The sequence below is a fragment of the Altericista sp. CCNU0014 genome (genome assembly GCF_044923475.1).
Classification (GTDB): Bacteria; Cyanobacteriota; Cyanobacteriia; order Thermosynechococcales; family Thermosynechococcaceae; genus JAAURS01.
Map to the genome: position 1 here is coordinate 453,847 of NZ_CP137338.1, position 46,154 is coordinate 500,000.

Annotated in this window: 41 protein-coding genes, 1 tRNA gene and 1 other RNA gene (2 of these 43 only partly in view); 25 read left to right on the forward strand and 18 right to left on the reverse strand. The window is 49.5% G+C overall.

Features of this window, described 5'->3' with window-relative positions:
* Window positions 1–719: the end of a DNA/RNA helicase domain-containing protein gene (locus R6H26_RS02260; RefSeq protein WP_404787962.1), read on the forward strand. 820 nt of this gene lie to the left of the window's left edge; only the last 719 of its 1,539 coding nucleotides appear in the window; its start codon lies beyond the left edge, outside the window; the stop codon is at window positions 717–719.
* Here the strand turns inward: R6H26_RS02260 and R6H26_RS02265 are convergent.
* From R6H26_RS02265 to R6H26_RS02275, 3 genes are all read right to left on the reverse strand, one after another.
* Window positions 600–1,751, reverse strand: coding sequence for a transposase (locus tag R6H26_RS02265; RefSeq protein ID WP_404783408.1), 1,152 nt, complete (start codon window positions 1,749–1,751; stop codon window positions 600–602). The two genes, R6H26_RS02260 and R6H26_RS02265, sit on opposite strands and share 120 nt — an antisense overlap.
* Before the next feature lie 391 nt (window positions 1,752–2,142).
* Window positions 2,143–2,541, reverse strand: a complete 399-nt coding sequence (locus tag R6H26_RS02270; RefSeq protein WP_404787964.1) for a type II toxin-antitoxin system VapC family toxin — start codon at window positions 2,539–2,541, stop codon at window positions 2,143–2,145.
* A gap of 5 nt (window positions 2,542–2,546) precedes the next feature.
* Entirely contained in the window at window positions 2,547–2,780 is a 234-nt protein-coding gene (locus tag R6H26_RS02275; protein ID WP_404787967.1) for an antitoxin, read from the reverse strand.
* A gap of 201 nt (window positions 2,781–2,981) precedes the next feature.
* Between R6H26_RS02275 and R6H26_RS02280 the strand changes: the two genes are divergently transcribed.
* Complete coding sequence (locus tag R6H26_RS02280) at window positions 2,982–3,752, forward strand: hypothetical protein (RefSeq protein ID WP_404787969.1); 771 nt, start codon at window positions 2,982–2,984, stop codon at window positions 3,750–3,752.
* The gene (gene recG / locus R6H26_RS02285) at window positions 3,749–6,223 is read left to right on the forward strand and encodes an ATP-dependent DNA helicase RecG (protein WP_404787971.1); all 2,475 of its coding nucleotides are present in this window, start codon (window positions 3,749–3,751) and stop codon (window positions 6,221–6,223) included. Before R6H26_RS02280 ends, recG begins: the two co-directional genes overlap by 4 nt.
* Window positions 6,224–6,464: 241 nt before the next feature.
* Here the strand turns inward: recG and R6H26_RS02290 are convergent, their stop codons facing one another.
* The 4 genes from R6H26_RS02290 to xisR all read right to left on the reverse strand — a co-directional run bounded on the left by R6H26_RS02290 (window position 6,465) and on the right by xisR (window position 10,351).
* Window positions 6,465–6,974: a hypothetical protein gene (locus R6H26_RS02290; RefSeq protein WP_404787973.1), complete on the reverse strand. Its 510-nt coding sequence runs from the start codon at window positions 6,972–6,974 to the stop codon at window positions 6,465–6,467.
* A 35-nt stretch (window positions 6,975–7,009) separates the two neighbouring features.
* A complete protein-coding gene (locus R6H26_RS02295) occupies window positions 7,010–7,249 on the reverse strand; it encodes a hypothetical protein (protein WP_404787975.1) in 240 nt (79 codons plus the stop codon).
* A 1,002-nt stretch (window positions 7,250–8,251) separates the two neighbouring features.
* Window positions 8,252–10,030: a DUF927 domain-containing protein gene (locus R6H26_RS02300; protein ID WP_404787976.1), complete on the reverse strand. Its 1,779-nt coding sequence runs from the start codon at window positions 10,028–10,030 to the stop codon at window positions 8,252–8,254.
* A 15-nt stretch (window positions 10,031–10,045) separates the two neighbouring features.
* Window positions 10,046–10,351, reverse strand: a complete 306-nt coding sequence (gene xisR, locus R6H26_RS02305; RefSeq protein WP_404787978.1) for an excisionase family protein — start codon at window positions 10,349–10,351, stop codon at window positions 10,046–10,048.
* A gap of 90 nt (window positions 10,352–10,441) precedes the next feature.
* Here xisR and R6H26_RS02310 point away from each other — a divergent pair, with 90 nt between their 5' ends.
* Genes R6H26_RS02310 through R6H26_RS02320 form a run of 3 tightly spaced genes read left to right on the forward strand, consistent with a single transcriptional unit; the run spans window position 10,442 to window position 11,870 of the window.
* On the forward strand, window positions 10,442–10,705 hold the full coding sequence (locus tag R6H26_RS02310) for a hypothetical protein (RefSeq protein ID WP_404787980.1): 264 nt from the start codon (window positions 10,442–10,444) through the stop codon (window positions 10,703–10,705).
* Complete coding sequence (locus tag R6H26_RS02315) at window positions 10,702–10,959, forward strand: type II toxin-antitoxin system RelE/ParE family toxin (RefSeq protein WP_404787981.1); 258 nt, start codon at window positions 10,702–10,704, stop codon at window positions 10,957–10,959. Before R6H26_RS02310 ends, R6H26_RS02315 begins: the two co-directional genes overlap by 4 nt.
* Window positions 10,956–11,870 carry a hypothetical protein gene (locus tag R6H26_RS02320; RefSeq protein WP_404787982.1) on the forward strand — a complete coding sequence of 305 codons (915 nt, stop codon included), beginning with the start codon at window positions 10,956–10,958 and terminating at the stop codon, window positions 11,868–11,870. Before R6H26_RS02315 ends, R6H26_RS02320 begins: the two co-directional genes overlap by 4 nt.
* A 255-nt stretch (window positions 11,871–12,125) precedes the next feature.
* Here R6H26_RS02320 and R6H26_RS02325 read toward each other — a convergent pair whose 3' ends face one another.
* The 3 genes from R6H26_RS02325 to R6H26_RS02335 all read right to left on the reverse strand — a co-directional run bounded on the left by R6H26_RS02325 (window position 12,126) and on the right by R6H26_RS02335 (window position 14,170).
* Window positions 12,126–12,746 carry a hypothetical protein gene (locus R6H26_RS02325; protein ID WP_404787984.1) on the reverse strand — a complete coding sequence of 207 codons (621 nt, stop codon included), beginning with the start codon at window positions 12,744–12,746 and terminating at the stop codon, window positions 12,126–12,128.
* Window positions 12,747–13,922, reverse strand: coding sequence for an Arm DNA-binding domain-containing protein (locus R6H26_RS02330; RefSeq protein ID WP_404787986.1), 1,176 nt, complete (start codon window positions 13,920–13,922; stop codon window positions 12,747–12,749). It lies immediately after the preceding gene.
* A gap of 177 nt (window positions 13,923–14,099) precedes the next feature.
* Window positions 14,100–14,170, reverse strand: a tRNA-Gly gene (locus tag R6H26_RS02335).
* Window positions 14,171–14,499: 329 nt separating this feature from the next.
* Here R6H26_RS02335 and R6H26_RS02340 point away from each other — a divergent pair.
* The gene (locus tag R6H26_RS02340; RefSeq protein WP_404787987.1) at window positions 14,500–15,333 is read left to right on the forward strand and encodes a hypothetical protein; all 834 of its coding nucleotides are present in this window, start codon (window positions 14,500–14,502) and stop codon (window positions 15,331–15,333) included.
* Window positions 15,334–15,429: 96 nt separating this feature from the next.
* A complete protein-coding gene (locus R6H26_RS02345) occupies window positions 15,430–16,443 on the forward strand; it encodes an NAD-dependent epimerase (protein WP_404787989.1) in 1,014 nt (337 codons plus the stop codon).
* A 35-nt stretch (window positions 16,444–16,478) separates the two neighbouring features.
* On the opposite strand, the gene R6H26_RS02350 is transcribed toward R6H26_RS02345, so the two are convergent.
* The 6 genes from R6H26_RS02350 to R6H26_RS02375 form a co-directional block, all read right to left on the reverse strand.
* Window positions 16,479–17,288, reverse strand: a complete 810-nt coding sequence (locus tag R6H26_RS02350; RefSeq protein ID WP_404787991.1) for an FHA domain-containing protein — start codon at window positions 17,286–17,288, stop codon at window positions 16,479–16,481.
* Between the two features lie 97 nt (window positions 17,289–17,385).
* Window positions 17,386–18,477, reverse strand: coding sequence for a calcium/proton exchanger (gene cax, locus R6H26_RS02355; RefSeq protein WP_404787993.1), 1,092 nt, complete (start codon window positions 18,475–18,477; stop codon window positions 17,386–17,388).
* Between the two features lie 86 nt (window positions 18,478–18,563).
* The gene (locus tag R6H26_RS02360; protein WP_404787995.1) at window positions 18,564–19,415 is read right to left on the reverse strand and encodes a 3'(2'),5'-bisphosphate nucleotidase CysQ; all 852 of its coding nucleotides are present in this window, start codon (window positions 19,413–19,415) and stop codon (window positions 18,564–18,566) included.
* Window positions 19,416–19,508: 93 nt separating this feature from the next.
* The gene (locus R6H26_RS02365) at window positions 19,509–20,786 is read right to left on the reverse strand and encodes a dihydrolipoamide acetyltransferase family protein (RefSeq protein ID WP_404787997.1); all 1,278 of its coding nucleotides are present in this window, start codon (window positions 20,784–20,786) and stop codon (window positions 19,509–19,511) included.
* A gap of 125 nt (window positions 20,787–20,911) precedes the next feature.
* The gene (locus tag R6H26_RS02370; protein WP_404787999.1) at window positions 20,912–21,361 is read right to left on the reverse strand and encodes a YlqD family protein; all 450 of its coding nucleotides are present in this window, start codon (window positions 21,359–21,361) and stop codon (window positions 20,912–20,914) included.
* Window positions 21,362–21,430: 69 nt separating this feature from the next.
* Complete coding sequence (locus tag R6H26_RS02375; RefSeq protein WP_404788001.1) at window positions 21,431–23,356, reverse strand: AMP-binding protein; 1,926 nt, start codon at window positions 23,354–23,356, stop codon at window positions 21,431–21,433.
* Between the two features lie 350 nt (window positions 23,357–23,706).
* Between R6H26_RS02375 and R6H26_RS02380 the strand changes: the two genes are divergently transcribed.
* The 5 genes from R6H26_RS02380 to R6H26_RS02400 all read left to right on the forward strand — a co-directional run bounded on the left by R6H26_RS02380 (window position 23,707) and on the right by R6H26_RS02400 (window position 30,082).
* Complete coding sequence (locus tag R6H26_RS02380; protein WP_404788003.1) at window positions 23,707–23,973, forward strand: type II toxin-antitoxin system ParD family antitoxin; 267 nt, start codon at window positions 23,707–23,709, stop codon at window positions 23,971–23,973.
* 2 nt (window positions 23,974–23,975) lie between these two features.
* On the forward strand, window positions 23,976–24,581 hold the full coding sequence (locus R6H26_RS02385) for a Uma2 family endonuclease (RefSeq protein WP_404788005.1): 606 nt from the start codon (window positions 23,976–23,978) through the stop codon (window positions 24,579–24,581).
* Between the two features lie 265 nt (window positions 24,582–24,846).
* Window positions 24,847–28,857: a magnesium chelatase subunit H gene (locus R6H26_RS02390; protein WP_404788007.1), complete on the forward strand. Its 4,011-nt coding sequence runs from the start codon at window positions 24,847–24,849 to the stop codon at window positions 28,855–28,857.
* A gap of 545 nt (window positions 28,858–29,402) precedes the next feature.
* Window positions 29,403–29,714 carry a hypothetical protein gene (locus tag R6H26_RS02395; RefSeq protein WP_404788009.1) on the forward strand — a complete coding sequence of 104 codons (312 nt, stop codon included), beginning with the start codon at window positions 29,403–29,405 and terminating at the stop codon, window positions 29,712–29,714.
* A 2-nt stretch (window positions 29,715–29,716) separates the two neighbouring features.
* The gene (locus tag R6H26_RS02400) at window positions 29,717–30,082 is read left to right on the forward strand and encodes a hypothetical protein (RefSeq protein ID WP_404788011.1); all 366 of its coding nucleotides are present in this window, start codon (window positions 29,717–29,719) and stop codon (window positions 30,080–30,082) included.
* 198 nt (window positions 30,083–30,280) lie between these two features.
* On the opposite strand, the gene R6H26_RS02405 is transcribed toward R6H26_RS02400, so the two are convergent.
* Complete coding sequence (locus R6H26_RS02405; RefSeq protein WP_404788013.1) at window positions 30,281–31,117, reverse strand: pentapeptide repeat-containing protein; 837 nt, start codon at window positions 31,115–31,117, stop codon at window positions 30,281–30,283.
* A 409-nt stretch (window positions 31,118–31,526) separates the two neighbouring features.
* Here R6H26_RS02405 and R6H26_RS02410 point away from each other — a divergent pair, with 409 nt between their 5' ends.
* The 10 genes from R6H26_RS02410 to R6H26_RS02455 all read left to right on the forward strand — a co-directional run bounded on the left by R6H26_RS02410 (window position 31,527) and on the right by R6H26_RS02455 (window position 44,154).
* Window positions 31,527–31,865, forward strand: coding sequence for a DUF4258 domain-containing protein (locus R6H26_RS02410; RefSeq protein ID WP_404788015.1), 339 nt, complete (start codon window positions 31,527–31,529; stop codon window positions 31,863–31,865).
* 74 nt (window positions 31,866–31,939) lie between these two features.
* Window positions 31,940–32,764: a zinc-dependent peptidase gene (locus R6H26_RS02415; RefSeq protein ID WP_404788017.1), complete on the forward strand. Its 825-nt coding sequence runs from the start codon at window positions 31,940–31,942 to the stop codon at window positions 32,762–32,764.
* Between the two features lie 70 nt (window positions 32,765–32,834).
* An RNA gene (gene rnpB, locus R6H26_RS02420) (RNase P RNA component class A) lies at window positions 32,835–33,226 on the forward strand.
* 20 nt (window positions 33,227–33,246) lie between these two features.
* On the forward strand, window positions 33,247–34,002 hold the full coding sequence (gene rnc, locus R6H26_RS02425) for a ribonuclease III (protein WP_404788019.1): 756 nt from the start codon (window positions 33,247–33,249) through the stop codon (window positions 34,000–34,002).
* A 39-nt stretch (window positions 34,003–34,041) separates the two neighbouring features.
* On the forward strand, window positions 34,042–34,200 hold the full coding sequence (locus tag R6H26_RS02430) for a hypothetical protein (protein ID WP_404788021.1): 159 nt from the start codon (window positions 34,042–34,044) through the stop codon (window positions 34,198–34,200).
* A 189-nt stretch (window positions 34,201–34,389) separates the two neighbouring features.
* Window positions 34,390–36,090, forward strand: a complete 1,701-nt coding sequence (locus R6H26_RS02435) for a hypothetical protein (RefSeq protein ID WP_404788022.1) — start codon at window positions 34,390–34,392, stop codon at window positions 36,088–36,090.
* A gap of 44 nt (window positions 36,091–36,134) precedes the next feature.
* Complete coding sequence (locus R6H26_RS02440) at window positions 36,135–36,596, forward strand: ester cyclase (protein WP_404788024.1); 462 nt, start codon at window positions 36,135–36,137, stop codon at window positions 36,594–36,596.
* Between the two features lie 672 nt (window positions 36,597–37,268).
* The gene (locus R6H26_RS02445) at window positions 37,269–38,855 is read left to right on the forward strand and encodes an IS5 family transposase (protein ID WP_404783413.1); all 1,587 of its coding nucleotides are present in this window, start codon (window positions 37,269–37,271) and stop codon (window positions 38,853–38,855) included.
* A gap of 523 nt (window positions 38,856–39,378) precedes the next feature.
* Window positions 39,379–40,842 (forward strand): efflux RND transporter periplasmic adaptor subunit, encoded by a 1,464-nt coding sequence (locus R6H26_RS02450; protein ID WP_404788026.1) that lies wholly within the window; start codon window positions 39,379–39,381, stop codon window positions 40,840–40,842.
* A 21-nt stretch (window positions 40,843–40,863) separates the two neighbouring features.
* Window positions 40,864–44,154: an efflux RND transporter permease subunit gene (locus R6H26_RS02455; RefSeq protein ID WP_404788028.1), complete on the forward strand. Its 3,291-nt coding sequence runs from the start codon at window positions 40,864–40,866 to the stop codon at window positions 44,152–44,154.
* Between the two features lie 29 nt (window positions 44,155–44,183).
* On the opposite strand, the gene cbiD is transcribed toward R6H26_RS02455, so the two are convergent.
* A complete protein-coding gene (gene cbiD / locus R6H26_RS02460) occupies window positions 44,184–45,320 on the reverse strand; it encodes a cobalt-precorrin-5B (C(1))-methyltransferase CbiD (protein ID WP_404788030.1) in 1,137 nt (378 codons plus the stop codon).
* A gap of 162 nt (window positions 45,321–45,482) precedes the next feature.
* On the opposite strand from cbiD, the gene psb27 reads away from it, so the two are divergent.
* On the forward strand, window positions 45,483–45,890 hold the full coding sequence (gene psb27 / locus R6H26_RS02465; protein WP_404788032.1) for a photosystem II protein Psb27: 408 nt from the start codon (window positions 45,483–45,485) through the stop codon (window positions 45,888–45,890).
* A 128-nt stretch (window positions 45,891–46,018) separates the two neighbouring features.
* Window positions 46,019–46,154, forward strand: partial view of a twin-arginine translocase TatA/TatE family subunit gene (locus R6H26_RS02470; protein ID WP_404788034.1) — the 5' portion only. Its footprint extends 26 nt past the window's final position; 136 of the gene's 162 nt are visible here — the first part of the coding sequence; its start codon is at window positions 46,019–46,021; its stop codon lies beyond the right edge, outside the window.

The following is a 46,154-nucleotide window of genomic DNA, read 5'->3' on the forward strand; positions in this document are numbered from 1 at the left end:
TGGTTTACAATGTAATTGTAATTGATGAGGCTCAGCGGATCCATTCTGGCCAACTGGAAAAAATAGTTGAAGTGACAAAAAGTGTTAATGGTAATTGCATATTCTCGTACGACAAGCTCCAAACACTCGCTAAACGGGAAGAAGAAAGAGATATAGATGGAAAAATAAATAATATTACCCCGCTTACTACATATAGATTATCTGAAAAGATAAGGACAAACAAAGAAATAGCCACATTTATAATGATGCTATTCAATAGCCAGAGAAATTTAGACCTTTCAAACAAGGGTAATATTGAAGTAAATTATTTTAAAAATATGGATGATGCGAAGAACTATCTTGGGTTATTGGATTGCGAAGAATGGGAGGTTCTTAGATTTACTCCATCTCAATACAATAATGAGCATCATGAAAAATACTCAGAGATTTCTAAGAAAACGTCGCATAAAGTAATAGGCCAAGAGTTTGACGGCGTTGCTGTGACGATTGACAAGTACTTTAGTTATGGTGAGGGTGGCGAGTTGGTTTATCGTGGGAACGCATATTATTCCCCAGTCAAAATGCTTAGTGGTGCAGAAAACTCAAAGGAGCTGAAAGCTTTAGAAGACAGTCACCTTGGCAAACTCAATGCGAGTGTTCATCGCATCTCGCTTCTTGAGAGAGGCATAAGCAGGTGGTGGATTACATCGTGGCAAATATCTCAAGGGTGGCAGCGGTAATCTTTGATAGCACAACTGATTAATCCGTCTTAGCCCGATTTGCAGAAAACTCAATCCCCTGTGAGCATGCCAATCAATGGACTTTAGTGCGCCTTGAGCGATCGTTTCAATGGCAACGCAAATGGCAATAATGGTCGCAGCCGCCAGTAACATCAGCAGTCGGCTTAAAGCATGGGCATCTCTGAGTTTAGAACGAGGCAGTTCAAAGGCGGCAGACTTGTAATCCTTGAAATGGGGTTCAATGCCACCAAAACGTTGACCATATAGCGCGAAGGTTTGCACAGAAGGCGATTTATCTGTAATCACAGCCCAAGCCTCCTGGGCGATGGATAATCGAGCGGTCGCCAAATGACAGTGGATATCTTCAAGAATCGTGACATCAGAAAATAGAAAAGCTTGTTCAGGCTCTGGCAGCAGGTCAGCAACCGACTCGGTTTGAGCATTAGACAACGTGACCCTCAAATCGGATTTAGCGCGAATTGCCCAAGACCATTGATGGCTCCGTAGCCAACGAATTAACTCACCATGCTCAAAGCCTCGGTCAGCCAATAGTGTGATTTGACAATCAGCGGGTAAGACCGTCTCAGCCACATCCAGCACTGAGCAATAGTCCGCAAAAGCGACCGTAGCACTGCCATGCTTGAGCACCTTTTGAGCCAAAGGAAAAGAGCGCCCTCCCCAGGTCAGACAGACCTCTATCAGGCAATACTCATCCCACAGCATGCTTGTATCCAGGGTCAATGTCGTCGCCATGCCCGCCCACGCTTGAAGAAATTGAAGCAGTAATGGAACATAGAATGTTTCTGAGGTGATCTTGGGATTATGAACGAAGTAGCTCAGTCGTTCCATGTGAGAGCGGGCTTTACAACGACGATGACTCAAATAAGTCAGCCAATGGCTTAAGCTGCCACTTTGGGCTTGGAGGATTGCAGCGATGTTTTCAGCAAACACAGTAAGGTGACGTTTATCTTTGGGTGTGACCCATTGACTCAGTTGAGTTTGCAGTTGACGATAGAGTTGAGGGGTTGACATAGGATTGCTCTGAGTTTGGGAACTTAAGCATCACATTGAATGCCCCTCTCTGTCACCTTTGACAGATTTGAATATTGCCTGCTGGTAAGGTCTTCATGACTTTTCTGCACCATCAAGGTCAAAATGCTCTTTCAAAACATTACTCGCGCTAGAAAAAGGGTGAACTTAGTAATAATAGATAATGAAGAGTTGCTGAATAGATGTATGCATATTTTGCAATAGGTAGATCTTTAGGCCTTGCTAAACGAGCACCTGACAAACGTGTTGCAGCGGAAAGTAATAGCCTTTTTCGTTGAGTTGTAAGGTTTTTCTGCGTCCGCTGAACACGAACGTTCGGCCATAAACAATAGGACACATGTTCTACTGTGTGAACCAAACGATCGATTTGTCTTCACGGCTCTTCCGTCCAGTTTTCGAGAGATAGGTCAGGGTAAACACTGAAATCTGAGATATTGTTGGTCACGAGGGTTAGATTTAGGCTAGACGCATGACTAGCGATGAGTTTATCTAGAGCATCGCGTTTGCGATCTGGCGCTGGTGCACAAATTTTTGCATAGGCGATCGCGCTTCCCCGATCGAATGACACGGCTGGAATCAGGGGCAGTAACTCATCTAACGCCTGTCGATTTCGATCGCGAGTTTCTGCTTTGCAGCAGTAAACCCCATATTCTAGCTCTGCCATTGTGATTGCCGAAATCACAACATCTCCTTGCCGACAGGCTGCGAAACGCTTTGCCACTGACAAAGGATGATTTTTCATTAGGTAGATGCAGATGTTTGTGTCAAGCATGTACCTCAAAACGTGTCGCGCTCCTGCTCTCCTTGCTCGGGTCTGCCCTCAGCCAAGAAATCTGGGGTAAAGGCCGCAAACTTTTCTAGTACTCCTTCGAGGGTGGGCGGCAGGGGACGAATGAGCAGCCCTTCCTCACGGCGCTCAATTTCATAGTCAATATCGACACGCTCAAACTGTAATTCTTTAGGAATTCGAACGGCTTGAGAGTTACCACTTTGGAAGACACGAGTACGCATAGGAGTTTTACAGGTATATACTTTAGTGTACGCTAATGCCTTAGACAAATGCATTAATCGATTCTAAAGTAACTGAAGGTTCACCACGGCTGGGGCCATGCCTAAAATAGAGTATCGTGTCCCTTGGCAGTATGGGCCAAAAAGACTTGAGACACCCGCTGTTATCCAAACATTTAGATAGAAAAAGGCGCACCTAAACCTATGGGGGCAACGCTAGAGCAGCTACACCGCGAAATGAGCCAACTCAGAAAAACAACGGCTGAAGTTGGGCAAGAGCTGCGTCAGGTTTTGGCGGAGTACTTTGCAGTGCTGTCGCGTTCGGTGCAGAAGCAGATCGTAATGTCGAGCTTTCACCTTTGTACCGAAGTCTACCCAGAGGCTTTTCTAGAGCGTTCCGTATTCGAACGGGAAACGCTTCAAAAAAATATCCGGCAAGCGGGCCGCGAGATCTCAGATTCCCTGGCAACCTTGCTGAATTCCTTTCAAGAGCTAGAGCTAGAGGGCGAAGCTGACCCGATCTTGGTATTAGAAATTTGGGAAGAGCTAGAGGATGGCGTCACCGAGCTATTCCGAGAAAAATCGCGTCAGATCGACCATTTGCTCCAAGATGCTCAGGTCATGCAAATTAAAGCATTGGATAAACTTCTGGATTCAGCAGATAAGGCCACCGCAACAGGGCGCACCATCACCAACCCGCCTCACTTGCTCAAGGCATTGGTAGATCCAGACGAGGAAGAAGATGGGCTGGATCCGGTGGTGGCCATCTACCTCCAACTCGGAGATTTGGAGTTTACAGACCCGGAATTGATGGGCTGGCGGCAGAAACTTCGGCCTTTGCTGCAAAAGCTGTCTCAGGTGCAGCAAAGCTATTCTCAAAAGCAAGAAGAACTGCTGACTGCAGAGGCGATCGCCGCCTGGAAATCCACCTGGGTTGCGGAAGATACCCCCTTTGGAGGGACGGGCAACCCATGACCTATTCCGCCAAGACTTCCCCCGACTGGGCAAGGCTCCAGCGGGCGCTCTCGGTGGAAGCAGAGCGCGGATTTTGCGATGTCCAGGGAAATCAGTTTCGCTTTAGCGAGTTTTTACACCTGAATTTAGTCCAGGCCCAAACCGCTGTCGCGTCCGCCCCGGAACAGTCCAAATGTCAGGCGATCGCCGCCAAATTTGAAACCTACCCCGAACTCCCACTTTCCCAGAGACAGCACCTCGTCGCCGAAGCTCGTCGGCTGCTGTATCAAGTCCAGCGAGAGCAGTTGAAACAGCAAGAGCCGACCTCCGCTCCCAAAGTCCGGCTCCCTGCGGTGAAGCCTGCGGTAGAGAAAGGCACCTCCACTGCCCCGGCGAGTCTCGACCAGTCCTTGATGTACCTCAAAGGCATTGGGCCTCAAAGCGCGGATCGGTTGGCAAAGCTCGGCCTCTACAGCGTCCGCGATATTTTGTTCTACTATCCCCGCGACTACATTGACTACGCCCGTCAAATCAAAATCGAAGACCTCGTGGCAGGGGAAACCGTCACAATTGTGGCAACCGTGCGCCGTTGTAACTGCTTTAACAGTCCTAAAAATCCCAAACTCACCATCTTTGAAATGACCGTCGCAGACGTGACGGGGCAACTGCGGCTGAGTCGGTTTTATGCAGGCGATCGTTTTCGGAACCGGGGCTGGCAGGAAAAGCAAAAGCAGCAGTATGCACCCGGGACGGTGGTGGCCGCTTCGGGTCTCGTAAAGGCCAATAAATACGGCTACACCCTCGAAGAACCTGAAATTGAGGTGTTGCAAAATACTCGCGATTCCATTGATTCTCTTAAAATTGGACGCGTGGTGCCGATCTATCCCCTGACGGAGGGCGTCCCGCCAGAGTTGGTGCGGCGGGCGGTCGTGGCGGCGCTGCCGGCGGCACCGCAAATCTCAGAACCATTGCCTGAGGCGCTCCGGCAGGAGTATAACTTGGTGACATTACCAGAGGCGATCGCCCAAATCCACTTCCCCGAATCTTCAGAATGGCTGGATAAAGCGCGGCGGCGACTGGTCTTCGACGAATTTTTCTACCTCCAGTTGGGGATGCTAAAACGGCGCTTAGAACAACGCAAAACCCAGCGCAGCGTTGCCCTCAACCCGCGGGGCGAACTCATCGATAAGTTTTATAAGGTCATTCCGTTCCAATTCACGGGCGCGCAGCAGCGGGTGGTCCAGGATGTTCTGAGCGACTTGCAGGGTACCGCACCCATGAATCGGATGGTTCAGGGCGATGTGGGTTCTGGTAAAACCGTGGTGGCCGTGGTGGCGCTGCTGGCTGCTATCCAATCTGGCTATCAAACTGCAATGATGGCTCCTACAGAAGTTTTGGCCGAGCAGCACTATCGCAAAATGGTGGAGTGGTTCAATCAACTTCAGCTTCCGGTGGAGTTGCTCACGGGTTCGACCAAAGCGGCCAAACGCCGCCAGATTGCTGCCCAGCTCCAAACGGGAGAGCTGTCGCTATTGGTAGGCACCCACGCCCTGATTCAAGATTCGGTGGAGTTCCAACGCTTGGGCTTGGTGGTTATCGACGAACAGCATCGATTTGGGGTCAAGCAGCGGGCGATGCTCCAGCAAAAGGGCCAGCATCCCCACGTGCTGACGATGACGGCTACGCCCATTCCGCGGACTTTGGCGCTGACGCTCCACGGCGATTTAGACGTGAGTCAGATCGACGAGCTGCCTCCCGGACGACAAGCAATCCAGACCACGATGCTGACCCCGCGCGATCGCAGTCATGCCTACGACCTCATCCGCCGGGAAGTGGCTTTAGGGCGACAGGTTTATGTCGTGTTGCCCCTCGTAGAAGAATCGGAAAAGCTAGATCTGCGTTCGGCAGTGGAAGAGCATCAACATTTGCAGGGGGTTTTCCCAAATTTTCAGGTGGGATTGCTCCATGGCCGCATGAGTTCTGCGGAAAAAGACGCGACGATCGGTCAGTTCCGCAGCGCCGAACTGCAATTGCTGGTTTCCACCACCGTGATTGAAGTGGGGGTGGATATTCCTAATGCTACAGTCATGCTGATCGAACATGCCGAACGCTTTGGCCTCGCCCAACTGCACCAGCTTCGCGGTCGAGTGGGGCGGGGCGCCCATCAATCTTTTTGTTTGTTGATGAATAGCTCTAAAACCGAAACGGCTCGGCAGCGACTGACGGTGCTGGAGCAATCTCAGGATGGTTTCTTTATTTCAGAAATGGATATGCGATTCCGAGGGCCAGGTGAAGTTTTGGGTACCCGTCAGTCGGGTCTGCCAGATTTTGCCCTTGCTAGCCTGGTTGAAGATCAAGATTGTCTGGAGTTGGCGAGGGAAGCGGCGGAGCGGGCGATCGCCAAGGATCCGACCCTAGACCAATGGCCGCTGATGAAGCAAGAACTAGACTATCGCTATCAGCGCTTAATGGGCGGTACTATTTTAACCTGAGAAAAAGAGCTAAGCGGGTGAGGGGAATCGAACCCCTATCATTAGCTTGGAAGGCTAAAGCTTTACAGTTGATGTATAAGGCTTCTAGAAAACAATATAAAATTTTATCCCCACTTTATCCCCAAACTAAAGTTTTCCACAGGTTCAGGGTCAAGTCTGAGGGAAAAATGCCAGCTTTGCTAGGAAGCCTTACATGTGGCAAAATCAACGCGGTTACAAAACGATTGTCTTGTGATCATGGTTAACCAATAAGGGTTACAAGATCGCCGTTGTAATCATAGTATTCGGTTATTTTCTGCATGTTCTCGTTTATGTAAGATTTCTCGCAAAATCGTACTTCTGATTTCTTGTGCTTAGGTTTGGCTTTTTTTAGCGTATCTACAACACGTCTACAGGTATCAGATGCTTTGATTGCTGTCTCTGTATCGTCGGATGACAGTGAATAGTGAAATAAGCGATTCAATACCACTGCTTGAGTCAGTAACATTGAATCTAGATTTTCATGAACTTTCCCATGAGAGTGAAGATGTCTTAGTTCATCTAGAATTGATTGATTGCTATGAGAACCTAACGACATATTGCTAATAGTGTCAGCAGCTAGTTCGGATGGTTCGTTTATTCCCAATGGCTGAGTAACACGATTTAGCGCTGAATCAAATGATTGTTTTACGAGGTTTTGTTTTTGAGATGATTTAAGATCAAGCTCAATTGATTCAAGCTCTGAATTTATTCTAGCTAGTTCTGATTCCATTTAGAAATACCTCAAATAAGTCAAGTTATATTTTATCAAAAAAGCTTCATAATGCTGAATGTATAACCAGTTTCATTATTGACGACTGTAATTTTATTACCCACAGGAATATTTTTTAAGAATGGAAAATCTTTTAAGATTTTATTGCGATCTGGACAATTATAAAGCGTGACAGTAAAATCATCAATTTCAGGTAAAACTTTAGATAGAGTTTCTTTTGGATTATAGTTTTTAGATTTAATATATTTGCCGAAGCCTTTCGATTTATTTTCCATGAATAAAATTTATATAAATTTCATATGTTGATGCCGTAGAAAGCTTATAAGATAGGAGTCCTAATCTTTTATCAGTATAACCTGATGTCTTAGACTCATGCAATATATTTAGTTATCAATCGGGGTCTTTCTCTATTTCCTTTACTGGTATTCTCAGAATGAGTTAGAAATTGTATATTTGTAGACATATAGCCTAAATCTGGGTTAATTCTGTCTACACTAGGACTTAGTTTTTGTATAAATTTATTTGCCTTCCAGTTTGTGTATAATTTTTCTAAAACAATTGAATTTTTATTTGTCAATTCCAAGAATTCTTCTTTTGATAAACAAGATAAGCATTTGTCTTTAGATCTTCTTTTAATACTATGATACATTCTTGTTTTTAGAGCTTTTAGAGTACATGAATGTGAATAATATTCGTTAGAACTATATGACATTTTAATTTATTTATAATGACTATTAGCTTTGATAAAACATTATTTTAATGATTCAAGGCGCTATAACAATTTCTTTTGCTACAGTTACTATAAATTTAATAAATTCTTCCTCTACCCCCTGCGGGGAGCCGGAGCCTCAACCTGGGATGCATGAAATCAAGAAATTAATAAGATAAAAGTATTAGGTAGTTTATATATCGTTAGGTACAAATTAGTCTAAATAAGTACAGAGTAATTTTATGATTACTTTATGATTTTTATGTACTTTTAGTTAATAGTATTAAAGTGCCTTCGGCACAACCTTAACCCCGAAATGTTTATGTTAGTTTGATTAAAATAAATACCGACTTATCTTGTGTTTTAATTATTTTCAAATAATGCTATTTCTCTATATGCGTGAAAATTGACGGGACACACGAGACTTTCGGGACAGATAGGGTAAAACGTTTACAGAGAAAGAACTCTAGCCTGTCCCGATTTTTTATTTGTTCAAAAAAATGTCCCGATGTCACGCCATAGTAGAGGTTAATGGGTTAGTAAGGAAGACATCGGCAGAAAGTAGATTTTAATTTTTGCGCTCGATATCAAGAGAGTTATATAGCTGTTTGCGTGCTAAAGTTTCAAATTCAAAATCGTTTTTAAAAACATAAAGTGATTGGCGCTCACCATTAACCTGCCGTTTTGATGTGTTGCGATCCTTCTCTTTGCTAGGAACGAACAATCCAATATTTTCTAATTCTTTGAGAAGTTCTTTCTCATTTACACCTCTGGCAAGTTCATTTTTGAAAATACTCACAGGAACCCATAATTCATTATTCTTTTTATATGCTAATAAATTGCCGTTTCCAGTACTTTTGAATCCATTTGCTAAATCGACAATTCGATTGCTGTGAATTTTAGATTGAAATAAAGATTTTATCTCCTCAACCCTGTGCTTGATTTCAATATTTCCAGCACCCCCACGATTATCAAGCCATGCATTGAATATTGTTTTGATTGAATTTTTGATTTCTTCTGATGTGAAAGGAACAATGTCCCATTCTTGGGAAAGTTTTAATGCTAGTTGGACTACTGCAAAATGTTTGGATACTCTACTAATGACGTTATCATTGGGATAATTTTTTGTAAGTTTTACTCTTAGGTTTTCTAGTTCGCTTTGCAGCTTTTCGATCCATTTTGGTGTCTTAAGTTGAAGCAGATTGGTTAGGTAGGCATCCATTGCAGTGCCATAGAAGCTCTCTGAGGCTCTAGAAAGGGCTTCGATGAGGTTAGATGATGATTGATACTCTCCGAGGGATTCAAAGAGCTTGTCAGCCTCTATAGGGATGTCCAAAAAGCGTGTCTCTTGTCCCCCTTTTATGGAAGTTCCACCTTCATCCATTTTCTGACGAAAGGGGATTTCGCCAGTGGACAGGTAAAACAATGTCCATGTTTTAGTAGGTGTGCGATCGCCGCTCCGATTTGCTCTAGCTTTGCCTTGACCGTTGCCAAGCATGTAGATGGTATTTCCGATATCTTTTGGATATGCTTGTCCAAATTCATCTAAGAAAAGAATTCTATCGTTATGCTCTTGAGCAGTACTTTCTAAAGCATTAGATGTTGTTCGCCATTGAGTGATGATTTCCGATGGATCGCCTAATGCTGATGCGGAAATTCTGAGAAGTGTTGTTTTTCCTGTTGAAGTTTGACCATAAAAATGAAATCCTATAGACGATAGTTTTAATAGAATTAATAGTACTGAAGCAAATGCACAACCAATTGCAAAAGTTAAGTATGAACTGCCTGATACAGGTTTAGCTATATTATTTTTCCATTCTTCTAAAGTGCCCTTTGGAATGAACGGAGAATTTTCATCGAATTGTGGGGTCTTGAATCGTAACTCTTGATTGCCATAGGTTTTATGAGGCATTAAATAGGAGTCCTCAACCCATCCCGTTGATTTTGTGATTGTGCAGACAGGTAATTCCGACCCTTGTTTTAGTAAATATTCATAAATTTTCTTTTTATGTTTTGGACTGTATTCATATCCACTATTCAAGAGTTCTCTGAATGTATTTACTTGAGTGTCTAGCTTGGATCTCGAAAATATTATTGTACGAAGCTCATTTTGTTGATTTGTAAATTCTAGAGAAAGTGCTACAGAACCATCTTCTAAGTAGTTTACACAGGAAGTTGCCTTAAGATGGTTGCCAACTCTTTCGAGATAAATGCAATTATTCTCGTGTACTGGAAGCCATAATCCTGAAGAAGGATCTGTTTTTGGTTTAATAAATTCGGCTTTAGATTTAGAGTTATTTTTATTTGATATCGATTCTGAATCATGAGTTGTTAATTGTAAATTCATTATTTTTAAACCCCTTCAAGCTGCTGTGTGCTTAGATCTAGGGGTCTTGGGTTGGTTGCTTGGCAGCGACCGTAGATAACCTTCTATGGCTCTATCGTGGGCTTCGGGTTGTAAGCGGTTCGCTACCCAGTCTTCAATAAGCGTCAGGTTATAGAGAACACACTTTGAGTTGAGTCTTTGCCAGTGGATACCCTCAACCCATTTGTTCGATAGTCGATATTTCTTGAAGGTGTGTGGAGATAGGCCAATGGCTTGTGAAAGCGCTTGTTTATTTACGAACGTATGGGACATGTTTACCTTTCTTGATTGAACTGTCCCCATACAAACCCAATAGCCAGCTACAATCGAATGAAGTGCATCTTATTGGCATCTTGTAACAGAACTTAACAATTAGAACTTTGAAGAGTCTATATGTCACTCAAAGAAATGGTCATTCAGGAAATTGAAAATGCTTCAGAGCCTTTGCTTAAAGAGGTTTTGGAGTTTATCCATAGTCATCAAGATCCTTTGATCGCTCACTTGAATCAATTGAGAGAACAAGGCGAATATGCAGATGATGTGAGTGAAGATGAACTTAACGAAAGTGACTCAGCTTATAAGAGTTATTTAGAAGGGAATGAAAAAGGAACAACTTTAGACAATCTAGAAATTGAATTGTTTGGGGAAAAGCTTTGAACGACTGGGAAATACTTCTTACTAATGCAGCGAAAAAATATTTAAAAAAATTAACACCAGACAATCAAAAACGAATTATTAATGCACTTCGATCTTTAATAGCTGAATCTAGCTTGGCAGATCTAAAACCTTTGAAAGGCAGGGATGAAGCTAGATTGAGGGTAGGAGACTATCGAGTTATTCTTAAGATCGATGCAGAAAATAAGCAAATTGTTGTGACTAAAATAGGTTCTAGAGGTGATGTTTATAAATGAGCGTAGAATCACACCCGCTTGATAAATATATTGATGATTTTGCAAACTTACCTGAATTAATTATTAAGGAAGATTATAAGGATATAATTTTTAGCCCTGACGAACAGCTTTTTGGCAGCAATGAACAGCAGTTAATTGATAGATTTCATTTAAGAAATCAGATTGTTGCTTTCAGGCTAAAGCTTGCAATAGATGTAGACAAGGGATTTTCAGTAGGGAATTCAAATCGCTCTATAGAGTTTTTAAGACTATTCAAAAGTGAAGAAAAATTCTATGAATACTTAGACTCTAACTATATTAAAAGCTTATCTCATCTTACTTGGATGGATTATCAACTTATAAAAGAAATCTGGAGTATTTATGATTCAAAAGATTTTAATCTACCATTGCAGCTTTCAAAACAGATTAAATCTATTGGGCATTGGTGGTGGCTAATTCAATGTGAAGATACGCGCAATGGAATGAAACAGGTTGGTTTATTAGGTGAGAGTCCAAAGATTATAGGCAAACGAGAATATACTAATTTTAATAGTAAATATATCGATGAAATAGACTCAAGAAATGATGATTTTAATATTGATATGATTTTAGACAGAAGTATTAAAGATGATATCAAAGATATTTCTGCTAGTGAAGCATTAGAAATTATTTGCTTTAATCTTCTGGACAGAGAGCATGGAGTAAGAACAAGTCATTTTGAGGATTGTTATCAACAATGGGTTGAGGCTAAAAAGGGTGTTAATTCAGCTATTCAAAAGGAAAAGAACGTGAAAGGTTTATATTTAATCGACGATAAAATCCTAACTCTAGAAAAATACTATAAAATACCCAAAAAATATAAGCGATTTATATGTTCCATCCCACATTCCGCCGATCCAAAGGGTCAAAAAATAATTAAAACGAAGCAATGAGGATCGTAGCGATTGCTGTTTCTCTAATTCTCAATAAAGTAAGATTACTGAGAATGAAAAAACATCTGCGCAAAAACGTCAAATCCTTAGAAGCCTTGTCATTAAAGGATTCTGGATTTAATTATTTTTTGCCTCTCGAAACAGCGGAATGTGGGTTCCATGAAAACTTCAGCGGCAAAAACAATTACAAATAGTAATTAGATAGACATGAAAAACAATCTTTTTCATACATTTTTATACAAAAATTTTATAAACTTATCGAGTCATGGTTATCTGTTGATTTTGATTTAGATCAACTGTATTCAGCCATGCAAAGTAAACTCCTTTAAGTTTAGTTGTGGCTACCAAGAAATATTTATCTTGTGGAATTTCTGTAAACTGAAAATGACCATTAACATCTGTTTTTGTGCTAGTTTTACATCCTCCTTCTGTCTTCATAGTCAATCCTGATAATCCTATGCTTGCCATTCTTGCATCTTTCCATGCGCCATTTTTATATGCATCAAAGTCTACTTCCTGATTTTTTCTATATTCAGATGATACTGTTGGATATAGATCCCATCCACAAAGATAAATAGTCTCTCCTCGAATAGGTTCATTCCCTGCAAAAATATTTCCATCAATACTAAATTTTTGAATAACTTTATTGTCAGGTTGTGGAGGTAATGAAGCCTCAGAAATATTTGGAGTAGGGCTAGATTTATTCTTGTAGCCAACCCATGTCAAAAGAACTAAAAATAAAACTGATATGGCAGCAGTCCCAAAAATCCATAGTAGATATTTCTGTTGCATAAAATAACCTGCACAACCTAGATAGACTATTTCAATGGTATTAATACAAAAAAGTACATTATTTATTGAATTTATGGTTCCCATCTAAAACTCAGGAACTGACAAATTTCGATTGCTGCCTGCATAATGCCTATAAATGACCTCTGGGGAGTTGCCTACCAGTTTCGCAACGTCTTTGGCATCCAAACGCGCTTCTAGGGCTAACGTGATGAAGGTATGACGGGTTTGATATAGCTTTCTGTACTCAATCCCCAAGCCTTCAAGTATCCGCTTCCAGACGTATTTTCTGAAAGCATCAGGGTCAAGATAGCCGCCCTTTATTCCAGGGAAGACTAAATCGCTTGATTTTGCTGTAGCTGGTTTAATAGATTTCAAAAACTCTTGAAGAGTAGCGTTGCAAGGGAATTTACGTTTTTCCTGAGTCTTCAGCCCTTCTCTGACTTGCCTTCCTTGTGCAGTGTCAATAATGGATCGCTCAAAGGAAATGGAGCTGAAGTCTTTTGATACGTCTTTCCAAGTTAAAGCAACGGCTTCAGATGAACGGCATCCAGTTTTGAACAGAAAGGAAACGAACGGAAAATAGTAGGAATGCTTAAAGGCTGATTGAGCGGGGTTGAATTGGTCTGTGGCGATCGCACTCAGAATGGAGTCTCTTTCATCCGCTGTAAATGGGTTTATTTCGCCATCTTCGTTTTTTTGAGACTTTGGCAATTTTATGTCTGATGCCATGCCGTTAAAAGGGTTGCTGTCAATCAATCCATTTTGCATAGCCCATTTACAGCAAGCATTGAGCCTGACTATAAAGCGTTTAGCTGAATTGATGGGAAACGTCTTTAGAGCAAAGTCTTTGATTTCCCCAGATTGAGTTAAATCATGTGTGGGAAGCTTTTCAATGTAGCGCGTGTATTGGGCATACATGGTGTCCATCGTGTTCTGCGAGCACTGGGATTGCTTTGACTCAACAAACTTTGTCCACAGGTCATTCAGCTTGGGGATAAGTGGGGATAAAGACTGGGGACTTAGAAAGGCCGTCTGCCTGTACTTATCCATTGAAGGGTCAAAGTTGTTGCTGAGAATATCCATTTCAATCTGACGGGCTTTTGCCTCAGCAAGCTTTCGATTGTTGGCCGTGTCAGGTAAGCCTAAGCTCAGACATTCACGCTTACCTTGATACCGGAAGCGCAATTGCAACCGATCGTGTGAGCATCTGATGGAAACGGAACCCTTAGGTTGCTTTCCTGTAGCGGTTTTGGACGTCATTGAATGATTTGGGGATAAAAAGGCTATCTATTTACCAAGGATGCCCAATTTTTATCCCCAGTTTATCCCCAAAATAGACCTAAATTGCTCTAAGTATGCCCAATGTGAAAAAGGCTTCAGAATTGTGAAAACGCTGAGACCCTTGTGATATCAATGAATTGATTGATTCCGTTACTAAGCGGGTGAGGGGAATCGAACCCCTATCATTAGCTTGGAAGGCTAAGGTCTTACCACTACACAACACCCGCACCAATGCATATTCAACGCTGCGGCTCGCTCGAGCAAAACCCCACCGAAGAATGCATCAAACATACTAGCATATTGAAAGGGACGCAGCTAGAGGCAGCGGAGAAATTGAGTGACGAGACTCCTGACTCCAAGGCAGGTACAGCCTTTACGCCTGGAAATTCAGTAGTGCTGTGAAGACGCCGACAGCCCGTGCGCGGTTCTCAATCAACGGTATCCGAATTTCAACCTCTCAAACAAAGACATCCCGTGATAGGGTGCTTTTGGAGGAAAAAGTCTTCAAAGGAATCGAAAGCTTGCATCACATCGCCCTGAAGATGGCCGAACAGCCGTGATCGACGGACTAATTTTAATTTCGATGGTGCTGACCCAGGTATTTGGAGATCTGTGGCTCAGTCAGGGGATGAAGACGTTCGGTGCAGTTCGATCCATCACGCCCCACGCTATTTTCAATCTCATTACGTACTTGTTGACCAGTCCCTCGATCGTGTTGGGCGTCATGACCCTAATTTTATCCTTAGGGTTTTACCTAGTGGCCATTTCCCGTTTTGACTTGAGCTACGTGCTCCCCATCCATGCGTCTGGGTACGTCTTTAACGCTTTATTTGCTTGGATGCTTCTGGGAGAACGCATTTCTACTTTGCGGTGGGCTGCAACCGCCATCGTTGCCGTTGGGGTCTATCTGATCGGTCGGAGCGGTCGCGTCCCTCCGCCCAGTCAGGTCAAAAAAGCTTGGTCCCCTAAACGATCTCTCCCCGCGCCATTATTTTTAGTGACGACAACTTCCGCAATATCTCCGGTTTGGTTGGGATTAGCTGTTCTGGTATTGGCAGATGCGGCGGGAGATGTTCTATTGGCCAAGGGGATGAAAAGCATTGGTTGGATTAGTCTGAAAATGTCGCCTTCGGCATTTCTCAAGATCGGACGTCGGATACTCGTCACCCCGTCCATTCTGCAAGGCATTTCCGCCCAGGCGATCGCCTTTTTTGCCTTTTTGTGTCTTTTGAGTTGGGCGGATGTGAGCTACGTTCGTCCCTGCACCTCATTGACCTATGCCATGAGTTTATTGGGGGCGAGGTATTTTCTGCACGAGCCGGTTGTTCCGGGTCGTTTAATCGGCGGACTTGCGATTGGATTGGGCGTAGCTATGGTTGCTCTAACGTAGAAAAATAAGACAACGCGAGTACAGTCCTGCAAACGGGGCTTCGTACCGCAGCACGGGCAAGATTGCCCAGAAACGATCGTCTCACACACAATAGACATGAAGATTTTAATTACGGGTGTCGCTGGATTTATTGGCTACCATCTCGCTCGTCGGTTGCTGACCGATGGCGCGACGGTCTGCGGCATCGATAACTTAAATCCTTATTACGACGTTACCCTCAAACGAGATCGGCTGGCTCAGTTAAAGCCATTCGCTCAATTTACATTCGAGCCGATCGATCTGGCAGACAGAGAAAACTTGACAGCCTTATTTCAGCAACAGTCCTTCGATATCGTCGTCAATTTAGCCGCTCAAGCTGGGGTTCGGTATTCCCTCGACAATCCCTTTGCCTACATTGACAGCAATATTCTCGGCTTCACCAACTTGTTAGAAAACTGCCGTCACTTTCCAGTCAAACACCTGTTGTTTGCCTCCTCAAGTTCCGTGTACGGTGCCAACACCAAAGTTCCGTTCGCGATCGCCGATAACGTCGATCGCCCTATTTCGCTCTACGCCGCCACTAAAAGAGCAAACGAGCTCATAGCCTACACCTACAGCCACCTCTATGGCATTCCGACGACAGGATTGCGTTTTTTTACCGTCTACGGCCCTTGGGGGCGACCTGACATGGCCTACTTTAAATTTGTTAAAGCCATTTTGGCCGGACAGTCCCTTGACGTTTACAACTTTGGTGCAATGGAGCGAGATTTTACCTACATTGACGACATTACAGCAGGGCTGGCGCTCATCCTAGCCCATCCACCCCAGACCTCCGAATCCCAGCCAGTCAGCCAACCAGAAAGCCTTCAATCGATCCCTGCTCCCCCCTATCGCCTCTACAACATTGGCAACCGTACCCCCGTCAAGCTCCTGCATTTTATCGAACTCTTGGAGCAAATTTTAGGTAAAACCGTGCCTAAAAATTTCCTGCCAATGCAGCCCGGCGAAGTTTTATCGACCTATGCCGATGTAGAGGATCTGGCGCGGGACTTTGATTTTAGACCCAACACTCCCATAGAAGTAGGGCTTCGGAAATTCGTACAGTGGTACCAGAGCTATTACAGCGAATAACGCTCGTCCTGACGCCACTCTCAACACCCCCAAGCCTATTTGGGCACGGATTGCTGGGTGTCTGAAGGAATCGTTTCGGCAGAAGACTGAGAGGGACGGGATTGAGAGGTTAACATCCACAGGCCGACAAGGCTGCCAAGCGCTAAGAGGACCCCAGGAACGACTATTTGCAGGGGCCGGCGACGGCTTACGGTCTCGTTGGATAGTTCGTGGAGCGTTTCAGAAAGAGATACATCCTTAACCCGCTGGTGTGTCGTAACGGTCTGGGGCAACATTGTGGCTATCGTCGTGGCGGGAGGCTCTTCGTCCATAAAACAAGCACCTACCAGCGTCTCTTTAGCGTTCACGATATCGGACTTAATGCTTTGATAGGAAATAGATTCTAGGTATTGGGCAAATTCTGCTGTACCCATCGAAACCGTCAAGTAAGAAACTTCAATCGTTTGGCCGAATCGAATCACATCTCCTTGGGTAAGGTCGCGGCTGCTGACTTTTTGATCGTTAATAAATACGCCGTTAGCACTGGGCTTCCCGCCAGAATTGCCGTCAATGACTCGATAGCGATATTGATTCGTCCCAGGCACGGGCACGCGCAGAAACATCGCGTGCTGGCGGGAAATGGTATCCACGTCGATGACGATCGCGTTGGATGGGTCGCGACCGACGGAGTAAGCAGCGGCTTCTAAGGCGATCGCCCGCCGCTTACCGTCGTTAATCACTAAAACGTGCCTTTCTTGGCAATCTGATTGAGCGTTGGACATCATAATCCCCCCGGATAGATTGAAATGATTTCTAGACTGAAACCATAGACGTAGCTCACCTAGAAAGCCTGTTTTACCCGGCATGAAGGTGCCAGGTAATGTCAAAGCCTAAAAGAACAGGGAGACCCGCGCCTTTATCTAGGTTGCCCAAGAGGAGGCGCGATCTGACGAATTTTTATTTTTATCCTGCCGGATGAAAATAAAAGGCAAGCCCCAGAACGATGTAGGCAGCCAGCAGTAGCATTCCTTCCAACCAGTTGGATTGACCGTCAGAACTAATGGAGTTGGCAATGAGAACGGATACTGCCACAGCCACCAGTTCAAAGGGGTTGAAGTCTAAATTCATGGGCTGCCCGATCGCCCAGCCCAATAGGACTAGAACTGGAGCGACAAACAACGCAATCTGAAGGCTGGAGCCAACAGCGACGGACACCGAGAGATCCATCTTATTTTTCATCGCGACGGTAACGGCAGTGGCGTGTTCTGCGGCATTGCCAATGATGGGCAGCAAGATCACCCCTGTAAACAGCGGGGTGAGGCCCAGCTTGTCGGTGGCGACCTCTAGGCTACCGACGAGCAGTTCCGATTCAACGGCAACGGCGATGGTAGCGGCCAACAAGACGCCCACCCATAGTTTTAGATTGGGACGGTGACTCGACGAATGGTTTGCGGGTGTATCGCCTTCGTTTTCAGCAATGCCTACGTCGTATAGGTAGCTGTGGGTTTTCATGGAGAACAGCAAGGTCAGGCAATACACTGCAATGAGGATAACGGAAACAGCAATTGAAAAATGCTGAATTTGAGCGGGCTGAATATTAGGGGAAGTGAAATGAAAGGCCGTCGGCATCAGAATGGCAATGACGGCCAAATTCATGAGGGACGCGTTGACGCGGGCGATAACGGGCTGGAAGGTCTGTTCTTTGAAGCGAAGCCCTCCTAGAAACATGGATAGGCCCATCACCAAAAGCAAGTTGCCCACGATCGAACCCGTCAAACTGGCTTTCACGACCTCTAGCAATCCAGCCTTTAACGCAATGATTGCAATGATGAGTTCGGTGGCATTCCCGAAGGTGGCGTTGAGCAATCCTCCTAAGGTGGGACCCGCAACGACGGCAATTTCTTCCGTCGCCAACCCCATCCACGAGGCCAGAGGGACAATGGATAACCCCGCTGTTATAAACACGATCAACGGATCGAACTCGAACCACTCGGCAGCAAGCGACAGCGGAATGAAGAGCAGCAGGCCGAGGAAAATACGGTTTTTTAAAGTCACGGCACCAGTCTAAAGATCGAAGAAGGGTGAGTTTATTATGGCCCTGGGAGTCGATAAATTGAGCTTCGCACGAATCTCAAGGTTACTTAAGAATCAGTGGCTGAATCTAACTCCTCCAAAATTTGGGCGATCGAATCGCAAAGCCGATCGTGCGCTTGCCCGGTACTCGCCAAAAATCCGCCCCACTGCGCGACATCGGTTCGGTTGTACTCGATCGGCGTCAGATCGAAATGGGTGAACCGCCCGCCCGCCTCTGTCAGAATCAGCTCCGGTGCCGCCAAATCCCAATCCTTCGGCGCAGACTTGGTGGTGAGGGAAAGATAAAGTTCTGCCCGATCCTCTAAAATGGTCGCAATTTTACAGCCCACGCTTCCCACAAACGTCTGTTCCGTTTGCGGGAGCCGCTTTAGCAATGCATCGAACCGATCGTCCCGATGGCTGCGGCTAATGACCAACCGCATGTCTTCAGGCCGATCGCGCTCCTTCACCTGCAGCCGACGCACCTCGCCGCTTCGGGTTTCGGCATAAGAGCCGCCTCCCTTCGTCGCATAGTAAAGGATCTCCTGCTCCGGCCACACCACCACCGATAGGATCGGGCGACCGGCTTCCGTCAGGGCGAGATGGATCGCGTACTCGCCAGTTTTTTGAATGAAATCGCGGGTTCCGTCTAGGGGGTCGATAATCCAAACGTAGGGTTGCGGGTAAGGCGTCAACCCAGGCTGGAACGTCTCCTCGCTGAGATAACCGAATTGCTCGCCGTCCAACTCCTGCTGGAGACGTTCCAAAATGTAGTGATTCGCCGCCAGATCGGCTGCCGTCACCGGATCGCTATGGGCCTTCTGAATATCCAGATCGAACTCGCCGCGATAGTAGCGGCGCAGGATATCCGCAGCCCCCCACCCTACCGAACGCGCTAACTCAAGCAACCCATCCATCATGTAGCGCCCTCCTTACAATTCAAAGACTGCCGACCCAATTCCCTAAAGCCCGCATCGCCGCGATCGCAACCGTTCCAATGCAAGCTAGGCTCTCTAAAGCGTCAGCGATTGAGGATTGGTTTCAATCAGCTTTGCTAAATCTTGCAGAAATGCAGCTGCATCTGCGCCATAGATAATGCGATGATCGCAAGTGATATTCACCTTCATCTGCCGTTTGACACCCAGTAGCCCATCCTTCGTCGCTACCACCTGAGGCTGAGACGCCCCGATCGCCAAAATTGCCCCTTGACCGGGTGGCAAAATCGCATCGAAGAAATCTACGCCAAACATGCCCAAGTTAGAAAGCGTAAACGTCCCCGTACTGTACTCGTCCGGTTGGAGCTGCTTTGCGCGGGCGCGGTCGACCAAATCCTTCCAGGTGCGGGACATCGAGTACAGATCGGATTGGTCGGCATTGCGCAACACGGGTGTAATCAATCCGCCATCCGGCATCGCGACCGCTACCGCTACGTTGATCTGACTGCAATACTGAATGCCCTGCTCGGCATAGCAAGCATTCAGCAACGGATATTTTTTGAGCGTGACGGCCACTGCCTTTGCCAGCAAAGCGGTCATTGTAACACCCTTGCTCTTCACCTGTTTGTAAAGGCTATCTAAAGCATCCGTCGTAATGCTGTAGCCTACGTGGTAAGTCGGTGCTTGCAAACTCGCGACCATATTGCGGTTTACAGCCAGTTGGAGGGTATTGAAAGGCGCGATCTCTCCAGCTACTGCCGCTGCTGGAATCGCTGGGGCTGAGGGCGCGGTGACGGGAGCCGCGATGGCCTGGGCAACGGCTGCTGCAGGCGTTTTCCCCGCCGCTCCTTCAACATCGGCTGCGACAATTCTGCCGAAGGGCCCGCTGCCTTTAATTGCGGTTAATTCGACCTTAAACTGCTTAGCCAGTTTTCGCGCTCTGGGAGATGCCACAATGCGACCCGTAGAAACGGTAGGGGTGTCTGCAGTCGCGTTTCCATTCAATGCGGTGGCAGCCGCGACGGGTTCTGGGGTTGGAGCGGGCGGTGCCGGAGCAGGTGCGGTACTGGGTGCGGCAGAGCTTTTTAGCTTTTCTTGAGCCTGAGCGATTTCTGCTTCGGTTTCGGCAATCAGCCCCAGCATTGAGCCTACGGGTGCGGCCTCTCCGGCAGGAACGGCGATCGCCGCCAGATAGCCTTCGTAGAACGACTCCACATCCATGTCGGCCTTATCGGACTCGACCACTAAGACCGTCTCGCCTTTCTCAACCTTGTCTCCCGGCGACTTAGACCAAGAGACGATCTTTCCTTCAGTCATCGTCGAACTGAGAGCGGGCATGAAGACTTCACGAATCATGGGGCGGCGTTCCGAATCAGGGGTTTATATCAGGATAAAGGCAATCGGTTGCGGAGCTTGAGGGCAAATTAAAGCCAAAGCTCACTCAGTAAAGCATTTTACCGCAGGGCGTATCGTCGCACACTCTACAGTTCGCCTCGAATGTCTTCGACGACGCCGTCGCGCAGCACGATTTCAACTTGCATTTTGCGAATCAGATGATCGCCTTTTTGGAGGTGGAAGAAGTTATCGATTTGGCCCTGCTCGACCTCTTGTTCCATCTCTAAAAGCTGTACTTGATTGAGCTGCTGTAAGACCTGGTTTTTTTGCTCCAACAGCTCGCTTTTGCGGGCATTGGCCTGAGCTTGCAGGTCTTGGATCTGAGCGTTCATGGCATCCGAAGGCTGACCGATCATTTGCCGCTGGAGTTCGGACATCATTTGCTGCACCTGTAGTTCTAGCTGCTGGAGCTGGCCGTCAAACTGATTGATTTGGGCCTGAAGCTGCTGTTGGGCTTCTTCTTTCCATAGAGGGGTTACCACTGCCTTCACGGGGATGGCGCGGCGGACTAAAAGTTGATCGCTCAAAATATCCATGAATGTGAAGGGTGTAGGGTCTACAAAGATGACGACAATATTGCGTTGTAGGTAACGACGGACGCTAGGTCACGATCCGAACATCCCGTCGATCATATCGCGGTAGCGTTCCATCACGACAGGCCGTTTTACTTTCAGGGTCTGAGTCAGCAGGCCGTTTTCCATCGAAAATGGCTCTAGGACAAACTGGAATGGCCCAATCCGGTCATCCACGCGGTAGCCCGGTCGATTCTGAACTTCTCGAACCAGTTCTTGGCGATATAGGTCTTGGATGGGTTTGCTGTCAAAGGTTAAAACGGTCTTGCCTGGGGCGACATCGGTTTCCTCTTGACCGGACAGCACCGCATTTTGCCCTGCGGCCCACAGCTTGAGCGCGTCGATGTTGGGCACAATCAGCGCTCCAATGGAGCGCTGGTCTTGACCCACCAGCATAATTTGATCGATATAGGGGCTGCGAGCGCAGGCATCTTCAATGGGCTGCGGCTCGATGTTTTCGCCATTAGAGAGGACGATGGTGTCTTTGGCGCGACCAGTCAAAATGAGGTCGGATTGAGGCGTCAGCCAGCCTAAGTCTCCGGTGTCGAACCAGCCGTCCGGGTCGATGGCCTTGGCCGTTGCCTCTGGATTGTTGTAGTACCCGTCCATAATTTGAGGTCCCCGCGCCAGGACGAGGCCCTGTTGGCCGAGGGGCAGGACTTGTCGGGTTTCGGGGGCGACAATTTGCAGCTCTGTGAACGGTAACGGCTGCCCTGCTGAGCGGCGCAGGTTGCGCTTTAGACGGCGCGCGGTGAGCACGGGGGAGGTTTCGGTGAGTCCGTAGCCCACCAGCAGGCTGATGCCCACAATTTCAAAGAAGTTTTCCAGGTGCATGGCAAGGGAGCCGCCGCCGCTGACGGAGGCTTTGAATTTGCCGCCCAAGGCGTTGCGGACTTTGGTGTAGACGAGGCGATCGCCCAGGGCATGCACGGGTGCGAGGAGCCAGCACCGCAGCAGCGCTCCAATCTTCTGAGTAACAGACGGATTCAGGTTATTCAAATCCAGACCTTGAACCAATCGCCGTGCCTCAATGTAGCGCTGGCTCTGGCCAAAAAAGAACTTGACCAGCTTTTGCTTGCTTTCTGGCTGTTCGCGGAACTGCTTTTGAATGGCTTCGTAGAGCGACTCCCACAGGCGCGGGACGCTGGCCATAAATTCTGGCGGGTAGGCGAGCAGGTCGCGCTTTAGATTGCGAATGTTGGTATACACTTGGGTGCAACCTTGGGAGAGCAGGTAATATTTCACCGTGCGTCCAAAAGAGTGCCAGGTCGGCAGGATGCTGATGGCGCGATCGCCGGGGACTGGCTGAAGGACATCGGAGAAGGTGTTCATCTGATGCATGAGGTTGGCATTGGTGAGCCGCACCCCTTTGGGCTTGCCCGTCGTACCGGAGGTGTAGAGCAGGGTTGCCAACTGGTCTAGCTTAAAGTGAGGTGCCGTGAAGGGATGGCTGCTGCCAATCTCCAGCATTCGCGAAAAATTGACCATCGTAATCGGGCTATCGGCGGGGGTGGTTTCGTCAGTGAGCAGCCCCACAAATTTGATGGAGGCTGGGGCCATCAGGGGCAACAGCTTCTGATAGGTTTTGAGGTCTTCAATCAGCAGCGCAGAGGATTCGCTGTTTTCGTAGATATAGGCCAGCTCCTGCATGTCAGCCAAGGCGCTGCGCACCACGTCCACGGCCCCGGCGGTCATGCAGCCCTGGTCTGCAACAAACCAACGGGCGGAGTTGTCGGCGAACAGACAAATGCGATCGCCGGGTTGAAGGCCCAAACTTTGGAGTGCGGCGGCAAACTGACCGATTTGCTGGTTGAGATGGGCAAAGGTGAGGGTGACGGCAGGGTTGCTGTAGGCATCCTGGAGCGCCACGACGTCCCCGCAGCGCTGGGCTACAATCGGCCAGATTTCGGGTAATGCGTTGAGGGTTGAGTATTTTGCAGATATGTCCGACTTGTTCATCAGTTTGACCCTCGTGTTCGCAACGCTTTAATAAAATCCTACGGGAAACTGCGGCGATTGCCGAAGGAAGGCGCTAGCGAATGGGTTGAGTAACCCATTCGCTAGCGGTCTGGCCCCAATCGTGTTGGTACACCAATTACGATCGCATTGAACATGGCTACTAAAGTGCACTATTTTGCATCCGCTTCCAGGAAATATAGTTTGGGCGGACGGCGATCGATCGCTATTTTGTAACCTTCTGTTCCATCTCCGATCTTATCCCGCGACGCAGGCACTGCTAGAGCAGCTTCAAGCTGGTATAGATTGTTTTATTTCACGGTCTATCATCGAATTAAGTGTTTTATACTGCTATGCAAATCGTCCTACCGCCAGAACTTGAAGCCCTCATCCAGTACCAACTCGACAGCGGCAAATATCGAACTGCGATAGAGGTCGTCCTGGCTGGCGTAATCCGTCTTGAACAGGAAGAAGACATCTACCAGGGACGACTGCAAGAGCTACAGCAAGATGCTCAGATTGGCTGGGAAGCCCTTCAGCGAGGTGAACTGGTTGATGGCGCTACAGCAATGGCAGAACTGCGTGCAAACTTACGAACACGCTACGCCAGTGAGGCTTGAAAATGATAATCTCCTTAAACGCTCCCCCCCTAGCCCTAAACCTTGAGCCAAGTCGCCTTAAACGCCTCACTGTGCAGGACTATCACCGCATGAGCGAGTTAGGCATTCTCGATTCAGGCGAACGTACCGAATTGATTGCAGGACAAATTGTATTGATGGTAGCCAAAGGAACACCCCACGTAACCTCGCTACATCTCTTAGCAAATGACCTACGCGATCGATTAGGAAACGCCGCCCTAGTCCGCACCCAAGACCCCATTCATCTAGACGACTACTCAGAACCTGAACCAGATCTCGCCATCGTCCGAGGCACCGTCCTAGACTACGCCGATCGCCATCCCCGTCCCAGCGACATTCACCTACTTGTCGAAGTTGCAGACTCCACCCTCAAACAAGACTGCGAAATCAAAGACAAACTCTACGCCCAAGCAGGCATTGCAGACTACTGGGTCGTCGATCTCAAAAACCGTCAGATCCACATCTTCCGTAACCCAACCCCCACAGGCTATACCAGCCACCTCATCTTGAGCGAACCGAGCGACGTTTCTCCTCTTGCCTTCCCCCACATCACCCTTGCGCTAACCGTTATCCTGCCACCAGTCGTCTAGCTTGAGAGTCAGTCGCCCCACTCAGCCCGATCGCCGTTCAGCAGCCATCCATAGACAAAAACTTTTACAAAACCTTAAAGTTCATTACAAAATTTCTATCAATTTGTGTCGCTTCAGGTATTTCTACCCAGTCTTTCCAGGATTCTTTGTTACACCTTAAGAGGCGCTTACTGCGGGCATCCTTTTTCGGTAGCCACAGCCATTTAGAATAATTTAGTCAGCATCCTTATCCTTTCGTAACCCGTACTCTTAAGGAGTTCTCTGCATGTTCACTCACGTCAAGTCCGCCATCAGGCACGTCAGTCCCGAAGACCTCAAGGGACGCGCCTTAATGAAGGTGGTCTATGTCGTGTTAGAGCCTCAGTACCAAAGTTCTCTGACGGCTGCCGCCACCTCTATCAACCAACACAACCCCAACCTCGCCATCGAACTCAACGGCTATCTGATTGAAGAGCTGCGATCGCCAGAAAACTACGCTGCCTTCGAGCGCGACATTGCCGAGGCCAATATTTTTATCGGGTCGCTGATTTTTCTAGAAGACATGGCAGACAAGCTCGTGGCGGCAGTAGAACCCCACCGCGATCGCCTGGATGCCGCTGTGGTCTTCCCCTCCATGCCCCAGGTCATGCGCCTCAACAAAATGGGGAGTTTTTCGCTGTCTCAGATCGGGCAATCCAAGAGCGTGATTTCCCAGTTCATGAAGAAGCGCAAGGAGAACGCAGGCGCGGGCTTCCAAGACGCCATGCTGAAGCTGCTGCGAACGCTGCCCACGGTGCTCAAGTACCTGCCCATGGATAAGGCGCGGGATGCCCGTAACTTCATGCTCAGCTTTCAGTATTGGCTGGGCGGATCCCCCGAAAACCTGGAAAATTTCCTGTTGATGTTGGCCGATAAGTACGTCTTCAAAGACGACGGCATCCGCAAGCACTCCAATGGAGACGCGACGCTTTCCTACCAGGAACCCGTCACCTATCCCGATCTGGGCATCTGGCACCCCCTCGCCCCAGAAATGTTTGAAGACGTGCGGGAATACTTGAACTGGTTTAGCTCCCGCCGCGATATCGACGACGACCTCAAAGACCCCCTGGCGCCCACGGTGGGCCTCATTTTGCAGCGCACCCACCTCGTGACTGGAGACGATGCCCACTATGTCGCGATGGTGCAAGAGCTGGAGTCCCAAGGCGCGCGGGTGATTCCGGTATTTGCGGGCGGACTGGATTTCTCCAAGCCCGTCGAAGCCTTTTTCTTCGATCCGGCCAAGGGCAACGGCAGCGAGATTCCCCTCGTCGATGCCGCCGTCTCTCTGACGGGATTTGCCATGGTAGGCGGCCCTGCGCGCCAAGATCACCCCAAGGCGATCGAAACCCTCAAAAAGCTGAACCGTCCCTACATGGTGGCGCTACCCCTAGTGTTCCAAACCACGGAAGAGTGGGAAAACAGCGATTTGGGCCTGCATCCGATTCAAGTGGCCCTGCAAATTGCCATTCCCGAACTGGATGGGGCGATCGAGCCGATTATCCTTTCCGGTCGGGATGGGAACACGGGCAAATCGATCGCGCTTCAAGATCGGATCGAAACCGTGGCTCAGCGGGCGATCAAGTGGGCCAATCTGCGCCGCAAGCCCAAAATTGATAAGAAAGTTGCCATTACGGTCTTTAGCTTCCCGCCGGATAAGGGCAACATCGGGACGGCTGCTTATTTGGACGTGTTTGGCTCTATCTATAAAGTGCTAGAAGCCCTCAAACACAACGGCTACGATTTAGCGGAACTACCGGACAGCCCCGAAGTGCTGATGCAGGAGATCCTCCACGACGCTCAAGCGCAGTACAGCAGCCCAGAGCTAAACATCGCCTACCGGATGCCCGTGCGCGAGTACGAAGCATTAACCCCCTACTCCAAGCGTCTAGAAGAAAACTGGGGTCCGCCCCCCGGACAGCTCAACACCGACGGGCAAAATATGTTGGTGTTTGGGAAACATTACGGCAACGTATTCATCGGCGTGCAGCCCACCTTCGGTTACGAAGGCGACCCCATGCGCCTGCTGTTCTCCCGGTCCGCTAGCCCCCACCACGGCTTTGCGGCCTACTACACCTACCTCAATCAAATCTGGGGTGCGGATGCGGTGCTTCACTTCGGCACCCACGGTTCTTTGGAATTCATGCCTGGCAAACAAATGGGCATGTCCGGCGACTGCTACCCCGATAACCTGATCGGCAATATCCCGAACCTCTACTACTACGCTGCCAACAATCCCTCCGAGGCCACGATCGCCAAGCGCCGCAGCTATGCCAACACCATCAGCTACCTCACTCCCCCGGCGGAAAATGCGGGCTTGTATAAGGGGCTCAAGGAACTGGGCGAACTGATTGCTTCCTACCAAACCCTGAAGGATAGCGGGCGCGGAACGGCGATCGCCAATTCCATCATCGACCAATGCCGCATCGTCAACCTAGATAAGGACATCGACCTACCGGAAGCGGATGCTAAGGAACTGACCCCAGAAGAGCGGGACAACCTTGTGGGCAAGGTCTACATCAAGATCATGGAAATCGAAGCGCGGCTGTTGCCCTGCGGACTCCACGTCATTGGAAAACCGCCCACGGCAGACGAGGCGATCGCCACCCTCGTCAACATCGCCAGTCTCGATCGGGCCGAAGAAGGCATTCTGAGCCTGCCCAGCATGTTGGCCCAGAGCATCGGGCGAGAGATGGACGAGATTTTCCAAAATAGCGATCGCGGTATTTTGGACGACGTGCAATTGCTCAATGACATCAATATGGCAACCCGTGCCGCAGTTACGGCTTTGGTGCAGGAACAAACTAACGCCGAAGGTCGAATCGAGCGGGTTTCTATCTTGAACTTCTTCCACATGGGGCGCAAAGAACCCTGGATTGAGGCGCTCCACAATTTGGGCTACAAGGCCATTACTGCCGAAACTCTGAAACCCTTGGTGGAATACCTCGAATTCTGTCTCAAGCAGATTGTGGCGGATAACGAGCTGGGCGCGCTGCTCCAAGCCTTAGAAGGGGAATACGTTCTCCCCGGTCCCGGCGGCGATCCGATCCGGAATCCCGATGTGCTGCCCACGGGCAAGAATATCCACGCGCTGGATCCGCAGTCGATTCCCACTACAGCGGCGATCGCCTCAGCGAAGGTCGTGGTAGACCGTTTGTTGGCGCGCCAGCAGCGGGACAACGGCGGCGCTTGGCCCGAAACCATTTCGATGGTGCTTTGGGGCACGGACAATATCAAAACCTACGGCGAATCCCTCGCCCAGGTCATGTGGATGGTAGGCGCGCGTCCCAAGCCGGATTCCTTGGGGCGAATTAACAAGGTAGAACTGATCGATCTAGAGGAACTCGGTCGCCCCCGCATTGACGTGGTGGTGAACTGCTCTGGCGTCTTCCGCGACCTGTTTATTAACCAGATGGCGCTTTTGGACCAAGCGGTCAAAATGGCAGCGGAAGCGGATGAGCCTTTAGAGATGAACTTTGTCCGCAAGCACGCCCTCAAGCAAGCGGGAGATTTGGGCATCGAACTGCGTCAGGCTGCAACCCGTATCTTCTCCAATGCCTCCGGTTCCTATTCTTCTAACGTCAACTTAGCGGTGGAAAATAGCACCTGGGAAAACGAAGACGAACTGCAAGAGATGTACCTCGCCCGTAAGTCCTTTGCTTTCTCTGCGGATTCCCCCGGCACGATGGATCAGTCCCGCGCCATTTTTGAAACTACTTTGAAAACGGTAGAGGTCACGTTCCAAAACCTGGATTCTTCGGAAATCAGCCTGACGGATGTGAGCCACTACTTTGACTCGGACCCCACCAAGGTAGTTGCAAAACTGCGCAATGACGGGAAACAGCCGACTTCCTTTATCGCCGATACGACTACGGCCAACGCGCAAGTGCGGACGCTCTCGGAAACGGTGCGGCTGGATGCTCGGACCAAGATGCTCAATCCCAAGTGGTATGAGGGTATGCTTAGCCACGGCTACGAAGGCGTGCGGGAACTCTCCAAACGCTTGGTGAATACCATGGGCTGGTCGGCTACGGCGGGTGCGGTAGATAACTGGGTGTACGAGGATGTGAACACGACCTTCATCGAAGATGAAGCGATGCGCGATCGGCTCAAAAACATGAATCCACACTCCTTCCGCAAGATGGTGGGGACGTTGCTGGAAGTGAACGGTCGCGGTTACTGGGAAACCAGTGAAGAAAACCTCCAAATGCTGCGCGATCTCTATCAGGAAATCGAAGATCGCATCGAAGGCGTCGAATAGTTCTTTACGAATTGAACAACTCTCTCCTAGAGAAATTCTAGGGGGGAGTTTTCGTTTTTGGTTTGGGCGATCGCACGTTCAGCGCGCACTGAATTTGAATAGCAGTCAGTAGAAACTCCAAGGCCCAGGACACCGTGCAACCGATCCATTTTTGGGGCTGCTCGACTATGCCACACACGTAGAGAATTCAAAAGTATTGACATTAACAGCAAAAAAAGTTGACAGATACGATATTCGAAAAAATCCTGAAATTATCCGCCTATATGACCAAATGGGCGATATAGGTGGATGCTATCCGCCTATATCGCCAAAACAGAGATATAGATGAACAACTATCCGTCCATATGCCAAATTGGACGATATAGGTGGACTACTATCCGTCTAAATAGCCTATAGAGCGATATGGGTGGATGCTGTCCGTCTATTTAGAGTTAGACTGCAAAGCAATTTGTAGGGTGCTTCTTGTAAACAAACATACTACCAAGTATCAGTCACCAGTAAAAGTATGAGCTAGTATTGTTTTGTATTAGAGAATATTAATTAAAATGACTAGTCTAAAGCTCTTTGGCAGAAAGCTTGAAAATCTCCGCCTTTATCGGGAATTTCAAGAAATTGGTTTTGATTACATCCTTAATCCAAACACTGGTGAACTGCATCGTGTTGGTTTGGATGGTTTCTGGGGTTCCCACAACCTTGCGTATGCAGATCTGAATGACTTTTTTGGGCTTACTAATGTCGGGATTGTTCCGGCTCACGTTTTCCGTGATGGGACAAGCCTTCCTTTATATGATCTTGAAACTGGCGAACTAATTGCAAATTACGTTCTCGACAAGTGCCAACACTGCTTTTCACATTAGGCATGGAAAATATGGCAAGCAAAATGGTAAGACTGGTCTATAACGAGAAGACAAAAAAGCTTGAGCCTACAGAGGTTGGATGGACTTACTTTATAAATCCTTTGTCTCCGTACATAGATTTATGGGAGTGGGGTAAATATCTCATTGATCGTTTTAGTTCACCGGGTAGCCTCTCTCAAGATGATGCTGAAAATATTAAAAAGATTCTTGAGGAAGGACGTAATCAAAAAGTTGATGAGATGGAAATTGAGATGAGCCGTGATACTGCTACAGGTCTTAGCGTCAATAGTATTGAGGGTGTTGATATAACATTTGGAAGCAAAGGGAAAACCAAGTATGTTATGAAAGTTAAATATAAATATGACTAAGTAGTTTCCTTTTGCTAGAGACGGTACGGTCTAACATAGTCCCTGAGGTAGACGGACTCAATACTCTGGGGGTGACTCAAAGACTTTTACCGCTGCTGACGCCCAAACCGTTAGGCAACAGGGGAAACATGACAGAAGAACTAGAAAAACCAAAACGCAGAACCGCAAGATGCGATCGCCTCGGCAGTAGAAATTTACCTAGCGAACCTTAAAGATTGCGCCCCTCTCCATCAAGAATTCTTTCTGCGCGACAGAAAGTCCCTCCCCCAACCCAAACTGAGCCCCCCGAAAGTTAGCATTTTTGAGGATAGCATTTTTAAGGTTAGCGCCATTGAGGATAGCATCCTTAAAGTCAGCACTACTGAGATTGGCACTGCTGAGGTCGGTTTTGCTTAAATCGGCACCGCTGAGATCGGCACTGCTGAGATTGGCACCGCTTAGGTCAGCCGTACTGATGTAAGCGCCTCTAAGGTTGGCACCGCTCAAGTTGGCATCGTTGAGGTTGGCGCTGCTGAGGTAAGTCCCTTTGAGGTCGGCACTGGGAAGGCTGGCTCCTCTAAGATCGGTATCTTTGAGATAGGCTCCTCTAAGGTTGGCATCTTTAAGGTTGGCTACTCTGAGGTTAGCGCCTGCAAGGGTTGCATCTTTGAGATGAGCACCGCCGAGTTTGGCCCCTGCAAGGTTGGCATCCGTGAAGTTAGCGCCACCGAGCTTGGCGCTAGTCAGGATCGTACAGATGAGTTTAGCCCCGTCAAAGTTCGCCCCGTTGAGGATGGCATTTTCGAAGATTGCAATACTGAGGTTAGCCCCGCTAAAGTCAGCCCCGCTAAAGTTAGCTCCACTGAAGTCAGTATTGCTGAAATCGACACCTACAAAATCCTTTCTGTTCGATTGTAGAAGGACTTGACTTCGTTTTACGAATCGATTGAGTAGCATCTTAATTTTTAATGCCAGACGGGTAAGCAGGCTGTTATGGAGAGAGTCGGCATTTTTCTGTTTGCCACTCGATTTAAAGAGGGAACGTTGGTGCTTCATCGATCGAGATTTATGGGGCTGAGAGTTTAGGCAATCAAACTGCTCGAAAAGGCTTATTCTTCGGGCTGCCCCCCCTGAAACTTCGAATCAATGGGCTCGGTCAAGCACCATTATTATGGATATCTCGAAAGATTTTGCCATTCTTTTTCTTTCTAGGAAGAATTATGCCACCCTTCTGCTCTAAACTCAACGTTTTCCCCTCAATCTTCCCTCATTAGCACGAATCGCACCGTCGTTTTAGGAGGCGGCAGCTCGAGCGTTTTGGGTTTGAGGATTGCCAAGTAGTTAAATTTACGGATGCCATCCTTTGCTTGATTTGGGTAATTCCGTAGTTTCTTCATTTCGCATGAATGGATGGATTCGTATTCTGAGAATACAGACCCATTCACAACATACCGAGGAACTTTCGATGAAACTCGTCCAGCAGATCGGCCAACTCCTCAGTCAAGATAGTAAGGCTCCAGCGCTGCCCAATTTTGTATTGTCGGGCACTGCCTCCGATCCGAACCACACCGCACGTCGGATGCAACAACGGGCGATCGCCACGGAAATGATCGCAGTCGCGCTGCTGTACGGAAAATGCGAACGTCGGTATCATGCGACGACCTATACACTCTTGGATAAGACGCTCAAACAGACGCCTTACGAGAAGTTTCTCGATAAATTGCGCGGGTTGCGCGTGATCGCCCAAGAATGTCCCAATGGATTAGAGGTGACGAGCGTCTATTGGGCCTGGGATTTGAAGTAACTGGAAGCTACACTGCTAAAGAGAACTATTTGTATGCATGCATTCATTAGGTCGATAGAGCGAAGAATTCAGAAATGATTGAAACAGCGATCGTTCTAGTTGCGATCGGACTCATTATTGCTGCGATATTCAGTTACCCAGCTTGGGTGCGGTGGCGGCGAAGTCGGCTGAAGCGGCGTCCGCTCTCGCCTCAGCAGCAGGCGACGGTGGAATGCAGCCTGCCCGCGTACGAATGCCTGACGCCGAACGAACGCAGGCGGCTTCAGGGTCATATTCAGGTATTTATCGCGGAGAAGCAGTTTATCGGTTGTCGCGGACTGCAAGTGACACCTGAAATGAAGGTGACGGTGGCGGCGATCGCTGCTCTACTGCTGCTCAACGAACGTGGCAAATATTTTCCGAGGTTGCGTTCTATTTTGATCTATCCCGATGCCTATGTCGTGCGCGAGACAGTAGCGGTAGGCGGTGGCGTTGTTGAGGAACGGCAGACGGCGCGATTGGGGGAATCGTGGACGACCGACCAAGTGGTGCTGTCTTGGAAACAGATCCAAGATGACCTCGCCCATTGGAATGATGGAAAAAATGTAGTGCTGCACGAATTTGCCCACCAACTCGATCAAGAAGATGGGAAAGCCGAAGGCGTCCCGATTTTGCATCGAGATGCCGATTATGCTATTTGGGCAGAGGTGATGGCAGCAGAATATCAACAGCTTTGCGATCGCGTCGAGCGCGGCGCTGCAACTATCCTGAACCCCTACGGCGCCACCGATCCGGCGGAGTTTTTTGCCGTGGCAACGGAGACCTTTTTTGAGATGCCCCAGCAGCTCCTGACCCATCACCGGAGGCTTTACGAGCAGCTCCAGCATTACTATCGACTCGATCCCGCGCGGTGGAGTTAGCGTTAGCCGGATTCGATCTCGCTCCATACAAGCTCAGTTGAGAGAGACATCCTTTACACTAGGGAGGGAAAGAGCAGGCGAGGCGGTTGCAGCTTGGCAAAATTTTGCCATGTTGAGGAAAGTCCGGGCTTCCGAAAGACCAAACTTGCTGGGTAACGCCCAGTGCGGGCGACCGTGAGGAGAGTGCCACAGAAACATACCGCCGAAGTTTTAAGTATTGCGCTGCAATACTCAGAGCTGGTAAGGGTGCAAAGGTGTGGTAAGAGCGCACCAGCAGCATCGAGAGGTGCTGGCTCGGTAAACCCCGGTTGGAAGCAAGGCAATGGGGCGACGGTTGGTCTTTTCCCTGTCCCGTTAAGAAGCCGCTTGAGGCGACTGGTAACAGGCGTCCCAGATAGATAACTGCCCTCTTCGCGCTTTGGTGCGAAGGGAACAGAACCCGGCTTATGTCCGGCTCTTTCCCCATCCCATTTACGATTTCTATGGCAGAACTTTCGGCAGGGCGGCAACGACAGCTCGAACAGTTGGTAGAGCGGCTAGGGCTTCCGAGTACCGCTAAGGTGCAGTGGTCGTTGCTCGACTTGGCGCTGACCCATGTCAGTTATTCGGCTGCGGACAACTACGAGCAGCTTGAGTTTTTGGGCGATGCGGTATTGCGCCTATTTGTCGCGCAGCATTTATGGGTAAACGATCGCAACGATACAGTGGGTCAGTGGACGGCAGTGCGGTCGGTATTGGTGAGCGATCGCGTTCTCTCCAAAATTGCCTATACTTTTGGGTTTGAGCGCTTTTTGCTGGTAGCGCCCAGCGCTGCCCGCGATACAAAGGGGGAAACGTCCCGCCTAGCCAATACGCTGGAGGCAGTCATCGGCGCGCTGTACCTGAGTACCCATGATTTCGAGTTGGTTGCGCCTTGGCTGAAACCGGAACTAGAACAGCAGGCAGAACAGGTCCGCTCCGATCCTACTTATCAGAACTATAAAGCCGCGCTTCAGCAATGGACCCAAGGCCATTACCGTCTGCTGCCGGAGTACCGCGTAGAAGAACAAATCGCGTCTCAAACGCCGCTGTCGCGTTTTAGCGCGGAGGTTTGGCTCCAAGGCGAGTGTTTGGGCGTAGGGACTGGACCTTCCCGAAAATCTGCCGAAAAAGCTGCGGCCCAGATTGCGTATTCTAAATTGAGTGCGGGCTATGTTTTTGAGCCTGTCATAGAAAGTTTGCCCGGTCGGGACGATTGATAACCTCGTTTCATTGCAAACCCATTGGGTTGAAACGGTATGGAATTTTTTGACCCCACCAGCCATCCCATTCGACCCAGTCAGATTTGCGAACTCATCAAGCAGTATATTCTGCTAGAAATGTGTCGCTGTTGGGGGTTGTGCCACGAGCATCGTCCCTCACAATTTCACCATTATTCGTCGCTACGATCTCCCTAGAACAATACGGAACGCTTTTGGAACGTTTTTGGAACGCCTCTCTCGATACTCTGAACGTATCAAAGGCTCTGCACTATAACATCGGCCTTGGGATGAACTGATTTGACCCACAGAGATCTCTTGCCTAACATCCGAGCGATCGATGATTTTCTTATTTACTAAATCGCAATATTACAGGAGAGCATTTCTATGAAATCTAGCGCTGTATTTTTAAGCCTCCTCGCAACGATTGGATTATCAACTTACACCCTGGGTTCGGGTCGTTGGGCGATCGCCCATTCCCCCAGCCGATCTGCGATCGCCCCAATGCTGGCCAAAAATGCACCCGCAACCCGCGCCCCTCTTTATGAAGGGCTGAGTGCCTACAACTATCCCATTTCCACCAAAAATGGATTGGCACAACGCTACTTCAACCAAGGGTTGCTCCTCGCTTACGGCTTCAACCATGCAGAAGCCGCCCGTTCCTTTCGGCAAGCCGCCAACCTCGATCCCACCTGCGCCATGTGTTATTGGGGAGAGGCACTGGTCCTAGGGCCTAACATCAACGCTTCAATGGACAAAGATGCCGTATCGCCTGCCTGGAGAGCGCTTCAAACCGCGATCCGGCTCGGCAAATCGGCTAAGCCTCGGGAAAAAGCGTTGATTCAAGCTCTAGCCAAACGCTATACCCCGCAGCCGCCAGCGGATCGCAAACCCCTCGATTTGGCCTACGCCAATGCCATGCGCGAGGTCGCGCGACGCTACCCTGCCGATCTAGATGCAGCAACCCTGTTTGCCGAAGCGTTGATGGATACAACGCCTTGGGATTACTGGCAAGAAAACGGCCAGCCCAAACCAGAAGCTGTTGAAATTCTCAAAACCCTAGAGGGCGTTTTAGCTAAAAACCCCAATCATCCCGGTGCGAATCACCTTTATATTCATGCAGTTGAAAAAGAGCGACCGGAACTGGGTTTGCCCTCTGCCGATCGCCTGATGAAGCTGTTTCCCAATGCAGGACACCTCGTCCACATGCCGTCCCATATTTACATCCGCACCGGGCGCTATCGCGATGCGGTTCTGTCCAATCAATTGGGCATTAAGGCAGATGATGCTTACCTGGCAAAAACCAAAGCGCAGGGGATTTATCCCCTCGCCTATAAGCCCCACAACCATCACTTCCTCTGGTTTGCGGCTATGATGGCGGGACAAAGCAAAGTGGCGCAGCAGGCCGCAGAACACACGGCTAAAGTCGATCCCAAATTAATGGGAGAAGGGGAGTTAGCTGGAGCGTTGCAGCACTATTCCGTCATTCCCCTGTTCGCGTTCATTCGATTCGGCCAGTGGGAGAAGATTCTCGCAACGCCTGCTCCGACGCTCTCCTATCCAAAAGGCATTTGGCACTACGCGCGCGGCATGGCTTTTTTGGGCAAAGGGCAATCCGCACAAGCTATGCAGGAATTGAATCAGTTGCGGGAGATCGCCGCCGAACCCGTCCACAAAGAACTCAAAATCTGGGGGTTTAACACCACGGGTAACGTTTTGGCCATTGCGACGGCAGTGCTATCAGGGGAACACGCCGCAAAACAGGGTGATGGGGAAATGGCGATCGCCCATCTCAAAACGGCGGTGAAACTTGAGGATGCTCTGGTCTATACCGAACCGCCGGACTGGTATCAACCCACTCGACAAGCGCTAGGGGATGTTTTACTGAAAACTGGAAAGGCGATGGAAGCAGAACGGGTCTATCGAGAAGATTTGAAGATTTATCCCGAAAATGGCTGGTCCTTGAATGGATTGGCTCAGAGCTTGCAAGCGCAAGGTAAAACTAAAGCCGCGCAATCCGTGCGGATGCGCTTTCAATCTGCTTGGAAACATGCAGATTTCCCGCTGACGGCATTGCGGTTTAAATAGAACGCGATCGAGTGTTTCCAAATGATGTTAGGCAGGAGCTGGTGATGAATGCGCGAGAAATTGTAGAAATATTTGTCGAACAGCTCTGGAACCAACGCCAACTGGCGCTGGCAGACGACCTTTTCCCTGCTGATTTTGTAGCAAAACCGATCGCCTACCAGTCCCTTTGGCAGGGAACGGGGCCAGAGAGCATGAAGCATCACGTTCGAGAATGGCTGGCAGGGTTGCCAGACCTACAGATGAATACCATCGCCATGATGGTTCGGGACGATCGAGTCTGGTCTAGATGGGAAATGACGGGAACGCACGAGGGCACCTTGTATGGCATTCCACCTACGGGAAAAACCATTAAAGCCCTTGGCGTAACCCTTTTTGAAATTGCAGACAACAAGATTCGATCGCTAGAAACGATATTTGATGGCTTGGGACTCATGCAACAATTGGACGTTCTCCCCGATGCTGCAACCCTAATCGAGAATTATCTCATTGCAAGCCAAGCAAGATAGTGCTACGGATGGCCTGCAATCGAATCGATCGCGTCTCGATCGGGTTCTGGACTAGCAGGTTGCATCTATTGCTGGAGCCAGACGGATACTGACCCTCCGTTGCAACGAAATTCGCCCCAACCGCCTGCATTTGTTCGAATGGGGTTCTTAACGTGTTGCGTAATGTTCTGAAAGACAGTACTAGGTTTTCCAACTTCTATCCACTGACTGCCACTGGGTCCATAAGAGGCAGTTTGAAAAGTTTCCTAGACATTACACTCGCCCCCCTAGCCCCCCAATTCTGGGGGGAAATAAGCCTAGTCTTTGCAAATAACCCTTGTTTTCGGCGTTCTCCCCCCAGAATTGGGGGGCGGGGGGGCTAATGCAGGGACGAATGAGGCTTTTAAAACTGCCTCTAAGTAACTCTTCTAAATGAAGCTTCATCGGTCAATAGATAGACGATCTGAAAATTAAATTCAAGTACAATACTTGTCCGAAAGTTGTGTGGCGAGCGAACGCCTTTCCTTCTCCCATTTTTCCCAATAGATTTCCACTTGCGATGCTTGAGGGTTAAATAGGGCTTGCTGAAAAAGTATAGAACGTAGGGATTACAGTTCATCTGTCCGAACAAGGGGGTTGAAAAGTGCAAGAAAAAAGGCGAAAAATAGTCAAACCCCTTGCACTTGAGTCGGCATGTATCGGACTTCACCCCCAGGCCAACTGTCCTTTGAGAACTTCTACCTGCCCTTCGGCGGCAAATTGTCCCGTGACAATCGCTGGGTAAAGCTGGCTAAACTCATCCCGTGGGAAACAGTAGAAGCGAGTTATGCCGACCAGTTTAGTGCCACGATGGGCGCACCAGCCAAACCGTTTCGAGTCGCATTGGGAACCCTCATCATCAAAGAGAAGCTCGGCACCAGCGATGAAGAGACCGTGGAGCAGATCCGCGAGAACCCATACTTGCAGTACTTCTTGGGATTTAGCGAGTATCGGGATGAAGCGCCATTTGACTCATCCCTGTTGGTTCACTTTCGCAAACGCCTGAGTCTGGAGCTAGTGGGTCAGGTCAACGAAGCCGTCGTGCAGAAGATGCAAGGAGTGGCAGAAGCTACTGAATCACAGATGGCGGTATCGAGTGAAGCAGCATCTGAATCAGACCGTGATGACGATGAGCCACCCTCCCCCAATCAAGGGCAGCTCATCTTAGATGCGACCTGTGCCCCTGCGGATATTCGCTACCCGAGCGACTTGAGCTTATTGAATGAGGCTAGAGAGCAGAGCGAAGCCATCCTAGATGCCCTCTACGTCCAAGTGAGCGACCAATTTAAGACCAAGCCTCGCACCTACCGAAAGCTCGCGCGCAAAGCGTATCTATCCATCTCGAAGCAACGAAAACCCAGCCGTCAACTCAGGAGAAAAGGGATTCGTCAGCAACTCAACTATCTGGGTCGCAATCTCAAGCATATTGATATCCTCATAACAGCTGGGGCATCCTTGGCACAACTGAGTCGGCGTCAGTATCGCCTGCTGTTGGTCATCACTGAAGTCGTCAGGCAACAACGAGCCATGTTTGACGCCAACATCCGTCGCATCGATGACCGGATTGTGAGCATCGCCCAGCCCCATGTGAGGCCCATTGTGCGTGGCAAAGCAGGCGTGCCCGTGGAGTTTGGTGCAAAGCTATCGGTCAGTTGTATCAACGGCTGTGTGTTTCTAGACCGGCTCAGTTGGGACAATTTCAATGAGTCGACCCATCTCCAAGACCAGGTGGAAGCTTATCGGGCTCGGTTTGGCTGCTATCCCGAGTCGGTTCATGCCGACCAGATTTATCGCACTCGCGCCAATCGCAGTTGGTGTAAGGCGCGTGGTATCCGATTGAGTGGCCCGCCTTTGGGCAGGCCGAAGCAAGACCCATCGGTGCAGGCTCAACTCAAGCGACAGGCGCGTCAAGATGAGAAAGTCCGGGTCTGGATTGAAGGTAAGTTTGGTCAGGCCAAGCGACGCTTTTCTCTGGCACGGGTGATGGCGAAATTGGCCCACACGGCTCAAAGTGCCATTGCGATTACGTTTCTCGTGCTCAATTTGGAGCGTTGGCTCGCTGGGCTCTTAGCCTTGCTTTTTTGGCTTTTCGATCTGTGTCTGCAAGTCCTTCATGGCGGGATGGAGCGTGACGAAGCCGCTCAGCTGACGATGGGAGAATCGATGTCCTTTGTGTCCATTACTGAGCATTCATATCCAGCTATGTCTGAATTGGCGATCGCGTTGCCAATCTCAGTCTGAAATGACTTTTTCAGCAAGCCCTAAATAACAAGCTCGGTTGTAGCTGCATGCAGATCTGCATGCATTTTGTGTCTTGAAGGTCGTGAGATGTGCCAGTCTAGGAACGCCTTTCGATCGCAAACCAGCTCGTCTCTGAAGTGAATCGGCGGTTAACGGCTGGTTAAGGAGCTGTCGGCGATGTCGTGGCTTAGGCTTCTGGCGTAGAATGAACTAGATTTTTCAACGAAAAGCATCGAGATTTAAATTGCTATGATGTTATGAAGTTTAATCGCCGAAGATATAGTCCTGTTGGTTTTACGGTAAGAAATCGGTGCTGCTGCTGGTTTTATCGATGAGCACCTATTACAAGACCTGTTGTAAAAATGAATTTTAGCCTCTCACGCTAGTCGGGTGTTACGACCCAAGACTCCAGCCAGCTCCAAAATTTTAGAGTCACCTACAATCGTCTACCCCAGGCAACAATCTCGTTTTGGGCAGTTTGTTTTGTCTCGATTGTTAAAGTTGTGCCCAAGGAATTATCCCTATGAGCAGTCAAGATACACATCAAACCCTAGACTTACAGACGAATGCTGAAGATGCGGTCGCGAATCCGCACGGTTTAGAGTCGGACTTGCCAACTCCGCCGCCCCAACGCGGTCCCCGGCGCTTTATCGTGCCGTTGATTCTAGGGTTGCTGGTGCTGGGCGGTCTAGGCTGGGTGCTCTTCAATCGCGTTATTTTGCCCATTCTGATGTTCAGTCAGATGGCACCGCCGCCGCCTATTGCCGTGCCCCTCGGTCGGGCAAAGGTCACAACAGTTGAAGAAAGTTCTGACTACGCGGCGACGCTAGACTCTCGACAGTCGGTTACGTTACAGCCCAAAGTGCCAGGCCAGATTTCAGCAATTTACGTGCGAGCGGGCGATCGCGTCCAAGCGGGCGATGTTCTGCTCCAGATCGATGCCGATCGGCAGCGGGCTCAAGTCGCGAGCCGAGGGGCCGGGGTCAATACTGCAGCGGCTGAAGTAGAGACTGCCAAAGCCGATGTTGCCAGTGCTAGAGATACCCTCAGATCCCTTCAGGCAAAACAGGCCGCCGCTCAAGCCAACGTGCAGCTCAATCAGGCGGACTACAAACGGTATCAAGCGTTGTATAAAGCTGGTGCAACCAGCCTGCAAAGCCTAGAGCAAACGCGCAATGCCATCCAAACCGCTCAGGCAGAACTCAATCAGGCTAAAGCCGATGTCCGAGCGCAAATATCGGCGATCGCCAGAGCTGAAGCCCAGGTGGTTCGCAATCAACAGGCCGTGGCACAAGCTAGGGCAGATGTCTCCGAAGGCAGAGCGCAACTTCAGGATTACACGGTTACCGCACCCTTCTCGGGAGTAGTGGGCAACATTCCTGCAAAATTAGGCGATACCGTCAGCGAAACGACCCCCTTGCTGACCCTTACCCAAAATCAGCAGCTCGAAGTTCAAATTCAAGTGCCGCTGGAGCGAGCGTCAGCCTTGCGTCAAGGTCAGCCCGTAAAGCTGCTAGACGATCGCGGAAAAGCCATACGCACGGGGCAGATTTCTTTTATTGCGCCCAACGTGGACTCCGCCACTCAATCGGTGCAAGCAAAGGCAATCTTTGCCAACGCGGGCGATACGCTGCGTACCTCGCAATTCGTCCGCGCGCGGGTCGTCTGGAATACGCGTCCGGGACTTCTCGTCCCCACCACTGCGATTTCTCGTTTGGGGGGTAAAGATTTTATTTTTGTCGCGCAACCTTTTCAAAACTCTGGCTGTAAGGCTGTAGCCCAAGGCGAGGGTGGCGGCGCACCGACAAAAGTCGATCCGAATCAAACCGTTGCGGCTCAAAAGCCGATCCGACTCGGTAAAATCATCGGCAACGATCAAGAGGTCTTGGAAGGGCTGAATGCCAGCGATCGCATCGTCACCTCCGGCATTCTCCAACTGCAAAATTGCCTCCCCATTGCTCCAGAAAAACCCGTTGGCGCGGGGTAGTCCTTTCATTGGCCCGGAATTATGATTTTTTCTATTTCCGACTTCTTCATCAGACGACCCGTCTTTGCAACGGTTTGCTCGCTTATTATTGCCCTGCTGGGGCTGGCTTGCATTCCCACGCTACCCGTAGCCCAATATCCAGAGATTACCCCGCCCCAAGTGAGCGTGACCTCTAACTACGTCGGTGCCAATGCGGAAGTGGTGGAATCCACCGTGACTAACATTTTGGAACGAGAATTAAATGGGGTGGAGGGGCTGCGCTACATCAAATCTACGAGTGCTAATGATGGCACCAGTAGCATCAACCTCACCTTCGATCTGGGCAAAAATCAAGACTTAGCAGCCGTTGACGTACAGAACAAAGTCTCGACGGTCTTGTCGCGGTTGCCGGGGCCAGTGACGCAGACGGGGGTGCAGGTCACGAAGGCCAACAATAATTTTCTGCTGGCGATCGGACTTTACTCGGACAGAGATCCAAAAACAGGGAAGGATGTCTACGACGATGTCTATCTCAGTAACTACGTCGATCTTTACATGGGAGACGCGATCCGGCGGATCAAAGGCGTAGGGGGGCTCCAGATTTTTGGAGAACGCAAATATGCCATGCGCATTTGGCTGGATCCAGAACGTCTGGCGGGTCGCGGGTTGACGCCTCAGGATGTCGTGAATGCCCTCCGCCAGCAAAACCTTCAGGTGGGCGCGGGCCAAATTGGGCAACCCCCCGCTGCCCCCGGCCAGCAGTATCAGTATTCCGTCACTGCGAAAGGCCGCTTTGAAAGCGCAGAAGAATTTAACAATTTGGTGGTTAAAACCACTACTGCGGGGACCCTCGTGCGGCTTAGAGATGTAGGTCGCGCTCAACTGGGGGCGGAAAATTACGGTTCGGTGCTGCGCTTTACGCCAGCAGATCGCGTGACCCATCGCGGGGTTGGTTTGGGCATCAACCAGCAGTTTGGCAGCAATGCGCTGGATGTGGCCCATGCGGTGAAGGAAGAAATGAAAGTGCTTTCCCAAAGCTTTCCGCCGGGGATGCAGTACGACATTGCTTTCGATACCACGACCTTTATTGAGGCTGGAGCGGAGGAGGTCGTGATTTCCCTGGTACAGGCGGTGTTGTTGGTGGTGCTGATTCTCTACCTATTTTTGCAAGATTGGCGCTCGGCCCTCATTACGTCCATCGTGATTCCGATCGCCTTTATCGGGACGTTCATCTTTGTCAAGCTCTTGGGGTTTTCCATCAATACCCTCACTCTGTTTGGCTTAACCTTGGCCACGGGGCTGGTGGTCGACGATGCCATCGTGATCGTGGAAGATATTTCCCGCCGCATTCAGGATGAGGGGATGCGGCCCGTAGAAGCGGCCATCGCCTCTATGAACACCCTCTTTGGGGCTGTGATTGCTACGTCAATCGTGTTGATGACCGTATTTGTGCCCGTCGCATTTTTCCCAGGAACCACAGGACAGCTTTACAAACAGTTTGCGCTCACCATTACGTTCTCTGTGGCGGTTTCCACCTTTAATGCCGTTACCTTCACGCCCATGTTCTCTGCGCTCCTGCTGCGCCGAGGGCAAGCGCCGAACAATCGGTTCTTTAACGGTATTAACTGGGCGATCGACAGCGTGCGAGAGTCCTATCGACGAATGCTGGGGAAGGTCCTTCGCGTCAAGTTTATCGTGCTGGTCGGCTTTTCCTTAGCGCTGGTGTTGACCTACTGGGTCTATACCGTCATCCCTAAAGCCTTTATTCCCGATGAAGATCAGGGCTATTTCATCACCATCGTTCAGGGACCGGAGGGGGTTTCCCTCGACTATACGGAAAAAGTCCTAGGCCAAGCCGAGGCTATCCTGAAGCAGCAGCCTGAAGTTCAGAGCATTTTCTCCGTCGGCGGTTTTAGCTTTAGCGGTGCCACGCCCAACAACGGTCTCATTTTCTGCCTGCTGAAGCCTTGGGGAGAGCGGACTCGACCGGAGCAATCCGTGGCTGGCGTGGTGGGAGGATTTTTCCCGCAGCCCACGGGGCTATTCCCAAAGCTGTCGGGCATTCAAGAAGCCACGGTTATCCCCTTTACGCCGCCGGCCATCCAGGGCTTAGGGAATTTTGGCGGATTTGAATTCCACCTTCAAGATCGGATTGGCGTCGGGTTTAATACCCTGGGAGAAGTGCTCAATCAATTTATCGGTCGAGCTGGAGCGTACCCTTCGGCTCAAAGCCCGCAAATCACAGGGTTAAGACCGACTTTTAATGCCAATACGCCGCAAATTACGGTGGAAGTCGATCGCGTCCGCGCCAACCAACTGCAAGTTTCTGTAGAAGATATCTTCAATACGCTTCAGGTGTTTCTAGGATCCACCTATGTCAATGACTTTAACCAGTTCAACCGCGCTTATCGCGTCTACGTCCAGGCCGACAGCCAATTCCGCTCTAACCCAGAAGACATTAATAAGCTCTACGTGCGCTCCCAATCTGGAGCCATGATTCCCCTGGGCAATTTAGTTAAGGTCACTCAGACGATCGGCCCTTCTATTATCAGCCACTACAATCTATTTCGCTCCGTGGAGATCAATGGAGCATCGGCACCTGGTTCCAGTTCCGGTCAGGCGATCGCCGCGATGGAAGCCGTCGCCAAGGAAGTATTGCCCAAGGGCTTTAGCTTTGAGTGGTCGGGTATCTCGCTGGAGGAAGTGGAATCCGGCGGGGCTGCGGTGGTCATTTTTGCTTTAGGGATTGTGTTTGTGTTTCTAACCCTGGCTGCCCAGTATGAGAGCTTTATCGACCCCATCATTATTATGTTGACGGTGCCCCTGGCCATTTTGGGGGCATTGATGGCAATTTGGCTGCGGGGAACTTCCAATGATGTCTATACCCAAATTGGGCTTGTGATGCTGATTGGGATGGCGAGTAAAAATGCCATCTTGATCTTAGAGTTTTCCAATGAAATGTACGAGAAGGGAATGAGTCTGACAAAAGCAGTGTTGGAAGCTTGTTCCGAGCGATTGCGCCCCATTCTAATGACGGCCATCTCCACGGCGATCGGGTCGGTGCCGTTGTTGATCGCGACGGGACCTGGGGCAACAGCGCGGCAATCTTTAGGCACGGCGATCGTCGGAGGGATGCTGTTTGCGACGGTACTGAGTTTGTTTGTGGTACCCGTGCTGTATATCGTCATTAAGACGCTGGCCCTGCGGTACCTGCATCCGCCTGAAGCAGCGATCGCCGAAGGCGAATTCGGTCCCGAACACAATGGAGATGGGCTGATGCGGGATACAGCTCATGCGTTTGCCGAGGGGGACGGACATAAAGAACGCCTGTGAAGCCGTCTGCGAAGCCGTAGCGATCGCTGCTAACCGTGCGAGCTCGTGCTGGCCCGATCCAATAACTTTTGTCCGGTCTCGCTCACTGCAAAAATCTGGCGATCGCGGTCGAATAAAGCACACCCGATCTGTACCTGTCGCTCGCTGTGGGTGTAGATGTAGCGCTGAGATCGCGTTTCGATGGCTGTTGCAATAGATTGATAAACTCGAGCAACCCAAGGTTGGGCCATCTGTCGTTCGAGCTGCCGTAGGTATGCCAGCCCGTCCTCAGCGGACGCGCGCTGAAGTAAGGTCTGGAGTTCTGGCACGGACAGCCCTGCTGCGACGCCATGGGCCGTCAAAATTTCCTGGCGACCGTCCGCCACGTGATGGTGGGTGTGAAAAATCCCGCCCGCCAGCTTGATCAGTTTGCCGTGGTAGCCCAGCAGCAAAATGGACTTTATGCCTTGGATGCCTGCTTCGACTAACAGAGGGCCAAGCCAGTTAGCGGTCTTGACCAAACAGGTTTCTGGGATGCCTAGCCGCCGAGATAAATCGAGACCGTTCTCGCCAATACAAAACACGAGAAGATCGCGCCGAGCTGCTTTGTCTTGCAATTGCGCTCGAAAAATTTCCAGTTGCTGGGGCGCGCTCAGGGGATGGGAAAGGCCCGACGTGCCCAATAAAGAAAGCCCTTCTACGACTCCAAAGGCTTCATTAGAGGTGCGTTTGGCTAAAGCACGCCCCTCCGGCAAGAGCAATGTGACCTGAATGCGATCGCCTTCTCGCAACTGCTGGTTTAAGTTTGTTTCGATGAGCTGCCGCGCGTAGGCATAGATCGCGGATGGGCCAGATCCGTTTTCCTGACGTCCAATCCCCTCTCCCCCCACAATTGAAACCGATTGGGTTTGGGTTGGGGGTGCCCATTCGACCATCGCCCAAATCGGCGTATGGCGGGTTAAGTCTAAGTTGTCGCCCGGATCGCTGCGCGCGATCGCGAGGGAAACGCCCGGTTTGAGTCCGCAGGCGTTTTCAATCTCCACTCGAGCGAGTTGGGCCGGATCGACTAAATCGAGAGTAACGGTGTCGAGGGCGATCCTCTTATAAAGCCAGTGGAGAGCGGCGATCGCCGCACCGCAGGCAAAGACAGGAAGCGTATATCCAGTGCGAGGAACTAAGTCAGACATCTTAAACGTTCCTTAAGTGGGGATCGGTTCTGCCCCGTGGAGGAGAAAATGAACCGATGAATGGTTTATTCTGGAAAGACCACTGCAACCATTCGAGATATGGCGAATTGATGCCATCTAGCTTGCCGACCCACGCCATGTTTTTGAGAGAATCCGAAGCTTATGAAGCGCTTTTTTGCATTTTTCCTGAGTGTTGCTCTGTCAGCCTCTTTGTTCCTAACGGGTTGCTCCGGGGCAACGTCAACAGGTCTGTCCGGCAACTACCGCCAAGACACTTTAACATTGATTAGTAGTTTGCGGACGGCCATCGAGCTGCCTGAAGGTACCCCAGAAAAGTCTGCTGCCCAAGCCGATGCAAAAGCCAAGATTAGCGATTTTATTTCCCAATATCGTCGGCAGTCTTCGGTAGCGGGACTCAGCTCGTTTATGACAATGACAACGGCACTGAATGGCTTAGCGGGTCACTACAGTTCCTATCCCAATCGTCCTCTGCCGGAAAAACTGACAAAGCGTTTAGAACAGGAGTTCAAGCTGGTGGAAGGCTCTTTGGATCGCGAGTCCCCCGCTTAGCTATCTCCGATCGTTACTCAAATCTCCACTTTCATCGAATCGCAGTCTGAAAGTGGAGATGATTAACTACGGATTTACGGATTTGTAAATCTAGTTGAGTTGGTTTAGTCAGTTGTAAAGGTCAACTTATGTTTGGTTTAGGTTGGTTAGAGGTTGGCATTATTCTCTTGGTGGCGGTCCTGATTTTTGGACCCAAGCGCTTGCCAGAGCTAGGAGGGGCTCTCGGTAAAGCACTGCGCGGCGTGAAGGAAGAAATTCAGTCTA

Bases quoted from the DNA above. Each gene is read 5' to 3' on its own strand.
- R6H26_RS02405 (WP_404788013.1), bottom strand. From the start codon at position 31,117: ATGAAGCACCAACGTTCCCTCTTTAAATCGAGTGGCAAACAGAAAAAT.
- R6H26_RS02375 (WP_404788001.1), bottom strand. From the start codon at position 23,356: ATGAACAAGTCGGACATATCTGCAAAATACTCAACCCTCAACGCATTA.
- R6H26_RS02445 (WP_404783413.1), top strand. From the start codon at position 37,269: ATGTATCGGACTTCACCCCCAGGCCAACTGTCCTTTGAGAACTTCTAC.
- R6H26_RS02360 (WP_404787995.1), bottom strand. From the start codon at position 19,415: ATGATGGATGGGTTGCTTGAGTTAGCGCGTTCGGTAGGGTGGGGGGCT.
- R6H26_RS02275 (WP_404787967.1), bottom strand. From the start codon at position 2,780: ATGCGTACTCGTGTCTTCCAAAGTGGTAACTCTCAAGCCGTTCGAATT.
- R6H26_RS02450 (WP_404788026.1), top strand. From the start codon at position 39,379: ATGAGCAGTCAAGATACACATCAAACCCTAGACTTACAGACGAATGCT.
- rnc (WP_404788019.1), top strand. From the start codon at position 33,247: ATGGCAGAACTTTCGGCAGGGCGGCAACGACAGCTCGAACAGTTGGTA.
- R6H26_RS02320 (WP_404787982.1), top strand. From the start codon at position 10,956: ATGAGCGTAGAATCACACCCGCTTGATAAATATATTGATGATTTTGCA.
- R6H26_RS02395 (WP_404788009.1), top strand. From the start codon at position 29,403: ATGACTAGTCTAAAGCTCTTTGGCAGAAAGCTTGAAAATCTCCGCCTT.
- R6H26_RS02325 (WP_404787984.1), bottom strand. From the start codon at position 12,746: ATGGGAACCATAAATTCAATAAATAATGTACTTTTTTGTATTAATACC.
- R6H26_RS02265 (WP_404783408.1), bottom strand. From the start codon at position 1,751: ATGTCAACCCCTCAACTCTATCGTCAACTGCAAACTCAACTGAGTCAA.
- R6H26_RS02330 (WP_404787986.1), bottom strand. From the start codon at position 13,922: ATGACGTCCAAAACCGCTACAGGAAAGCAACCTAAGGGTTCCGTTTCC.
- R6H26_RS02345 (WP_404787989.1), top strand. From the start codon at position 15,430: ATGAAGATTTTAATTACGGGTGTCGCTGGATTTATTGGCTACCATCTC.
- R6H26_RS02440 (WP_404788024.1), top strand. From the start codon at position 36,135: ATGAATGCGCGAGAAATTGTAGAAATATTTGTCGAACAGCTCTGGAAC.
- psb27 (WP_404788032.1), top strand. From the start codon at position 45,483: ATGAAGCGCTTTTTTGCATTTTTCCTGAGTGTTGCTCTGTCAGCCTCT.
- xisR (WP_404787978.1), bottom strand. From the start codon at position 10,351: ATGGGGACAGTTCAATCAAGAAAGGTAAACATGTCCCATACGTTCGTA.
- R6H26_RS02400 (WP_404788011.1), top strand. From the start codon at position 29,717: ATGGAAAATATGGCAAGCAAAATGGTAAGACTGGTCTATAACGAGAAG.
- cbiD (WP_404788030.1), bottom strand. From the start codon at position 45,320: ATGTCTGACTTAGTTCCTCGCACTGGATATACGCTTCCTGTCTTTGCC.
- R6H26_RS02300 (WP_404787976.1), bottom strand. From the start codon at position 10,030: ATGAATTTACAATTAACAACTCATGATTCAGAATCGATATCAAATAAA.
- R6H26_RS02455 (WP_404788028.1), top strand. From the start codon at position 40,864: ATGATTTTTTCTATTTCCGACTTCTTCATCAGACGACCCGTCTTTGCA.
- R6H26_RS02295 (WP_404787975.1), bottom strand. From the start codon at position 7,249: ATGGAAAATAAATCGAAAGGCTTCGGCAAATATATTAAATCTAAAAAC.
- R6H26_RS02365 (WP_404787997.1), bottom strand. From the start codon at position 20,786: ATGATTCGTGAAGTCTTCATGCCCGCTCTCAGTTCGACGATGACTGAA.
- R6H26_RS02380 (WP_404788003.1), top strand. From the start codon at position 23,707: ATGCAAATCGTCCTACCGCCAGAACTTGAAGCCCTCATCCAGTACCAA.
- R6H26_RS02390 (WP_404788007.1), top strand. From the start codon at position 24,847: ATGTTCACTCACGTCAAGTCCGCCATCAGGCACGTCAGTCCCGAAGAC.
- R6H26_RS02415 (WP_404788017.1), top strand. From the start codon at position 31,940: ATGATTGAAACAGCGATCGTTCTAGTTGCGATCGGACTCATTATTGCT.
- R6H26_RS02290 (WP_404787973.1), bottom strand. From the start codon at position 6,974: ATGGAATCAGAACTAGCTAGAATAAATTCAGAGCTTGAATCAATTGAG.
- R6H26_RS02270 (WP_404787964.1), bottom strand. From the start codon at position 2,541: ATGCTTGACACAAACATCTGCATCTACCTAATGAAAAATCATCCTTTG.
- R6H26_RS02280 (WP_404787969.1), top strand. From the start codon at position 2,982: ATGGGGGCAACGCTAGAGCAGCTACACCGCGAAATGAGCCAACTCAGA.
- R6H26_RS02350 (WP_404787991.1), bottom strand. From the start codon at position 17,288: ATGCCGGGTAAAACAGGCTTTCTAGGTGAGCTACGTCTATGGTTTCAG.
- R6H26_RS02310 (WP_404787980.1), top strand. From the start codon at position 10,442: ATGTCACTCAAAGAAATGGTCATTCAGGAAATTGAAAATGCTTCAGAG.
- R6H26_RS02435 (WP_404788022.1), top strand. From the start codon at position 34,390: ATGAAATCTAGCGCTGTATTTTTAAGCCTCCTCGCAACGATTGGATTA.
- R6H26_RS02370 (WP_404787999.1), bottom strand. From the start codon at position 21,361: ATGGATATTTTGAGCGATCAACTTTTAGTCCGCCGCGCCATCCCCGTG.
- R6H26_RS02385 (WP_404788005.1), top strand. From the start codon at position 23,976: ATGATAATCTCCTTAAACGCTCCCCCCCTAGCCCTAAACCTTGAGCCA.
- recG (WP_404787971.1), top strand. From the start codon at position 3,749: ATGACCTATTCCGCCAAGACTTCCCCCGACTGGGCAAGGCTCCAGCGG.
- R6H26_RS02410 (WP_404788015.1), top strand. From the start codon at position 31,527: ATGAAACTCGTCCAGCAGATCGGCCAACTCCTCAGTCAAGATAGTAAG.
- R6H26_RS02430 (WP_404788021.1), top strand. From the start codon at position 34,042: ATGGAATTTTTTGACCCCACCAGCCATCCCATTCGACCCAGTCAGATT.